The sequence below is a fragment of the Ruegeria sp. AL3 genome, assembly GCF_056536065.1.
The window spans coordinates 228067-285737 of record NZ_JBQFJG010000002.1 but is presented as its reverse complement, the minus strand read 5'-3'; the positions used below and the strand labels follow the sequence as shown (position 1 = coordinate 285737).

Here is a 57671-nt window from a genome sequence, read left to right as displayed (position 1 = left end):
CCACCGACATATGCGCCGAGGCGACCATCGGGAATTTGCCGCCCGGAACATAGCAACCCACGGATTGCACCGGGATGTTCTTATGCCCCAGGATGACACCGGGCAGGGTTTCGACCTCGATGTCCAGCATTGAATCCCGCTGCGCCTGCGCAAAGTTGCGCACCTGTTCCTGCGCGAATTTGATATCGGCCAGCTCACGATCGGACAATTGCCCGATCAGGTCATCAATTTCCTGCTGGCTCAGGCGGAACGAGGCAGGTGAGTAGTTGTCGAACTTCTCACTCAACTCTCGCACCGCGGCATCCCCACGGGTTTCGATGTCTTTCAGCGTCGCTTCAACCACGGCGCGGGTCTTGGCATCATCTTCCGCCCGATCCGCATCGGATTTGCCGCGTTTAAGATACTCGATTGCCATCTTTCCAATCCTCAGTTTTCCGGCCGTGGCGGAGTCTTCTCGCCGCGGTCAAATGCTTCCCAGCCTTCGCCGTTGAACAGGTCCACGCCCAGCTGAGCCGCAACGTGGGCAAAGTCGACATTCACCCAGTTGTCGACAATTTTGCCGTCGACCACTTTCCAGAAGTCCATGTACCTGATTTCGACACGCTTGCCTGTGGGGGCAATGCCCAGAAATTCGCCGGAATGCGTGGCTTCCTGGCGGCCGAAGGCGGCGGCCCATTCACCCATGTAAATGCGCGCTTCGTCAACGCAGACCTTATCCGAAAACGCGGCTTGAAACGGGCGCTGCCAGTTATCCTGAAATTCCTGCAGGCCGGTCTTGGTGCCGCAGCCCTGATTGCCCATCCAGCGAAAACCTTCGGCGAAGAATTCACCGATGTCATCAATGCGGTGATCATTCAGACCATCAACCATCGTTTCGATCACGCGGCGCGTGTCTTCCGTCTTGCTCATGTCCGTTTCGCGGGTCAGAACCGCTTGTTCGGGACGGGAACCTTTCATTTTTCTATCCTTTGAGGTTGCCGAAGGGAGGGATTGGGACGTGCGGCCCCAATGCTCAGAAAGTCCCTCGGCATCCTGTTCAGCGCCGGGTGGCGCGACATGGCGTTGTGTCGGGCGTTCTTGCTCATCAGCCTTTCACTGCCCCGGCTGTCAGACCGCTGACAATCTGGCGCTGGAAAATCAGCACAAGGAAGATCAGAGGCGCGGTGATCGACACGGCAGCGGCAACCGCAACGACCTGATCGGTTGTCGTCGTCTCGCGATTGAACATGCCGACGATGGCGGGAACCATGGTCTGGTTCTGCGCATCAAGCAGCAGCGCGGTGACCAGAAAATCGTTGTACGCCAGCAAGAAGCTGAACAGCCCCGTAGTGATCACACCTGGCCACATCACCGGCATGATGACACGGCGGAAGGCCTGAAAGTGGCTACACCCATCCACGCGGGCGGCCTCATCCAGCTCGGCCGGGATGTTCTGGAAGAACGAGCGCAACATCCAGATCGTGAAGGGTTGATTGATCGCAACCAGAACAGCGATCACCGCAAAAGGCTTGCCGTACAAGGTTGGTGCGTTCTCACCCAAGATTGGGCTGAGCCATTCGGCCGAGTTGATGAACACCGGCAGATAGCCTGCTACCAGAACCGAATGGGGCAATGCCCGAAACACCAGTGCGACGATCAGGATCCAGAAGGCCAAAGTTGATCCTGACCGCGCCAGACCGTAGCCCGCCAATGTGCCCACGGTCAGCGACACCGTCACCACGCCCGTCGTTACGATCAGCGAGTTCTTGAAGTTGTTTGAAAAGCCCCGGTCGATCCAGACGGTTTTGTAATGCTCGGTCGTCAGACCAAGCACATCCCGTCCCAGTGGGCCAAACAGCGGGTTCAACACGTTCAGGATTGCAGGCAGGACCACGAAGAACACCAGCAGGAAACCCACCAGCAAGACCAGAACACCGATCAGCCAGCCGAACCATTCCTGACCGGGCTTGGTGTAGGACTTTATCATCGATGGCAGTGTTTTGGTGGCAGCGAAGATCGTGCCCCAGATAACCGCGATGCCCAGAATGATATCCAGCAGCGACAAGCCCTTTCCGACGCTCAGCGTGGCCGGCCCGAAGATCACGTTCAGCGCGTTGCTGTCGAACGCATCGACGGGTGACTTGAAGCTCATGACCACGATCCAGAAGATCGGAAAGGCCGCGATCAGGCACCAGAGCGCAAGGAAGATGTTCGAGGTCAACCGCAGGCTGAAGGGCTGGCGAAGCGCACGCGAGGACATGTCAGTGACCTCCTTTATGGTCGCGCCACGTACGGCGCAGCGGCAGGATAAGCAGGATGACGACACCGATCATGGTCAGCATCGAGTTGGCGGACGCCCGGCTGATCGACCGGTTGCCGGCCTGATCAGGCGTCAGATAATCGAAGGTCAGCCACTGTAGCGAGATGACGTAGCCCTGGCTCGAAAAACCAACGATCTCTTCGAACACGCGGTAGCTGTCCATCAGGTGGATCATCGACACGAAAATGATCAGCGGCATCAGGTGTGGAATGACGATGTATTTCAGGCGCTGCCAACGGGTCGCACCGTCAATCACGGCACTTTCAAGACTGTCCTGATTGACCGTTTGCAGCCCGGCGTAGAAGACGATTGCGGCAAAGGGTGCCACGTGCCAGACGCGGTAGAGCATCATCAGTATTTCGATGGTCCAGGCTTGGGCGAACAGGGCGATGTCCCGGTTCAGCCACCATTCCATCATTGCGGTCAGGATGCCGTCGCCCCGGAACAGCCAGTTGATCGACAGTACTCCGATCACCGGTGTGATGATGAAGGGCAGCAGGGACACAAAGATCACCGGGCCGCGGATGGACCGCGCCGCGTTGTTGATCAGTATTGCGATCCCAAGCCCGCACCCGACCACAAGCGGCAGAGTGATCAATGTGAAGGTCAGGGTGAACCGAAGCGCCTTCCAGAAGTTGATCGTAGACAGCACATGCCAACTGCCGTCGCTTATGGCGCGCCATGCGCGTTCAGGCTCCAATACGTTGCGATAGCTTTGCAAGCCGACATATTGGGTTTGGGTAATGACCTCGCCATGTTCGTCGAGCTTTGGCTGCGAAACCATCTCGGTCACGCAGGTCTGCGTCAGGAAACCGGGCGTGCAGGTTTCCTTTTCGACCGTCTCATAGATCGGCTGTGTCACGTAAAAACTCTGCTTGAACACGCTGACCAGAGGAAACGCGATAAAGAGAAGCATCATAAAGACAGAGGGGCCGACAAATGCGGCAAATGTCCGGAAATTCATGGCTCTGCCTTTCTCATGACTCTCGAAGGGAAGGGGCGGGAGGGCCGTAGCCCTCCCACGGGAGGATCAGTTGCTGATCAGACCGGCTTCTTTCGCGGCAGTGATATAATCTGCCTCGATATCCGCCAGCGTCGTCTGAGCATCCTTGGCGCCGGTCAGGTAGTCGGCCAGACCGTTGCCCAGGGCGGTGTGCATGATGCCCATCGGACCAGATGCCGGGTACGCCTTTGCGCCCGCTTCAGCCGAAGCGGCTGCTCCTGCCGCCAAAGCACCCGCTGAATAGGCAGGGCTCAGCCAAACAGCGACGTCGTTGTTTGCGCTGACCATTTCGCCGTCCATGCCCTCAAGCGCGACGCGGAATGCGGCGTCGGCCTCTTCGTCGCTCATGTTCGAAGCAAGAACGATGCCATCCCACCAGATAGTGGTTGCCGGTGCTGCCGAACCCATAGGAGCGGCTGCCATGGTGACTTTGCCGACGACCTGGCTTTCGGCCTCATCATTCATCGCGGCGGCACGGCTGGCCCAAAGGTTTGCCATGGCGATCTTGCCCTGCTGGAATTGTTGCTGAACGTATGTCGAGTCGGAAACCAGATATTCCGGATCCATGTAATCGGTCATGGCTTTCAGTGTTTCCAGCGCAGCGACGCCCTGCTCGTTGTTGATCGTTGGAACGTTGCCGTCGCCAAAGAACGAGCCGCCTTCGCCAAGGTACATGTTGACGAATTCCTGGCCGAGGTTCCAACCGGTCTTGAACGTTCCCCCGATCGGATAATCCATGACACCGGCTTCTTTGATCTTGGCAGCTGCGGCCAGGACGTCATCATAGGTTTTTGGTTCTTCGATGCCCAGTTCAGCCAGAACATCATCGCGATACATCAGGTGCTGCGCATTCACCATCATCGCAATGGCCATGGTCTTGCCATCAACCTTGATCAACTGGTTGGGCAGCAGGTCCTGGCCGTATTTTTCGACCAGATCATCCAGCGGGCGGATCGTGCCTGCGTTCAGCAACGGCACCAGGGTCGCGTTTGAAACACCGCCGATCTGATAAAGCGCGGGATCCGCAGCAAATGCTTCGGGCTGCTTTTCGCGGAATTCCTGATCCAGCGATGCGCTGAAATTGCCGCATTCTGCCATCGCATCGGTGACCGCCTTCCAGGCTTCAAAACCGGCGGACAGCGATTTTAGCGGCACTTCGTTTTCAAAGGCGCAATCTGCCCACGCGCCGGTGGCGGCGATGGACATGGCACCGGCCATGAGGATCGTCTTGAGTTTCATAGGTTTCTCCCTGTCAGGATCGGTCCGTCGTCGACGTCCGGACCGGTGTTATGCCCTTGCGGGCCGTTTGTGGGGTTAGCCCCCGATCCGCGCACCGCTTCCAGCTTCGAAGAGGTGACAGATTTCCGTCGGCACCGAGAACGAGACCATTTCGCCAATCTCGGCGCGGAATGCTTTGTCTGCTTTCACCGAAACCAGAGCTCCGCCGACCCGAACCGAGATCATGGTCGCGTCGCCCAGTAGTTCCAGCGTATAGATCGGAGCGGTGATCTGACCTTTGCCATCGGCAAGGCTGGCATCTTCGGCCCTGAAACCCAGTGTCATTGGGCCATCCGGTGCATCCACCGCAATTTCGACATGTTCGGCGCGGAATATTCCGCTCGCCACGTCGCCGTCCATCAAATTCATGGCAGGTGAACCGATGAAACTGGCGACAAAAGTATTCGCGGGACGGTCATAAATTTCGGTCGGGCTTCCGACCTGCTGAACCACGCCCTGTTTCATCACGACAACGCGGTCGGCAAGGGTCATGGCCTCGATCTGGTCGTGTGTGACGTAAATGGTGGTGACGGCCAGCTCATGGCTTAGGTTCTTGATCTGGGCCCGGGTGGAAACCCGCAGCTTGGCGTCAAGATTGGACAACGGCTCGTCCATCAGGAACACGTTGGGTTCGCGCACGATGGCACGTGCCAGTGCCACACGCTGTCTCTGACCACCCGACAACTCGGCTGGCTTGCGATGCAGGAAATCGTCCAGTTCCACCATGGCGCTGGCGCGGCGCACCTTTTCGTCGTGCGTCGCCGGGTCGATACCACGCACTTTCAGCGGAAAGCGGATGTTCTCGTAAACGTTCATGTTGGGATACAGAGCGTAGCTCTGGAACACCATCGCCACGTCGCGGTCCTTGGGTTCCAGATCATTAACCACTTTGCCGTCGACAAGGATTTCGCCTTCCGTCACGTCTTCGAGGCCGGCGATCATGCGCATGGTGGTTGTCTTGCCGCAGCCTGATGGGCCGAGCAGCACCAGAAACTCACGATCTGCAATCGTCAGGTCAAAATTGTGAACCCCAACGAATGAGCCCCATCGCTTGCCGACGTTCCGCAATTGAATTTCCGCCATGGTGCCCCCTGCAAGGAATCGTTTTGCATACGTTTGCAAAACTGTAATTCGCATGTATCAAATCAGGCAAGACTTTTTTGCATACGTATGCAAAAATTGCGGAGAAATCCGACTCAACCTGGCTTCGCGCCGCTCGCAAAACTTTGACTACAATGGTAAATACCGTGAACTTTCAGACAGAAAAAAAACTGGTCTCTGCGTTTCACACCGCATTGGACTCCGCCGCAGTGACGGAAACTCCGAAGGTGATGAGCCAATTCTGCGCTTCGGATTCGAGGTGGCGCGGCTTTCATCCGTTCAACGAAATCAACGGCGCCGAACAGGTTGCCCGGCAATTCTGGCAGCCGCTGAAGGGCAGCCTTGCTCATTTGCAGAACCGAGTGGATATTCTGTTTGCGGGGCAAAACGCGTTGCAGAAAGAAACCGACGTTTGGGTTGTCGCCATGGGCCATCTGATGGGGCTGTTCGACCGACCGTGGTTGGGTATTCGCCCGACCGGCAAGATGGCGTTCCTGCGATATTGCGCGTTCTACAAGGTGGCCGGTGACAGAATTGTCGAAACGGCGATGTATTTCGACATCCCGCACCTGATGGTTCAGGCTGGCCAGAATCCGTTTCCCCCGCAGACTGCGGCGCATCTGGTGCAGCCCGGACCAAGGTCCCATGATGGTTTGCTGCATGATGAGCAGCCCGCACACGAAGGCGAAAAAACGCTGGCGGTCATCAACGCGATGATCGCGGATCTGGGCCGTTGGGACAGCGGGCTGTCGCTGGAAGAAGAATTGGCGCGCACGTGGCGCCAGGACATGATCTGGTGGGGCCCCGAAGGAATTGGCGCGACCTACACGATCGAACGCTATGCCAGGCAACACTCCGGACCGTTTCGCGCTGCCTTCACAGACCGGTCAAAGACCAATCACGTCTGCCGTCTGGCCGAGGGGCATTACGGTGGCTTCTTTGGATGGCCCAACTTTACTGCCACGCCCACAGGGGGTTTCATGGGGATGCCAGCCACCGGAAAACCCGGCGAATTCAGGGTGATCGATATCTATCGCCGCGTCGAAGACAAGCTGGCCGAAAACTGGATCTTCATCGACTTGCTGCATTTCTGGAAAGGACAGGGTGTGGATATTCTGGCTCGCACCACCGAGATTGAAGCATCATGAGGATAGATGCGCATCACCACCTGTGGGACCTTTCGGCCGTGCACTACCCCTGGCTTACAGAGAAAGGTATCGTTCGGTTTTTCGGCGATCCGTCTTCCATCCAGCGGGACTATTTGCTCCCGGAGTTTCGCGCGGACGCCGAAGCCATGGGGTTCGGCGCTTCGGTTCACATTCAGGTCGGCGCCGCTGACCCCTGGGCCGAGGCGCAGTGGGTACACTCCGTTGCCGACCAGTTCCCTGACTGGCCGTTGGTGCAGGTGGCATTCTGCGATCTGACCTCGGATGATCTGGATGCACAGCTCGACCGTCTTCAAACCCTGCCTTCGGTGCGGGGCGTTCGTCAGATTATTGGCCGCGCTCCGGGTGAAGACGCCTCAACTGGCACGAACGCGTTACTTGAAGACCCAAAGTTCTTGGCTGGTCTGAAGCAACTGGGCGCGCGTGGTCTTTCCTTTGATCTTCAGCTGCTGCCAGAGCTGATGGGTCAAACCGCGAATGTCCTTGCACAGGCCCCGGAGACCCGGATCGCTCTTTGCCACGCAGGTTCGCCATACGACCGGACCTCGCAAGGGTTGCGACGGTGGGCAGATGAATTGACGGCCTTGTCAAACCTGCCACATGTCTTTTGCAAACTCTCCGGCCTGGGAATGTTCGACCACGATTGGAATGCTGAAAGCGTCTCGCCGATCGTTTCAACCTGCCTGTCCCAATTTGGTGCCGATCGCTGCATGTTCGGATCGAATTTCCCGGTCGACAGCCTTACCTCGACCTACAAGGAAACCGTTTCCCGGCATGAGACGCTCATCCCGGGGTCGATGCTGGACGACGTCTTTCGCGGCACGTCAGAACATTTCTATCGCATTGAATAGCGCCGGACACGACAAACCGGACTACCTGCACCGGTTTTCTGAAACGGCTTGGCAACCTCGGCGCGCCGGCTCTGAGGCTGACCGGTGGGCCCACAGGTTCATGTCACCTGTTTCCTTTGATCAACCATTCCCATCGAACACAGAATCGGGCTGTTTCCTTGGCGAGACTGAAGTGTCGACTTGTCCGACAGCCCGGACCAATTGGTCAGAATCAGGCTTTGCGCGACGGCACCGCCCAGCGTGGTGCCAGGACCCGTAACAATGAAAAGATCCGGTGCGAACTCATGCGCGGCCTGTGCGATGGCATGGGTGAAATCATAAGTTTCGGTCACTTGATGGCCAAGGGTGTAATCCCAAAGTGCATTCGGGTCGCAAGCTCCGGGCCACCATATCCGGCCACGCCCGTCGATCAGGGGCAGGTCCGGTTGTCGAAACAGGCCAGCGCTCAGTTTCGTGCGGCCCTGCGCCGAGACCGGAGCCTGAAGATGCGAATGGAACCCGGCATGGTTGGCCAATCGCATGGGAAAACGTTCCTGAACCACCGGTACTGCCTTTTCGAACGCGGCCAAACCGGCGTCGTCGCCTGCAAGCACCAACATGCCACCCAGATCAATCGACAGGGTCAACGTTGCATCGGTTCGGTCAATGTCATCCACCAAGGCAAGCAGCTCTGCCTTGCGGGTCTGGTCAGGATGCCAGTCGGAATCCATGAAAGGATAGATCAGTTGTCCACCGATCATGTTTTCCTGCATCAGAGTGCCCATGGTGTTGACCACCTCGAACCCTCCTTCGGCGGACAGCGCACCGCCGCAGGCCAGCGCCGAATACCAGCCCATCGAATTTCCCGTCACCGCAACCACTTCGATTTTGTCAGGATTGATGGCGCGGAAATCACCCAAAGTCGCTGCATAGATCAAAGCAGATGCATTGTCGCCGCGGGTGTGCTTGGCAATGGAATATCGGGCCGCACCGTCCAGTTCGCTGAGCGTTTCTTGCCCCTGCGCGCGCCGCATGTCATCAAAGCGTCGCAACACGGCCTTGTCGCTGAATTGCCGGCCCAGGACACCCAGTTCGGGTTTGTTGTAAGTACCGCGGCCAGGGCAGATGACGACGGCAGTCTGTTTGGCGGAACTCATGTGCCGGCCTCCATCAAGGATCGCGCGGCGGCTTCGATACTGTCCTTCGATGGCATGGTCGCAGCATAGGCCGGGCCCGTGGCGATAAAGCTGTCTTCTGCGGTGATACGGGCCAGCGGCACATCGCATGTTTCATGAAAATGCGCCATCAGAGCTTCGGCCACGCCGCCATGGTGGCGGGTTTCGTCGACGATCAGGATGCGTTTGGCCCCGGTCACGGCCTGTGTCAGTGCCGCTTTGGGCAAAGGGGACAACCAGCGCATATCGATGATCCGTGTCCTGATCCCGTCGGCCTGCAAGGCCGTGCGCGCCTGATGGCTGAGATAGACGCCATTTCCAAAGGTGACGATGGCCAGATCGTCGCCGTCACCGTCACCGTCCACGCCCACCTCACCGAAGCCGATCTTTTCAGAAGGGTCGGGATAGGTTTGCATCCAGCCGCCGTCTCCGGCCTCGTGCAGGTCCCGCATCGGGTAGAGGGCGATGGGTTCGAGGAAAACGACCAGCCGCTGTTCTTCACGCGCGAGGCGCACGCATTCACGCAGCATCCGCGCGGCGTCGGCACCGTTCGACGGGCAGGCCAGGATTAGGCCCGGAATGTCGCGCAATACAGCAACCGAGTTGTCATTGTGGAAGTGTCCGCCAAACCCTTTTTGATACCCCAGTCCGGCAATGCGCACGACCATCGGGTTGGTGTATTGACCGTTCGAGAAAAAGGGCAGGGTGGCGGCCTCACCTCGCAGCTGGTCCTCGGCATTGTGAAGATAGGCCAGAAACTGGATTTCCGGCATTGGCGTGAACCCGTTCTGGGCCATGCCGATCGCCAGGCCCAGGATCGACTGTTCGTCCAGCAACGTGTCGATCATCCGGTCAGGGCCAAACCGTGTTTGCAGCTTTTGGGTCACGCCGTAAACGCCACCTTTGCGCCCGACATCTTCGCCCATCATGACGATCTCGCCGTGTTCCAGCATCAGATCGGTCAGTGCCCAGTTGATCAATCGCGACATGATCTGCGGTTCGGAATGGGCCTTGAGATCGCCGCCGAAAATCTCGGCCCGACGCTCGGGTGTTGGGCCGTTGGTCGGCGCGCAGGGGCGTGCGGGCGGGATCAGGCTGGCCATCACCTCTGTTGCGTTTTGCAGGCGAGGGCGCGTGATGGCCTGTTCGGCCACGCGGGCGACCCGGGCGCAGGTATCATTGTAGACGCTCAGCGCATGTTCCGGGCTCATCGCGCCGCACTGATCCAACAGGCGCACGGAATGCAGCAGCGGGTCGTTGGCTTCTTCGGCCTCAACCTCGGCTTTTGGCATATAGGTGGTTGGCATATCGGCCCCGGCGTGACCGTACAGGCGAACAGTCCGAACATGTAGGAAAGCAGGTTTCCTGCGGCTGCGCACATAGTCGGCCGCCTGTTGCGCAACGCGATAGGTGTCGAACAGATCCAACCCGTCGCACGAGAAATACTTCAGGCCCGGACGGTTGGCGAAAGTGGCCGCGATCCAGCCTTTCGGCGTTTTGGTCGAGATACCGATCCCGTTGTCTTCGCAGCAGAACAGAAGGGGCAGAGGCACAGATTGAAAGGACGTCCACTGCGCCGTGTTGAAAGCGCCCTGTGCGGTGGAATGGTTGGCCGAGGCATCCCCGAACGAGCAATAGACGATGGCATCCTCGGGCATGTCTGCATGTTCAGGGCGATGACGCCGTGCAGCGGCGACGGCATATGCCGCGCCGACCGCCTTCGGCAGATGGCTGGCGATGGTCGAGGTCTGCGGCGGAATGCACAGCGCTTTCGATCCCAGAACCTTGTGACGCCCGCCACTGATTGGGTCCTCGGAAGACGAGGCAAAGGACAGCAGAATATCCCATGTCGGGCTTTGGCCCGGCACCTGATCCGAGCGGGCAATCTGAAAGGCCGCATCGCGGTAGTGCAGAAACGCCGGATCGGTCGGGCGCAGGGCCGCGGCAACGGCCGCCATGCCCTCATGTCCGGATGACCCGATCGTATAGAACCCCTGACCCGCCTTCTGCATCGCGCGGCTTTGCCGGTCCAGCGCCCGGCTCAGGCATTGCGCCCTGTAAAGTGCGACGGCTTCATGACCGCTCAGCGGTCCGGCCGGTGCGGGCCCTTCGGGAAAGTCCCGCGCCGCAACACGGCGCAGGAAATTGTCATGCACGATTGCGGCGCGATCCATTTCAGATGTCCTTAGGCGAAGGCTTGCAGGCCTGTCTGCGCACGGCCCAGGATCAGGGCATGCACATCATGGGTGCCTTCATAGGTGTTGACGGTTTCAAGGTTCACCATGTGCCGGATCACGTGGAAGTCCTGACTGATCCCGTTGCCACCATGCATGTCGCGGGCATGGCGGGCGATCTCAAGCGCCTTGCCGCAATTGTTCCGTTTGATCAGGCTGACCATCTCGGGCGCGGCGCGGGCTTCGTCCATCAGGCGACCCACGCGCAGCGCGGCTTGCAGGCCCAGCGTGATTTCGGTCTGCATGTTGGCAAGCTTCAGCTGGAACAGTTGTGTCTGCGCCAGCGGACGACCAAACTGTTTGCGGTCCAGCCCATATTGCCGGGCCGCGTGCCAGCACGCCTCGGCGGCGCCCATCGATCCCCAGGCAATGCCGTAACGCGCACGGTTCAGACAGCCGAACGGGCCTTTCAAACCTTCGACATTGAGCAGCAGGGCGTCCTCGCCGACCTCGACATTGTTCATCACGATCTCACCGGTGATCGAGGCGCGCAGAGACAGCTTGCCTTCGATCTTGGGGGCCGACAGTCCAGCCGTTCCCTTGTCCAGGACAAAGCCCTTGATCTTGCCGCCATGCGCTTCGGATTTGGCCCAAACGACGAACACATCGGCGATCGGGGCGTTCGAGATCCACATTTTCGACCCGTTCAGCACATAGCCGCCCTCGGTTTTCTTCGCGACAGTCTTCATCGAGCCGGGGTCCGAACCGGCATCGGGTTCCGTCAGCCCGAAGCAGCCGATAAATTCGCCGGTTGCCAGTTTGGGCAGGTATTTCTGGCGCTGCTCTTCGGTGCCGTATGCGTAGATCGGATACATCACCAGGCTGGACTGCACCGACATCATCGAACGATAGCCGCTGTCCACACGCTCGACCTCGCGCGCGACCAGACCATAGGTCACATAGCTGGACCCAATACCGCCGTATTCCTCGGGAATGGTTGTTCCCAGCAAACCCATCTCACCCATCTCGCGAAAGATGGCCGGGTCGGTTTCTTCATTGGCAAACGCGGCAGTTACCCGAGACAGCAGTTTGTCCTGCGCGTAGGCATGTGCGGCATCACGAACCATGCGTTCGTCTTCGGCCAGCTGGTCTTCCAGCAGGAACGGATCGTCCCAGGTGAAGGGGCCAAGGTGCGGGGCGGATTGAGGTTTCATGCAAGTTTCCTTTCCACAGCGGTTTTCAGACGCGCAAGGCCCGCTGCAATTGTATCTTCAGCATAAGCGAACGACAGGCGAAGATGGCCCGGCATCCCAAAGGCGCGGCCGGGCACCAGGGCAACGCCGGCATCTTCCAGCAACCACGTGCAGAATTCCGCGTCACTGTCAAATGGCCCGCCTTGTTCTTTCAGCAGGCCAGTGCAGGACGGAAAGGCATAAAACGCCCCGTCCGGGGTGGAACAGCGCAGCCCGGGTACCGCGTTCAACCCGTCGACGACCAGATCGCGGCGCGCGGCAAAGAGGGCGCGACGCACCTCCAGCAACTCGGGGTCGCAAGTGATCGCGGCCAGCGACGCCCATTGCGAGATCGAGCATGCCCCCGATGTGACCTGACCCTGAACAGCGACCATGGCGCTTATCAGATCGGACGGTCCGATCCCCCAGCCGATGCGCCATCCGGTCATCGACCACGCCTTGGCCACACCGTTGACGATCAACATGCGATGGGTCAGCGCCGGGGCGGCCTCGGCCGCGGACGTGAAAGGTGCAAAGCTGAGATGGCGATAAATCTCATCGGCCAGAACCCAGACCTGCGGGTGGCGCTCCAGGACTTCTGCCAGCCCCGCAAGTTCTGCCTTAGCGTAAATCGCGCCCGACGGGTTCGAGGGTGAATTCAGCATCAGCCAGCGCGTGCGCGGTGTGATGGCGGCCTGCAATTGTTCAGGCAGCAGTTTGAAGCCCTGTTCCATCGGGCAGGGCAGAACAACCGGCACCCCACCTGCCATCCGGACAATATCGGAATAGCTGGTCCAATAGGGGGCGGGCATGATGACCTCGTCGCCGGGGTTCAGGCTGGCCAGCATCGCATTTGCGATCACCTGTTTCGCGCCTGTTGATACGATGACCTGGGTCATCTCGGCACCTGCTTGTCGGGCAATTTCCGCGCGTAGTTCAGGCACACCGGTAGTGGGCGGGTACTTGGTTTTGCCCTCCAGTGCCGCTGAATGCGCAGCTTCGACCACACGGGGCGGCGTCGGCAGGTCCGGTTCGCCGGTTGACAGCGCCAGAATATTACGCCCTTGGGCGCGCAGGCGGGCGGCGGCCTCTGAGATCTGGACGATTTCCGACAATTCGATACCGTTCAACCGGTCAGCGCGCTGGAACACCATGAACCTTCCTCTGCAATCAAGTTCGGTTTTAGCCACAAAGGTACTTGAGAAAAATACGCCAATGAGTATCTTTTCAGTGACTAAAACTCATGAGTTCCATGCCCCGGATCAACTCACTGCCATCTCTGGCCCTAATGCGCAGTTTCGAAGCCGCCGCGCGCCATGAAAGCTATACCATGGCGGCCGAAGAGCTTGGCGTGACGCAAAGCGCGATCAGCCGTCAGGTCCGAGAGCTTGAGGCCGCGATTGGCGTTACGTTGTTTCGGCGGGTTGGACGCGCAGTGCGCCTTTCCAAAGCGGGGCGGGCCTTGCGGGACGAGCTGGCAGGTGATCTTGAACGTCTCAGCGGCACGATCAACCGTGCGATTGCAGCCGGAGACGGTGCGTCGCTTTTGACCCTGGCCGTCCTGCCCACCTTTGCGACACGGTGGCTGGTGCCGCGCCTGCCGGATTTCAAAACGCGCCATCCCGGAATCGAACTGGATCTGCACTCTTACACGACGCCTTTCAGCCTTGAAGAACGACGTATGGATCTGGCCATCCATTTCGGGCAGGAGGATTGGCCGGGCGCGCAATTGCGCAGGTTGTTCCCCGAGCATCTGGTGGTCACGGCAGCACCTGCGCTGCTGAGACGTCACAGGCTGGACACCCGTGCGCAAACCTTTGAACTGCCGCTTTTGCATCTGACCTCGCGCCCCGAGCTGTGGTCTACCTATCACTCTCAACTCGGGCTGGATTCGGGGGCGGTTTTTCCGGGGATGCGGTTTGACCAGTTCTCGATGCTGATCGAGGCCGCCGTCGTCGGTTTGGGTGCCGCCGTTCTGCCCTCGTATTTGATTGAAGAAGAGTTGGCGTCCGGCGTTCTGACCGAAATCGGCCAGATCGCCAACACGTCGAACAGCGCCTATTATATCGCAACGCCAACAGGTCAGAAGAACGACGCCGTTCAAGTTTTTGCAAACTGGATCAGCAAGCAGACGCGGGCACGCGCGTAACTGGGAAAAACACAAGATCGAACTCACTGCCCGCAGGCACATCTCAAGCGAAAATCTGTTTGAGCCAGGTTTCAAACATCTGTTTGGCAGCAGAGTTCGCGTTTGATCTCTGACCATCGACAAGGAAATGGCTCTGTTCGATTGGAATGGCGTCCCCGACTATCGCGATGGACCTTCCGGCCTTGATTGCGGTTCTGGCAAAGCGCTCAAGGATTACCGCGTATCCTCCACCTTCCGCCACGATGTCCACGGCGGCAATTGTCGTGTCCACGGTGAAGCAAGACGCCGCAGGAGAATACTCTGTGCCGAAAGCGGAAAAATACCGGTGCCACATGTCCTGAAATCCCAAAATCTGTATCTGGGGTTTGACCAGCAGTTGTTCCGTCGAAGGCCATTTCCGATCTCGTGATCCGGCTGCAACCGGAACGATACGTTCGTCCGAGATCTTGCTGAACGGCCCGTCGTTCCATTCCCCGTTTCCCAACCGCAGCTCGACATCGACGTTTTCCCTGCCCGCGGATTCTGCCCAGATATTTGAAACCAACCTGATCGATACACCCGGGTGTGCGCGTGAAAACTCAGGCAATCTGCCGGCAAGGAACAAGCTGGCCGTGGAAATCGGCACACGCACGACCAGCTCATGCTTGTGGCTGGAGCCAAACAGGCTTGCGGTTGACAGGTCGATATCGCCCAAGGCGCGCCGAACTGAAAACGCATACGCCTGCCCGACCTCTGTCAGGCTGAGGTTGCGCGCGGCACGAAAGAACAAAGGGCAGCCCAGCTGTGCTTCCAATGAGCGGACGTGCAGGCTCAAGGCCGTCTGGGTGATGCCAAGCTCTTCTGCCGCAGCAGTAAAGCTCATATGCCGTGCGGCACAGTCAAAAGACCGCAGCCAGACCAGATTGGGCGTTTTTGACATTTCCAGCACCAAAAAATTTTATGGATACCGGCGATATTTATTCGTTTTACACGCTGCATTCAACGCCCGTAGATTTCATCAGGGAAAAACAGCGCTGGTCCTATGATTGGCCACCGGAAAGGGAACGCAGGTATGAAAGTTGGATTTATCGGCCTTGGAAATGTCGGCGGGAAACTCAGCGGCAGTTTGCTGCGCAATGGCGTTGATCTGACCGTACATGATCTGAACTCTGACCTGGTGTCAGGTTTCGTCGACTGCGGGGCAAAGGCCGCCGAGAATCCGGCACAACTGATGCGGGATTGTGATGCGGTGATCACCTGCCTGCCTTCTCCGGCGGCTTCGGACGCTGTGATGCAGGACATGCTGCCCGAAGTGACCGAGGGCAAAATCTGGATGGAGATGTCCACCACGGATGAAGCTGAGGTCAAGCGTCTAGGTGCGATGGTGAAGGAACGCGGTGGCGCTGCCGTCGATTGTCCGGTCTCGGGCGGGTGTCATCGGGCGGATACCGGCAACATTTCGATTTTTGCCGGATGTGATCGCGCCACGTTCGAACGTATTCTGCCCTTTCTGACCACGATGGGGCGTCGCATCCTTCATACCGGTGAACTGGGATCTGCTTCGGTACTGAAAGTGCTGACCAACTATCTGGCCACTGCAAACCTGATCACCTGTTCAGAGGCGCTTGTGGTCGCCAAGGCCGCCGGAATGGATTTGAATACGGCGTATGAGGCAATGAAGATCAGTTCGGGAACATCCTTCGTGCATGAAACCGAAAGTCAGGTCATCCTAAACGGATCTCGTGATATCTCGTTCACGATGGACCTGGTGTTGAAGGATATCGGCCTGTTTCAGGAGGTGGCGGATCGCGCCGGGGTGCCGCTGGAGATCAATCCGCTGATGATCGAGATTTTCAAGGACGGGATCGAGAAATACGGCCCTCGTGAGTTTTCCCCCAACATCATCCGCCGGCTCGAAGACAAAACCGGGCTGGATATCCGCGCGCCGGGGTTCCCATCGGAAATGCTGGACGATGAACCCGAAGAGCCCGGTTACGAAGTGATCCCGCAAGGATCTGACCTGAAGGCCGCCGAATAGGGCGGTGCGCGGCGGGCAGGAAACGGATCTACAGTATGGCGGATCATCATTCTTGCGCCGTTGCATTCACCGACTAGGGCGGATCCTGCATCACGCCTGAAGCAAATCGGCTGAAACGTCTGGCCGTTTTTCGTGCCCCCAAGAAACCAGATCGGCGGGGCAGGTCGCGCAAGGCGCTCGGTAACCACCGCCCGTTCCACGAATAGGTCACATCATGTATCGTCGGCCGTCCCGCAAATATCCTTACGAGCCGCCACCGGCCTGGTCCTGAAAAAGGTGACTTTAATCAGGAAAGGACAATCACGTGACGATCCAAGATGCGAACCCTCAGGACACCACCAACGCACCGCCCGAGCCCGGCCCCATGAGCCGCGAATGGCATTGGCACCCGGACTTGCCGGTGAAATACGCCCCGTACTGGAACTGGCCGCCGAAAATCGGCGTCCTGGCGAAATGGGTTTGGCAGAACTGGCTTCAGTTTTCGGACCGCTCGATCTTTCTGGCCTTGGCCTTCCTTGTGGCCTTCTTGGTACAACCCGTAGATGCCGGGCAGGCTTCGTTTGCCCCGGGCTGGATGTCATGGGTGTTCATTCGGAACTGGGTGCTGCTGTTGATCGTCGCCGGTGGTCTGCACATGTGGTTCTACGGGGTCGACGGGCAGGGAAAGCTGCTGAAATACGACCCACGGCCTTACATGAAGCGCAAGAATGCTTTGTATAAGTTCGGCTATCAGACCTGGGACAACATCTACCATTCGATGGTCTTTGGCGCGACGTTCCTGTCGATGCTGGAGTGTTTTCTGCGCTGGATGTACGCCAACAATTATATCGCCACGCTCAGCTTCACGGCGCATCCGGTCTGGTTCGTGCTGCTGTTTCCGATCCTGGCGATCTGGCAGAGCTTTCATTTCTACGTCGTGCATCTGTTTCTGCACCAGCCTTTCATCTACAGACATGTTCACGCCGTACATCACCGCAACGTCAACACCGGCCCATGGTCGGGCATGTCGATGCATCCGGTCGAGGCCTTGGGGTATCTCAGTGCCATCCTGATCGTGCTGGTACTGCCCAGCAACCCGGTGCACATGATCTTTCTGGGGTATTGGCTGATGTTGGGCGCCGCCTCGTCTCATTCCGGGTACGAGGCCATCTGGGCGCGAGACCGTCAGGCGTTGTTGATCGGGGCGTTTTTCCACCAGTTGCATCACCGGTATTACGAATGCAATTACGGCAACGCAGAAATGCCCTGGGACAAGTGGTTCGGAACCTATCATGATGGCTCGGACGAGGCCACGAAACGGACTCGCAACCGCAAACGTGACATGCATTTCAAATAGAGCGGCACGCAACGCGGGCCGCGCGCAGCTGGCGCTGCCTCGGCCGATCATTTGTCTTGCCCGATAACGCTTGACTGAACCGATCCCGTTGCCGAAATCCTGGCCCTGTACGAAACCGGGCGCGCGGGGCCGGATGGCAATTCCCTCGGGCCTGATTATACTGCCCAAATGAAAGATACCGCTCCAGATTGGTTTGAAACCTGTGTCAGCCGGCTGACCACGACAAGCACCCAGCGTGTGTGGTCTGTTCTGGTCACGATTTTCGGCGATCTGGCGCAGGATGGATCAGATCAGATCAGTGGATCACTCATCACGGCGCTTACGCGTCTGGCGGGGATCAGGGCCGAGGCCACGCGTGTTGCCCTGCATCGGTTGCGCAAGGAAGGCTGGATTGAAAGCACGCGGGTTGGTCGGAACAGTGTGCACAGGCTGACCAGCTTTGGCCGCCGTCAAAGCGTTGCAGCCGCACCGCGTATCTATTCCCGCGACCCGAACATGCCGGATATCTGGCATGTCCTCATCGCCAGCAACTCGGAAAGTTCCCGAAAGGAATTGTCGGACTTGATGCTGACGGGGGATTACTTCTCGCTGAATGCGTCCACGGCCATGGCGCCCGGGCCGATGCCGGATGATCTTGAAGAGCTTCTGGGTTTCGAGAGCGACACGATGTCCGTCCCGAACTGGCTTCGCGACCTGTGCGGGCCGGAGCCATTGAAAACCGCCTATGATCAATTCTGGGATGCCATTCAGGTTGTTGAGCGGCTTTTGCCCGCAGAGGGGGCGGGCGACCCGATGCGGTCGGCGGTTCTGCGCGTACTGGTGGTGCATGCCTGGCGACGTATCGTTCTGCGCCACCCAAGCCTGCCACCGGTTTTCCTGCCGGACGACTGGAAAGGCGCCGCATGCAGAGAAGCTGTCTCGCACTTGTTGGACAGGCTACCGCGCCCCTCGCTATCGAGCTTGGAAGCCGAGCTGATGGACTGACCCACAGCGGGGCAAAGTTCGGGTGAGCTGCCGGATGTCCTGCCATTGTTAAGAAGGGCTGCGTCGTCTTTTTTGCAGTCAAGAAAACCTCTTTGGTCAGTAGTCACATTTAATGTTACAAGATGTACGGCACATAAGAAGATTGAGTAACATAAGACTTGCATCGAATCAGGGGAAGATTTATTAACCGACCAGACGGTAGATATTGTTCCATGGGAACAGGAGTACTCTAAGATGGACGCTTTCATTTGTGACGCGACGCGCACTCCGATCGGGCGCTACGGAGGAGCGCTTTCGACGGTCCGCACAGATGATCTGGCTGCTTTGCCGTTGGCGGCATTGAAGGCGCGCAACCCTCAGGTCGACTGGGCCAGTGTTGACGACGTGATCTTTGGCGATGCCAATCAGGCGGGCGAGAGCAACCGAAACGTTGCGCGTATGGCGGCGCTGTTGGCGGGTTTGCCGATTGAAGTGCCGGGAACGACGGTGAACCGTCTGTGTGCCAGTGGCATGGATGCCGTGGGAATGGCGGCGCGCGGCATCAAGGCGGGCGACTATGATTTGGCCATTGCGGGTGGCGTGGAGAGCATGTCCCGTGCGCCGTTCGTGATGCCCAAGGCAAGTTCGGCGTTCACCCGCAGCAACGCGGTGTACGATACCACGATCGGATGGCGTTTCGTGAACCCGAAGATGAAGCAGGCATACGGCGTCGATTCCATGCCGCAAACGGCCGACAATGTCGCCGAAGATTATGGTATCAGCCGGGAAGACCAGGATGCCTTTGCCGCGCGCAGCCAGTCCCGCTGGGCCGCCGCGCATGCGGCTGGGGTGTTCAAGGACGAAATCACCCCGGTTTCGGTTCCCCAGCGCAAGGGTGATCCGATTGTCGTTGATACGGACGAGCACCCGCGCCCGGGAACTACGGCAGAAAAACTCGCGGGTCTGAAAGGTGTGAACGGGCCCGACAAAACCGTGACGGCGGGAAATGCGTCCGGTGTGAATGATGGCGCGGCGGCGATCCTGATGGCGAATGAGGCCGCAGCAGCCAAGAACGGCCTGACCCCGATGGCCCGTGTGGTTGGCATGTCGGTTGCGGGTGTTGCACCACGTGTGATGGGCATCGGCCCGGTGCCGGCCAGCCGCAAGGTGTTGGCCCGCGCAGGACTGAGCGTGGATCAGATGGACGTGATCGAACTGAACGAGGCGTTTGCGTCACAGGGCCTTGCCACCTTGCGCGAGCTGGGTCTTCCCGACGACGCGCCCCACGTGAACCCCAACGGTGGCGCAATAGCGCTGGGCCATCCCCTTGGCATGAGCGGTGCGCGTCTTGTGCTGACCGCGGCCTATCAATTGAAACGTACCGGCGGGCGCTATGCCCTGTGCACCATGTGTGTGGGTGTCGGGCAGGGTGCGGCCCTTATACTTGAACGCGTGTAACGGAGGAGACGGGACATGTATGCTCAGATGGTAGAATCCGAAGCGTCGAATGAAGATCCGGACAAGCTTGCTGAATTCCAGGCGCGGATCGACGCGGACATCAAGATCGAGCCAAAGGACTGGATGCCGCACGGGTATCGCAAGACGCTGATCCGTCAGATTGGACAGCACGCTCATTCCGAGATTGTGGGCCAATTGCCGGAAGGCAACTGGATCACGCGCGCGCCGACGCTGGAGCGGAAGGCGATCCTTCTCGCCAAGGTGCAGGACGAGGCCGGGCACGGTCTTTACCTGTATTGTGCCGCCGAAACGTTGGGTGTCAGCCGCGATGAACTGACCGAGATGCTGCTGGATGGCCGCATGAAATATTCGTCGATTTTCAATTACCCGACCTTGAACTGGGCCGATATCGGTGCCGTCGGGTGGCTGGTTGACGGGGCGGCGATCATGAACCAGGTGCCGCTGCAAAGAACGTCCTACGGGCCGTATTCGCGAGCTATGATCCGCATCTGCAAGGAAGAGAGCTTTCACCAGCGTCAGGGTTACGATGCCATTCGCAAGATGGCCGAAGGTACGCCCGAGCAACGCAAGATGGCGCAGGATGCGATGAACCGCTTCTGGTACCCGTCACTGATGATGTTCGGTCCGTCCGACAAGGACTCGGTGCATTCGGCCCAGTCGATGGCGTGGAAGATCAAGATCAACACCAATGACGAGCTGCGCCAGAAATTCGTCGACCAGACCGTGCCGCAGGCTGAATATCTGGGTCTGACAATCCCTGATCCGGATCTGAAGTGGAACGAAGAGCGGGGGCATTACGACTTTACGGAACCCGACTGGTCGGAATTCTTTGACGTGATCAAGGGCAACGGCCCGTGCAACGTGGATCGGCTGGCCGCGCGCAACAAGGCATGGGACGACGGCAAGTGGGTCCGTGACGGGCTGTTGGCCCACGCCCGCAAGAAACAGGCCGGCAATCTGGCTGCTGAATAAGCTTACCCTGAGGAGGATACCCGATGAATACCGAATGGCCCCTGTGGGAAATCTTCATCCGCGGTCAGCATGGGATGAGCCACCGACATGTCGGTTCGCTACATGCCCCTGACGCGGAAATGGCAATCAAGAACGCGCGCGATGTTTACACCCGCCGTAACGAAGGCGTCTCGATCTGGGTGGTCGAAGCCAACAACATCTCGGCTTCGTCGCCCAGCGACAAAGGCCCGCTGTACGAACCAAGCCAAAGCAAAGTGTACCGCCACCCGACTTTCTTCGACATTCCCGATGAAGTGGGGGCAATGTGATGACCCGGGACGAGGCATTTCTGCAATTCCTGCTGCGGATGGGGGACAACACCCTGATCCTCGGCCATCGTGTCAGTGAGTGGTGCGGCCATGCGCCGGTTCTGGAAGAAGACATAGCGCTGGCCAACACCGCGCTGGACCTGATTGGTCAGACCCAGATGTGGCTGGGCCTTGCCGGAGAGGCCGATGGTGGCAAAAGCGCCGACGATCTGGCCTTCCTGCGCGACGCCTGGGATTTCCGCAACGTGTTGCTGGTCGAGGTGCCGAACGGCGATTTCGGCCGTACGCTGATGCGTCAATTCCTGTTCGATGCGTGGCACTCGATCATGCTGGGGCGGCTGATGGCTTCCTCGAACGAGCGGGTCGCGGCAATCGCCGCCAAGGCCAGCAAGGAAGTGACCTACCATCTGGAACGTTCGGGCGACACGGTTGTCGGGCTTGGCGACGGAACCGAGGAAAGTCATGCACGGATGCAGGACGCACTGGATTACCTGTGGCCCTATGTGGGCGAGATGTTTGCCAGCGACGAGGTGGACGCCCAGATGGTCGCCGCAGGGATCGCGCCGAACCCGGCGGATTTGCGAGAGGAATACGACGCTCTGGTTGAGCGGGTCCTCAATCAGGCGACGCTGACCATTCCGGAAAGCCGTTTTGCCCATAAAGGCGGCCGCAACGGGCGCATGCATACCGAACATCTGGGCCATCTGCTGACGCAGATGCAATGGCTGCAACGCGCCTATCCCGGAGCAAAGTGGTAAAAGCGGATGCGGGTCTCGACTGACCAGATATGGAGCTGGCTGGATGCCGTGCCCGATCCCGAAATCCCGGTGATTTCCGTCGTGGATTTGGGCATTGTGCGCGATGTGCGCTGGGACGCTGATACGCTGGTCGTAACCGTCACGCCAACGTATTCCGGTTGCCCGGCGACATCCATCATCAGTATGGATATCGAAACCGCCTTGCGCGATCACGGCATCGGGGATCTGCGCATAGAAACCAGCATTTCACCCGCCTGGACCACCGATTGGCTCAGCGAAAAAGGCCGCGCCAAGCTGGAAGATTATGGAATTGCGCCGCCGCAACCCGCGGGCGGCCCGGATCGCTGCCCCCATTGCGGCAGTAAAGCAGTCGAAAAGGTCAGCCAGTTCGGCTCGACCCCGTGCAAGGCCCATTGGCGCTGCGCGGACTGTCTGGAACCCTTTGACTATTTCAAGTGCATCTGAGGAGGAGCACCGGATGGCACGTTTTCACGACTTGAAAGTCACCGACATCCACAAAACCATCCGCGATGCGGTTGTCGTTACGCTTGAACCTGTTAACGGCGCAGCGGAACAGTTCGACTTCACCGCCGGCCAGTACCTGACGTTCCGGCGCGAATTCGACGGTGAAGAACTGCGCCGCTCCTACTCCATCTGTGCCGGCAAGGATGACGGTGTTCTTCAGGTTGGCATAAAACGCGTCGAGGGTGGCGCGTTCTCAAGCTGGGCAAATGAAGAGCTCAACATAGGTGACGTCGTGCAGGCAATGCCGCCCATGGGCAATTTTCACGTGCCCATCGATGCGGATGCGGAAAAACAATACGTTGGCTTCGCCGGCGGATCGGGGATCACGCCTGTTTTGTCGATCCTCAAAACCACGTTGGCACGCGAACCCAAATCCCGATTTACGCTGATCTATGCCAACAAGGGCATCAACACGATCATGTTCCGCGAGGAACTGGAGGATCTGAAAAACCTCTATATGGGCCGGCTGAACGTCATCCACATTCTGGAAACCGACGCGCAGGAGATTGATCTGTTCACCGGTCTGGTGACGCAGGAAAAATGCCGCGAGCTGTTCAAGCACTGGATCGATGTCAAGAATGCAGACACCGCATTCATCTGCGGACCAGAGCCGATGATGCTGGGTATTGCCGCCGCTCTGCGGGAACACGGTCTTGAGGACAGCCAGATCAAGTTCGAACTCTTCGCCAGCGCCCAGCCGGGTCGGGCCAGACGCAAGGCAGACGCGGCCGACGCAGGCACGCAGGCAAACCAGACCAGTGCTTCGATCACACTGGACGGCGCGACGCAGACCGTCACCTTGCCGAAGGATCAGTCCATTCTGGATGCCGCCCTGGAAAATGCCATGGACGCACCTTACGCCTGCAAGGCCGGGGTCTGTTCAACCTGCCGCTGCCGTGTTCTTGAGGGCGAAGTCGAGATGCTCGCCAACCACGCGCTGGAAGATTACGAGGTCGAAAAAGGTTACGTGCTGAGTTGTCAGGCTTACCCGGTGACCGACCGCGTGGTCGTGGACTACGACCAGTAAAGGGAGAGGATCAATGACCGACGCCATGACACTTGACAGCTATCTGGCCGCAGGCGGAGTGCTGACCAATCCGACCAACGTACCCCCGCGTTACCGCGCCGAGCTGATGAAACTGATGGCTACGTTTGTGGACAGCGAACTCGCAGGTGCCGCAGGCTTTGCTGATGTCATCAACCAGGGCCCCGGCATAAAGGAACGCATCGCGGCGGCGAAGATCGTGCTGGAAAAGACGGACCATGCGGACCGGGTTCTGAAAATCATGGGTGAGTTCGGCGCCGACACGGATCGTTATGCCACGCATCACCCGTGGACTGCCCGGTTGGATCGAAAAGCGGATATCGGCGCAACCCGCAGCGAACATGACATGCGGCTTGCGGTGTTCAATTATCCGATTTCCGGTTGGACTGATGCCGTCGTCATGAACCTGCTGATGAGCCGTGCCGTGGCTGAGCAACTGGCCGAGTTCTCGACCGTCTCTTACCAGCCACTGGCCGAGGCTTTCCGGCAGATCGCACCGATCGAGGCACATCACGGCGAACTGGCGTTGGAAGGCGCCGTGAAGCTGGTTGAAAACGGAGAGTCGCAAGACATGCAAGACGCAGTGGACTATTGGTGGCCACGCGTAGCGGTGTCTTTCGGGAAGGATGACCCGAAACGATTTGAGCATCTGAGATCACTTGGCCTGCGCCACAGCACCAACGCTGCCCTACGGGAACGGTGGACGCGGGCCGCGGAGGCAGCCCTGAAAAGGTTGGGTTTGAAATCACCTTCCTGAAAGAACTTCTCAAGGCGCGAGACCAATCAGTTTCCGAGGCGATCCGACAAGCACGTTGGTGATTGCGACGTGTTCCTGAAGGTTTGTTTGGTTGCAACACGCTTGATCGAAGAGGCGGCAGTGCCCGGTTTCCCTGGCACCGCCGTTGAGCATGAAGAGGTTGCCGTTTTTTTCGGTCGCCGAGTTGATCCGCCCCGTCTCCTGAAAGGTTGAACCCGGCCAGTTTCTCAACCTGAGCCGGGTTTGCAACAGGGCTAGAGACACTCGGCCAAGGTTCTCGCCATGTTAAGAATGACTTGCGGGTAGAGATCGGCTCCGGGTTCCAGATCAGAGCCCAGCGGATCGATTACGCCCGTTTTGGCCTCGGTCCCGTCCAGCACGGTTTTGACGATGCCGGGGTTGAACTGCGGCTCGGCGAGAACGCATTTGATACCTTCTTCGCGGATACGGCTTTGAATCTCGGCGATACGAGCCGGGCTCGGGTCCGCGGCGTCGGCGATGGAAATCGCACCTGCGGCCGGAAAGTCAAATGCATCCTCGAAATACTGGTAGGCGTCGTGGAATACGACGAAGCTTCCTCCGCGAACCGGTCCAAGCGTCTCGGCCACTTGTTCAGACAGCGCGGCCATTTCAGCGCGCGCGGCTGTGGCATTGGAAAAATATGCACCAGCATTGTCCGGGTCGGCAGACGACAGCTGCGCGGCGATCAGGTTCAGCCAGGTTTCTGCATTCGTCGGTGAAAGCCACGCATGTGGGTCGTGCGCGCCATGCGCGTGATCATGATGCTCATCGTGCTTTTCGTGATCTGCATGTTCTTCGTGACCGTGATCATCATCCTTGGCGTGGTCGTCGTGATCATGCTCGTGGTCATCATCCTTTGCATGGTCGTCGTGACCATGTTCATGATCATCGTGATCGTGCCCGTCGTCTTCGATGTGCTCATCATCATGATCATGTTCGTCTTCGCTGCCATGATCGTGTGCCTCGAAAACAGCGCTTTCGCGGAACTCCAGAAGAACCGTACCATCCGCGTCAAGAAGGGACGTGACCGTCGCACTGTCGGCAAGGGTTTCGATGGCACTTTCCATCCAAGGTGTTAGGTCTTCTCCTAACCAGAACACCAGATCGGCATCCTGCAATGCGGCCGCCTCGGACGGGCGCAGGTTGTATTCATGAGGCGAGGCACCGGGTGCGACGATCAGGGCCGGTGTTCCGACGCCGTCCATAACCCGGGAAACGAGCGAGTGGATCGGTGCGATATCGACCGCGACGTTCGGAACGTCCGCGATGGCCGTTCCTCCCATCAATGCAACCGTGATCGAAACTGGAAGAAGCTTTCTGGACATCAGACCCTCTGTGTGATTTTATAACGTTACGAGTGGCAATACATGATATGAAATAACATGACAAGCGATACGAATCCTGTCTCTGTCGATGAGGCGGCCCCGGTCGGGTTTCAGGAACATGACCATCAGAGTTGCGTCAAAACTGCGTTGGTATCCGCCGAGGCGCGCTGCAAGGGCGAGGGGCTGCGCCTGACGCCGGTTCGTCGCAAGGTCTTGGAAATGCTGCTGCAAGAGCATCGGGCCCTTGGTGCCTATGCAATTCTTGACCGCCTGCGAGAGGAAGGGTTCGGGTCTCAACCTCCGGTCGCCTATCGGGCGCTTGATTTCCTTGTTCAAAACGGGTTCGTTCACAAGATCGAGCGGCTGAATGCATTTGTTGCCTGCTCTCATCCCGGCGCGTCGCATTCGCCGGCATTCATGATTTGCAGAAAATGCGATGCTGTTGCCGAGGCGCAGTCCACGCCGGCCAAAGGTGTTCTGGGTGCCGCTGCGCGCGCAGCGGGTTTCGAGATCGAGCGAACGGTTGTAGAAGCCGAGGGACTTTGCCCCGACTGCACCGAAAAGGCCTGAAAATGACGCTCGTCTCAGTCGAGAATCTCAGTGTTCGCTATGGTTCAAACACTGTTCTCAGCCATGTGGACATGGCTGTCGAACCCGGCGAGATCGTCACCATCGTCGGGCCGAACGGGTCGGGCAAAACCAGCCTGTTGCGCGCCATCATCGGTGCGACCAGGCCAAGTGCCGGGCATGTATCGCTGAAACCCGGATTGAAGATCGGGTACGTGCCGCAGAAACTGCACGTGGATCCCACGTTGCCAATCTCGGTCGAGAGATTCATGCGACTGACCGACCGTGTCTCCGGCCGTCAGTGCGTCGAGGCATTGGAAAAAGCGGGCGTCCCGGATCTGTTGAAACGTCAGATGTCGCAACTGTCCGGCGGGCAGTTTCAGCGTGTGTTGCTGGCGCGGGCGTTGATCAACCAGCCTGACCTCCTGCTGCTGGATGAGGCAACCCAGGGGCTGGACCAGCGCGGATCGGCGAGTTTCTATCAGCAGATTGAGGCCGTGCGCCGCGAAACCGGATGTGCAATCCTGATGATCAGTCACGAATTGCACGTGGTCATGAGCGCCTCGGACCGGGTGATTTGTCTGAACGGCCATGTGTGCTGTGAAGGATCGCCGGCGGTGGTCGCTTCGGCACCCGAATACCGGGCCTTGTTCGGAACGGGAACAGGCGGTGCGCTTGCCCTGTACCGGCACGAGCATGATCACCACCACGACCATGATGCAGATCCTCAGGAAGCGGCGGAATGATGCTTGACGATTTCATGATGCGTGCAACGCTTGCAGGTATTGGCGTTGCGTTTGCGGCGGCACCTCTTGGATGTTTCGTAGTGTGGCGCCGCATGGCGTATTTCGGTGATGCAACCGCACATGCCGCGATTCTGGGCGTGGCCCTGTCACTGACCTTTCAGATATCGATCTTCACCGGTGCGCTGGCTGTTGCGTTGATTATGGCGCTGACGGTCACTTTGTTGGCGGGTCGTGGCTATGCGATGGACACGCTGCTGGGGGTTATGGCGCATTCCGCCTTGGCTTTCGGTCTGGTCGCCGTTTCGTTTTTGTCCGGCGTCCGTATTGATTTGATGGCATATCTGTTCGGCGATATTCTTGCGGTATCCCGTTCGGATCTGCTTGTGATCTGGGGCGGCGCGGCGCTTGTCGTGGCGCTGATCGCTTGGCGATGGGCTCAGCTTTTGACGGCCACATTGAATGAGGAACTGGCCTATGCCAGTGGGTTCGACCCGAGGCGGGAACAGTTGATTCTGACTCTGTCTCTGGCGGTAACCGTGGCTGTTGCGATCAAGGTCGTGGGGGTATTGCTGATTGCGGCGATGCTGATCATTCCCGCGGGAGCGGCACGAAATCTGGCCCGATCGCCCGAATCAATGGCTTTGATAGCAGCAGCAATAGGCGCGATTTCCTCGGTTGCGGGGTTACGGGCAGCTTATGTGTTCGATACTCCGGCGGGGCCATCGATTGTCTGCGTCGCCGCAGTCTTGTTTGCCTGTCTCAGCGTGGTGGGGTGGCGAAGGCAGGGCAGGGCGTGATGGATCTGAGCTCGATTGCGCTGACGAGGTAAACTCATTCGTTGTTCGGCACTTCAGGCGCGCACAGCACAAAAAAGGGCCCGCACACGGATTGCGGGCCCTTTCCGTTCCTTAACGATACAGCTTACTGCGGAATTTCGCCTTCCAGCCCTTCGACATAGAAGTTCATGCCTGCCAGCGTGCCGTCGTCAGCGGTTTCGCCTTCAGCCAGCCAGTCGCTGCCGTCCTGCTTCTTCAGCGGACCGGTGAACGCGTGATAGCTGCCATCTGCAAGCGCCGCCTTCAGGGCCAGCGCCTCTTCCTTGACATCTGCGGGAACCGCGTCCGAAATCTCACCGATTTCAACCATTCCTGCTCCGATACCGTCCCAGGTGTTGGAAGACGTCCAGGTCCCGTCCATTACCGCTTTTGTCCGCGCGATGTAATAGGGGGCCCAGTTGTCGATGATCGATGACACACGCGGAAGCGGTGCGTACTCGCTCATGTCCGACGCCTGACCGAAGGTGATCACATTGCCGGCTTCTTGCGCTGCTGCCTGCGGCGCTGTCGAATCGGTGTGTTGCAGGATTACGTCCGCGCCCTGTTCGATCAAAACAGTGGCGGCGTCAGCTTCTTTCGCCGGGTCGAACCATGTGTAGGCCCAGACGATCTTGAACTCGACATCCGGGTTCACCTTCTTGGCGTGGATATAGGCCGAGTTGATGCCGCGGATCACCTCGGGGATCGGGTAGGAGCCGATATAGCCGATGATGTTCGACTTGGTCATTTTACCGGCGATGTGGCCCTGAACCGCGCGACCTTCGTAGAAACGGGCCGAGTAGACCGAGACGTTGTCGGCGGTTTTATAGCCGGTTGCGTGCTCGAACTTCACGTCCGGGAATTTCTTGGCCACGTTGATGGTCGGGTCCATGTAGCCAAACGAGGTGGTAAAGATCAGATCCGCGCCTTCCAGCGCCATCTGGGTCATCACACGCTCGGCATCCGGGCCTTCGGGAACGGATTCAACGAATACGGTTTCAACCTTGTCGCCGAACTCTTTTTCAACGGCCTGCCGGCCCTTGTCATGTTCATAGGTCCAGCCGCCATCGCCGACCGGGCCGACATAGACGAAACCGACCTTGGTCTTGTCTTCGGCCATGGCCCCCGAGGCCAGACCCAGCGCCATGGCGGCGCTCGTCAGAAGTGCAGTGAATTTCATGTGTTACTCCCCAAGTTGGTACTGTTGGCCCCTAGTGTGAGGCATGGAAGGTCCGGCCCAGCGAGGCAGGTGCGCTGCTCTTGTCGGCCGAAAGGATCACAAGCACAAGGATCGTGATGATATAGGGCGACATTGCCAGATACTCGACGGGAATGGCAACGCCTGCCGCCTGCAAATTAAGCTGCAACACGGTAATGCCGCCGAACAAATAGGCACCCAGCAGGACACGCCACGGCTTCCAGCTTGCAAAGACAACAAGGGCCAATGCGATCCAGCCGACACCGGCGGTCATGCCCTCGGTCCACTGCGGCACGCGGATCAGGCTGATATAGGCCCCGCCCAGACCAGCGCAGGCGCCGCCAAACATGATGGCCAGAATGCGGATCTTGATCACCTTGTAGCCCAGCGCATGCGCGGCATCGTGGTTTTCACCGACTGCCCGCAGGATCAGGCCAAGACGGGTGTATTTCAGCACCGCCCAGACGGCCGCCGTGATTGCGATGCCCACGTACAGGATCGGGTCATGTTGAAACAGGATCGGACCGACAACCGGAATATCGCTGATCAGCGGAATATGGATGTCGCCCATACTGGGGGGTTTGATCCCCACATAGCTTTGCCCCATCAACGCGCTGAACCCCAGACCAAACAGGGTCAGTGCCAGACCACTGGCCACCTGATTGGCCAGCGCAAACTGCGTGAGCAAGACGAACAGCAGCGATAGAACAGCGCCGCCGATCGCAGCAGCAACAAAGCCCAGCCAGGGCGAGCCGGTCTCGACCGAAATCGCGAAGCCACTGATCGCACCGACAATCATCATGCCTTCGACGCCGAGGTTCAGAACGCCTGCTTTCTCAACGACCAGCTCTCCGATCGCGGCAAGCAGCAAGGGGGTCGCGGCCACCATCAGTGAAGCGACCAGAAGTACGGGATTGATTTCACCAAGGTCCATGGGTCACGCCACCTCGTTACGGGCCGCACGGATGCGGTAGTTGGTCAATAGGTCGAAGGCCAGCAGGAAGAACAGCAGCATGCCCTGGAACACCTGAATGGCAGCGGCAGGCAGGCCCAGCTGAGACTGCGCGATTTCACCACCGATATAGGTCAGCGCCATCAGTCCACCGGCCAGCAGAATGCCCACAGGGTGCAGACGGCCCAAAAAGGCCACGATGATAGCAGTGAAACCGTAGCCCACGTTGAAATCGATGCTGACCACGCCTGAAGGGCCGGAAACCTCGAACATGCCTGCAAGTCCTGCAAGCGCGCCGGACAAACCCAGACAGAACAGGATCAACCGGGCCGGGTTCACACCCGCAAATTTCGCGGCGCGCGGTGCTTCGCCGGTCAGGCGGATGTGAAAGCCCAGCATGTGCCGGTTCAGCAGGACATAGGCAAAGATCACTGCGATCAACGCGGTCACAACACCCCAGTGCATACCGGATCCAGCGATCAGTTCTGCATTGTGCGCACTGTCATAGGATTGCAGATTGCGGGACCCCGGAAAGCCGAACCCTTCGGGGTTTTTCAGCAAACCCAGAGAAACCGAGGCCAGCATCTGCTCGGCCACGTAGACCAGCATCAACGAGACGAGAATTTCGTTGGTGCCGAAACGCACCTTCAGGAAGGCGGGGATCATCGCCCACAACCAGCCGCCGAAGGCGCCGGCAATCACCATGATCGGAAAGATATAGAAGGCGTCCAAAGGGTAAAAGGCCAGCCCGGCACCCGCCCCGAAGATGGCGCCCATGATATACTGTCCCTCGGCCCCGATGTTCCAGATGCCTGCACGAAAGCCCAGCGACAGACCGATGGCGATAAGCACCAGCGGAGCGCCTTTCACCAGCAGCTGCGGGCGGTAATAAAAGGCGAATTCACCAAAAAGAGGTTCCCAGAAGATGGTGCCGATGGCTTCAACCGGATTCTTGCCCAGTATGGCGAACAGTACTCCGCCAAAAAACATCGTCGCCAAAACTGCAATCAACGGCGTCGCATAAGACCAGACCCTGGAAGGCTGAGGACGTTTCTCCAGCACAATCATCAGCTCGTTCCCCTGACTTCTTCATCTTTTCTCAAATACTCTCGCCGAAGGCGGCCCAACAGATCACACATGCGCCACCTCCATTCCGTGGGCACCGCCCATCATCAGCCCGATTTCGTCTACTGTCAGTCCGGATGTCGGACGTGGTGCACTCAGGCGGCCCTCGTTCAGCGCAGCAAAGCTGTCCGAGATTTCCATCAACTCATCCAGATCCTGAGAGATGCAGACAACCGCCGTTCCCTTTGCCGCCAGGTCGAGAATGGCTTGCCGGATGGCCGCCGCCGCTGCGGCATCCACGCCCCAGGTTGGCTGGTTCACCACCAGCACATCCGGGTTTTGCAGCACTTCGCGTCCGATCACGAATTTCTGTAGGTTCCCCCCGGACAAGGACCGCGCCGCGTTGTCCGGGCCGGGTGTCCGGACGTCAAAAATCTCGATGATCTTCTCCGCAAAGCTCTTGGTCTCGGCCCATTTCAGAAAGCCGTTGCTTTCCAGACCCTCTCGAACCGACCCGGTCAACAGGGCGTTTTCGGTCAGGCTCATGTTCGGGGCGGCGGCATGGCCCAGCCGCTCTTCGGGCGCGGTCAACACGCCAAGTTTGCGTCGCGCGGTCGGACCCAGCTTGCCGATCGCCTGACCGTTGAACTTGATCGCGTCGGCAGATGTCAGGATTTCGCCGGACAGAACGCCCAGCAATTCATCCTGCCCGTTGCCCGCAACGCCGCCAATGCCCAGAACCTCGCCCTTGCGGACGGTCAAATGCACGTTGCGCAATGCGGTACCGAATTCTGACGGAGAAGGCACCGACAGCCCGCTGACATCCAGCGTCACTGCGCCAAAATCACGCCCCGAACGTTCCGGGGTTTGCAGGGCCGTTCCCACCATCAGCTCGGCCATGTCGCGGGCCGAGGTCTCAGAGGGGACACACTCGCCCACATTCTTGCCCAGACGCAGGATCGTGGCGTGATCACACAGGGTCCGTATCTCTTCCAGCTTGTGCGAGATATACAGGATCGACGTGCCTTCGGACCGCAACTTGTTCAGCGTCTCGAACAGGATCTCGACCTCCTGCGGGGTCAACACCGAGGTCGGTTCGTCCATGATCAGCAGTTTCGGGTCTTGCAGGAGGCAACGGATAATTTCAACACGCTGGCGTTCCCCGGCGGACAGATCGCCGACAGTGCGGAACGGATCCAGCGGCAGGCCATAGGTTTCGGACACTTCGCGGATGCGCGAGGCCAGATCACCCATGGCCGGCGGGTTTTCCATCCCCAAGGCGATGTTCTCGGCCACGTTTAGCGCGTCAAACAGCGAAAAATGCTGGAACACCATCGCAATTCCGTCAGCCCGCGCGGCGCGGGGTTCAGGCGGTGCAAAGGGCTGACCGCGTAACAGCATGGTGCCACTGTCAGGTTTCACCAGCCCATAGATCATCTTGACCAACGTGGATTTCCCGGCCCCGTTTTCCCCCAACAAGGCGTGAACTTCGCCCTCACCGATATCAAAGGACACCTGGTCATTGGCCACGACACCGGGATAGGCTTTGGTCAACCCTTGCAGGCTCAGCAATGGAGTGGTCACGCGCTCAGGTCCTTCTTCAACTCATTCTGCCGGGCCGGGCGCAGCAGTTGCGCTGCGACGCCCACGGCGATCATCTGCGGGTGTTTGCCCAGCGACGGGTCACCAATCGGGCAGGTAATCCGGCTTATCCGGTCGGGCGGATGCCCAAGAGCCGCCAGCCGCGATCTGAACCGCGCCCATTTGGTAGCCGAGCCGATCAGTCCCGCAAAGCGGAAATCGTGCAAAAGCAGCCTGTTGCACAGTTCTAAATCCAGATTGTGTGAATAAGTCAGCACAAGGTGCTCGGCATTGGGCGGTGCATGTCGCACAAGTTCGGCCGGTTTCGTCGCTGGCAGATCGGTCACGCCTGCAGGAATCACGTCCGGAAAGCGCTCGGGGCCGGTATCGACCCAAGTGATCGCAAGATCGGGCAGGGGGGACAGAACATCCACCAGCGCCCGTCCGACGTGACCTGCGCCCCAGATCCACAGGTTTCGTGCCGGTTTATGCACCGGTTCGATCATCCAGCCGTCGATCAGGCGTGTTTCGGGTGCAATACCCTGACTGCGTGCTGCCGCCAGCACTCGCTTGACCGAAAGAGGCACGGCACCACCGGATGCTGATCGTGCAATGATCGTATCATCCAGCGTTTCAACCTTCTTGAGATCATAGACTTCGCTGAACAACGAGACCGCTCCGCCGCAACATTGGCCCATGTCCGGTCCCAGCGTGTGATGCGTCAGGCGCGTGGCGACTGTTTGCGATCGTGCGGCCTCTGCGGCCTGGTATTCCAGCGTACCACCACCGATGGTTCCGCTTTGCCCGTCCTTCCAGACCAGCATCGCAGCACCCACCTCGCGCGGGGACGACCCTTTGATCCCGGCGATGACCACCCGAACCACTTTCCCGTGGGTTTTGACCGCCTCCCTCAAAGCCTCAAGGTCAAATCCCATCAGGTGCCTCCCTTCATCCTCTGGACCCCGCGCCAAACCTCTTCGGCCGTGGCCGGAGCGTTCAGGGCCGGGTATCTGTCTCCGCAGGCGGCAACCGCGTTCGACAGCGCCAGCCAGGCCGAGATCCCCAGCATGAAAGGCGGCTCGCCCACAGCTTTCGAACGATAGATGGTGTCCTCGCGGTTTTCGCCATCCCAAAGCCTGACGTTGAAGATGTCCGGCCGGTCCGAGCAGGCCGGAATCTTGTAGGTCGAAGGCGCGTGCGTGCGCAGGTTGCCCGTGTCATCCCAGACCAGCTCTTCGGTCGTCAGCCACCCTGCACCCTGTACATAGCCGCCCTCAACCTGACCTATGTCCAAAGCCGGATTCAGCGACGCGCCCGCGTCATGCAGGATATCCGTTCGCAGAATTCGGTTTTCACCGGTCAGAGTGTCCACCGCCACCTCGGTAACGGAAGCGCCGTAGGCAAAGTAAAAGAAAGGGCGACCGCGCCCGGCGATCCGGTCCCACTCGATCTTGGGCGTCTTGTAGAACCCGGTCGCCGACAGGCTGACGCGCCCTTGATAGGCCAGTGCGGCGGCTTCGGCGAAGGTGTAGCGCTCTTCTGAGACCGAGACATGCCCATCCGAGAACGTGACCGTTGATGGATCGGCCTGATGACGTTCCGCAATATAGGCGGCCATCCGATCACGGATCGTGTCGCATGCGGCCTTCACCGCCATACCGTTCAGGTCACTTCCCGAAGATGCCGCCGTCGCAGACGTGTTCGGTACTTTCGCCGTGTCGGTTGCGGTGATTTTCACCATCTCCAACGGTATGCCAAAGCGCGACGCTGCGACCTGTGCGACCTTCTGGAACAGGCCCTGGCCCATCTCGGTGCCACCGTGATTCAAGTGGACTGATCCGTCCTGATAGACATGCACCAGCGCACCCGCCTGATTGAGGTGGGTCAGCGTGAACGAGATACCAAACTTGACCGGGGAAAAGGCGATGCCCTTTTTGATTACACTGTTCTCGGCATTCCATTTCGCGACAGCGGCCTTGCGCGCGGCATAGTCGCTGGATTTCAGCAACGCCTCGGTCATGCCGTGCAGTTCGAAATCGCTGACCTCCATCCCATAGGGTGTGGTGTTGCCGCCGGCGGGCAAAGGACGCACCGGTGCGTCACCCATTTCAACGGCGCCGCGGCTGGTCAGGTCTTCGTGCGGATCGGGATGCCCCAGTGGTTTTTCTGTCGGTGTGCTCTCGGCCACGGCGTGCGCGGGTGCATAGTAATTCCGGCGGCGCAGCTCGACGGGATCCAAACCCAGCGTATGCGCGGCATGGTCCATGACCCGTTCGATGCCGACCATGCCTTGCGGGCCGCCGAACCCGCGATAGGCGGTGGCAGATTGGGTGTTGGTCTTCAAGCGGTGGCTTTCGATCCGGGCGTTCGGCAAAAGGTAGGCGTTGTCCGAGTGCAGCATCGCCCGGTCGGCCACGGGCAACGACAGGTCCTGCGCCCAGCCGCAGATCGCATAGTGGTGGAATGAGACGCCCTGAATATGGCCATGCTCATCGAACCCGGCCTTGTACGAAATGCGGAAAGCGTGGCGCTTGCCGGTGATGATCATGTCATCGTCACGGTCATAGCGCATCTTGCAGGCCTTGCCGGTTGCGCGGGCGGCCACGGCGCAGGCCACTGCCAAAGCGTTGCCCTGACTTTCCTTGCCGCCAAACCCTCCGCCCATGCGGCGGGTCTCGACCCGGACGGCGTGCATCGGAACACCCAGTGCGTCGGCCACCTTGTGCTGAATCTCGGTCGGGTGCTGGGTCGAGCTGTGCACCAGCATATCCGCACCTTCATTCGGAACGGCCAGCGCGGCCTGACCTTCCAGATAGAAATGCTCCTGCCCGCCCAATTCGAACGAACCTTCGATCACATGCGGCGCACTGGCAATGGCCGCATCCGCATCACCCTTGGCATAGATGCGTGGACCGTCTTCAAACCGGCTGTCGGCGGCCAAGGCGTCCGCGATCGTCAGGATCGGCGTTTCCTCGGCATAGTCGACCTTGCCCAATCGCGCCGCTTTGCGGGCGGCCAGATGGCTGGTGGCGACAACCAGGAACACGGGCTGGCCTATATAGTGCACCGTGCCGTCCGACAGCAGCGGCTCATCGTGGATCGAGGGCGAGACATCGTTGGCGAAAGGCAGGTCCTCTGCCGTCATAACCATCACGACACCCTCGGCGTTTTTGACAGCCGACAGATCCATTGCGGTGATCTTGCCCTTGGCGATCGGGCTCAGGCCAAAGGCCAGGTGCAGCGTGCCCTTGGGTGTCGGGATGTCATCCACGTACCGCGCCGCGCCCGAAACGTGCAAAGGGGCGGCGTCGTGGGGCAGGGCTTGCGTCACACTCATGCTGACACCTCCAGCACATTGGTGATCTCGCCCTGATCTTCCAGGAAATAGCGTTGCAGCATCGCCTTGGCGGTTTCCAGTCGATACAGGGCCGAGGCGCGCATATCCGTGAGTGGCGAAAAGTCGTCGGCAAACGATGGCAGCGCGGCGTCAACGGTCTTGCGCGTCCACGGTTTGCCGACCAAAGCGGCCTCGACATGGGTTGCCCGTTTCGGAATAGCAGCCATGCCACCATAGGCGATGCGCGCCTGTGTGACGCTGCCCTCCGAAACGGTTATGTTGAAACAGCCGCAGACGGCCGAAATATCCTGATCGAACCGTTTGCTGAGCTTATAAACCTTCAGGCGATCTGGTCGGCGCGGGAAGCTGACGGCTTCCACAAACTCGCCCGGAACCCGATCCTGGTTGCCGTAGTCGATGAAGAACTCTTCCAGCGGGATCGACCGCCGCTCGTCGCCCTTGCGCAGATGCAGCGTCGCCCCCAGCGCGATCAGCGCGGGCGGGTTGTCCCCGATGGGCGAACCGTTTGCGATATTGCCGCCCACGGTGGCCGCATGGCGCACTTGCACGCTGGCATAGCGGCGGATCATCTCGGCATAGGACGGATGCAGATCGGCCATCGCCGTGCCCATGCGATTCATGTCGACCATTGCGCCAAAGCGGACTTCTTCACCGCTGAGCGTGATCTTCTTCAAATCATCACAGCGGTTGAGGAAGATCACCGGGTCCAGTTCGCGCAGTTGCTTGGTAACCCAAAGGCCCACATCGGTCGCACCAGCGATCAGAGTCGCATTCGGGTTCTCGGCATACACGGCGGCCAATTCGTCGGATGAGGTTGGCAGCATGCGCGAAGCGGCAATCGTTGCAGGTGGTTTATCTTTGACCCAAACCGGAACGGGCTGTTCCTCGGCCGCTTTGGCTGCGCGAATGATCGGCGCATAGCCGGTGCAGCGGCACAGGTTGCCTGCTAGCAAAGTGTCATGGTCCGTTGCACCGTTCGTGTGCCCGGCCACCATCGACATGACGAAACCGGGTGTGCAGAAGCCGCATTGCGAACCGTGCAGATCAACCATTGCCTGCTGAACCGGGTGCGCTTCGCCATTCGGGCCGCTGGCGCCTTCAACCGTGCGCACCGCTTTGCCGTGCAGCTGCGGCAGAAACAGAATGCACGAGTTCAGTGCCTTGGCGCCTTCGTCATCCGTCACCATCACGGTGCAAGCCCCGCAATCGCCTTCGTTGCAGCCTTCCTTTGTGCCGGTCAGGCCGCGATCTTCGCGCAGCCAATCCAGCAGGGTGGCTGTCGGATCGATATCAGCCAACTCCACTGTCTCTCCGTTCAGAAGAAACGTGATGTTCATTCGAGAAACCCGTCGCCTTACCCGGTTGCGCCCTTGTGGCCCTCCTTCGATGCGACGTAGAAAGAGTGGCGGGCGAATTGCTTGCCATGAGATGTTAGAAACAGCGCGGCTTGTCTGGCAAGAAAAACCGCCTCTGTTATACACCATTAGACGTATACGGCCTGAGACCGCCTTTTCTGATTAATGGGCAGCCACTTGTAAATAAAGCGGTTTTTGATTGCGACGCCCAGTCAATCCCGAAGCACCTTCTGAAAAAGCCGAATAATCAATGGCGATTTTTTTGCGGCAAACGTAACGCGGTTCAGTCTTTTGCCGCGCAGCCGGCTGGGGTAGCTTGGGCGTCATGAGCAGTTCTCCACGATTCATCCACCTCCGCGTTCACACTGAATATTCCCTTCTGGAAGGCGCCGTGCGGCTGAAAAAGCTGCCGGGCCTGTGCGAGAAGATGGAAATGCCGGCGGTCGCCGTGACGGATACCAATTCGATGTTTTCGGCGCTGGAATTCGCGGTCACCGCAAGCGGCGCTGGGGTACAGCCGATCATGGGGTGCCAGGTCGATCTGACCTATGTCCAGGCCCAGCCGGGCGAGAAGCCGAAGATGCCCGCGCCTCTGGTGCTGCTGGCGCAGTCCGAGACCGGGTACGAAAACCTGATGAAACTCAGCACGTGTCTCTACGTGGACAAGGGCGGGCAACTGCCTCAGGTCACTTTGGAAGAACTGGCCGACCGATCTGAAGGGTTGATCTGCCTGTCCGGTGGACCTGACGGCCCGGTGGGAATGCTGCTGCAACAGGGTCAGCGCCCGGCGGCCGAAGCGTTGGTCGATCGGCTGGCGGCAATGTTCCCCAACCGGTTTTATATCGAGCTTCAGCGCCATCCGGGTGAAGATGGCCAACCCGAGGCCGAGCGCCTGACAGAACGCGGCCATGTCGAGATGGCCTATGCCAAGAACCTGCCGCTGGTCGCCACGAATGACGTCTATTTCCCGACGCCGGACATGTACGAAGCGCATGACGCGCTGATCTGCATATCGGAAGGGGCCTATGTCGACCAGCAGGAAGGCCGCCGTCGTCTGACGGCGCAGCACTACTTCAAGTCACAACAAGAGATGGCGACCCTGTTCGCCGACTTGCCCGAGGCCATCGAAAACACCGTCGAGATCGCCAGACGCTGCGCGTTCATGGCCTATCGACGCGACCCGATCCTGCCGAAATTCGCGGATGACGAGGTGGCCGAGCTGCGGCGCATCGCCAATGAGGGCTTGCAGAAACGTCTGGCCGTGATCCCGCATGCGGTGACGCCCGAGGAATACCAGGAACGTCTGGATTTCGAACTGGGCATCATCGAAAGCATGGGTTTCCCCGGCTACTTTCTGATCGTCGCGGACTTCATCCAATGGGCCAAGGATCACGACATTCCGGTCGGGCCGGGGCGGGGATCGGGCGCGGGCTCGCTGGTGGCCTATGCGCTGACGATCACCGACCTTGACCCGCTGCGCTACAGCCTGCTGTTCGAGCGCTTTCTGAACCCCGAGCGGGTCTCGATGCCCGACTTCGACATCGACTTCTGCATGGACCGCCGCGAAGAAGTGATCCGTTACGTGCAGCAGAAATACGGGCGCGACAAAGTTGGTCAGATCATCACCTTCGGCGCGCTCTTGTCCAAGGCCGCAGTGCGCGACATCGGGCGGGTGCTTCAAATGCCATATGGGCAGGTGGACCGCCTGTCCAAGATGATCCCGGTTGAGGGGGTGAAACCTGTTTCCATCGAAAAGGCGCTGAAAGACGAACCCCGCCTGCGCGAGGCCGCGCGCGAGGAAGAGGTAGTCGACCGCCTGCTGACCTATGGCCAGCAGGTCGAGGGGCTGTTGCGGAATGCTTCGACCCACGCGGCAGGCGTGGTGATCGGCGACCGTCCTCTGGATGCGCTGGTGCCGATCTATCAGGACCCGCGTTCGGACATGCCCGCGACCCAGTTCAACATGAAATGGGTGGAACAGGCCGGGCTGGTAAAGTTCGACTTTCTGGGTCTGAAGACCCTGACCGTTATCCAGAACGCGATGGACCTGATTTTCAAATCCGGGCGCCCATTGCACATCGCCGCCGATGGCACTGAACTTTATGAGCCCGCCGAGGGGGCTGAAAACCAGATCAACGCCATCCCGCTGGATGATGAGGCGACGTACAAGCTTTATTCCGCGGCCAAAACCGTGGCGGTGTTCCAAGTGGAAAGCTCGGGCATGATGGACGCGCTCAAGCGCATGAAGCCCACCTGCATCGAGGATATCGTGGCGCTTGTGGCGCTCTACCGCCCCGGCCCGATGGAAAACATCCCCACCTATTGCGAGGTCAAGAACGGCCAGCGCGAGATCACCTCGGTCCACCCGCTGATCGATCATATCCTGGAAGAAACGCAGGGCATCATCGTCTATCAGGAGCAGGTGATGCAGATCGCGCAGGTCATGGCGGGATACAGCCTTGGCGGCGCCGACCTGCTGCGCCGCGCGATGGGCAAGAAGATCAAAGAGGCGATGGACGCCGAACGCCCGAAATTCGAGGCCGGCGCGGCCAAGAACGGCGTGGACGCTAAGAAGGCCTCCGAGGTGTTCGACCTCTTGGAGAAATTCGCCAACTACGGCTTCAACAAGTCCCACGCGGCGGCCTATGCGGTGGTCAGCTATCAGACCGGCTGGCTCAAGGCGAACCACCCGGTCGAGTTCATGGCCGGGGTCATGAACTGCGATATCCACCTGACCGACAAGCTGGCGGTGTATTTCGAAGAGGTCCGCAAGGGGCTGGGCCTGCCCTACGTGCCGCCCTGCGTGAACCGCTCGCTGGCGACCTTCGACGTGGTGGATGGCCAACTGGTCTATGCGCTCGGCGCGCTGAAAAACGTGGGCGTCGAGGCGATGAATCTGGTGGTGCAGGGCAGGGGAGACAAACCGTTCGTCAACCTCTTTGACTTCGCCCGCCGGGTCGACCTGAAGAAGGTCGGCAAACGTCCGCTGGAAATGCTGGCGCGTGCCGGCGCTTTTGATGAGCTCGACAAGAACCGTCGCCGCGTGTTCGAAAGCCTTGACCGTCTGGTGCAGTATTCGGCGGCGATCCATGAACAGAAAAACTCCAATCAGGTGTCTCTGTTCGGCGAGGCAGGCGACGACCTGCCCGAACCGCGCCTGTCGCCGACGCCGGACTGGCTGCCGGCCGAACGCCTCAGCGAAGAATTCAAGGCCATCGGCTTCTATCTCTCGGGGCATCCGCTGGACGATTACATGCCCGCGCTGAAGCGCAAAGACGTTAAGGCGCTGGACGAAGTGATTAATGCTGTCCGAGCTAGGGGAATGATGGGAGTGAAGATGGCCGGGGTTGTCGCCGGGCGGCAGGAGCGGAAATCGGCCAAGGGCAACCGCTTTGCTTTCGTTCAAATGTCTGATCCCACTGGCGCCTATGAGGTCACGCTGTTTTCGGACACGTTGGAGAAGTGCCGCGAGTTTCTGGAAACCGGCGCGCAGGTGGTTCTGACCGCCGAGGCGACGATGGAAGCCGATCAGCTCAAGCTGCTGGGCCGCTCGGTTGGCCCTGCGGATTCCCTTGTGGCCGAAGCCGGAGCAACCGGGTTGCGCATCTTTGTTGACGAAGCGCAGGTCGTACCAACGGTCGCCAAGGTGCTCGAGGACGCCGCCGGGGCGGCGCGCGGGGCCTCGAAGGGGCCGATCCAGCTCTGCCTGATGGCGCCGGGGCTGCCGGGCGATGTCGAGATGGATCTGGGCCAGGACTTTCCGATCAACCCGCAGATCAAGGGCGCGATCAAGTCGCTGGACGGGGTGCTGTCGGTCGAGGAACTGTAGCAGGAAGCCGGGGCTTCGCTTTCAGTCGCCGGGATGGCGGCTTGCGGACACCTCTGGCTGGCCGAAAAATCTTGCAATGCGTGTCTGTCGGGCAATACGCTTTAGCCACGATAGACACGACCATTATTCAGTCGTTTGTCTTCCGATGTATTTGAGAGGGTATTCCTGATGTCACGTTTGCTGAATCTTGTCTGGCTGGCGGGTTTTGCCATGTCAACCAGCGCCGCGATCGCGCAGGAGGCCGCCGACACGATCTATACTGGCGGACCGATCCTCACGATCAACAATGCGCAGCCGACCGCCGAGGCCGTCGCGGTTAAGAACGGGCGTATCCTCGCCGTCGGCGCGCTTGCGGATATCATGGCGCACCGGGGCGACGCGACGGGATTGTTCGATCTTGACGGCCGGGCGATGCTGCCGGGCTTTGTCGACAGTCACGGGCACGTGGTTTTCGGTGGCCTGCAAGCCTTGTCGGCGAACCTTCTTTCGCCGCCGGACGGCGGGGTCACGGACATTGCCAGCCTGCAACAGGCGCTGCGCGACTGGATCGATGCAAACAGGGATGCGGTCGAGAAGGCCGGAGTGATCATCGGCTTCGGCTATGACAACGCCCAGCTAGCCGAGAAGCGCCACCCGACCCGCGAAGACCTTGACGCGATCTCTCAGGAGCTTCCCATCGTGATTGTCCACCAGTCCGGCCATCTCGGCGTGGCGAACTCGAAGACGCTTGAGATTGTCGGCTACGATGCATCGACGCAGGACCCGGCCGGTGGCAAGATTCGGCGGGAAGCCGATGGCGCGCCGAACGGGGTTCTCGAGGAATACGCGTTTTTCGGGACGCTCGTCCCCGTCCTGAAGCAACTCGGTCCGGACGCCTTCGCGGAATTCGCGGTTGCCGGGTCCAAACTCTGGGCGCGTTTTGGCTACACCACGGGGCAGGACGGACGGTCCTCGGGGTTTGCCGTCGAGTCGCTGAAGGCCATGGCGGCCGACGGCAGGATACCGATTGACGTCGTGGCCTATCCCGATGTGTTGGAAGCCAGGGATTATATCGGCGACAATGTTTCGAAAGAATATGAAAACGGTATTCGCGTGGGCGGTTGCAAGTTGACGATCGACGGCTCGCCGCAAGGCTTTACCGCGCTCCGCGACCGTCCCTATTATGACCCGGTTGGCGACTATCCTGCAGGCTACAAGGGGTACTCGGCGGTGACCATCGAGCAGGTGCAGGATGCCGTGAACTGGTGTTACGAGAATGGCATCCAGATCATCACCCATTCCAATGGCGAAGGCGCGTCGGACATGCTCATTGCTGCGCTTCAGGCTGCGCAGGACAAGTATGGCGATCCGGGCAACCGCCCCGCACTGATACACGGCCAGTTCCTGCGCGAGGACCAGGTCGACGCCTACAAGCGGCTGGGCGTGTTCATGTCCCTTTTCCCGATGCACACCTTCTATTGGGGCGACTGGCACCGCGACCACACCGTGGGCCCGGTCAATGCCGAGAACATTTCGCCCACTGGTTGGCTGCTCGAGCGGGGCATGATGTTCGGCTCGCATCACGACGCGCCGGTCGCCTTGCCTGACAGCATGCGCATACTGGATGCCACCGTGACCCGGCGCACGCGATCGGGTGACATTCTTGGCCCCCGTCACCGGGTCGACGTCGCGACCGCGCTCAAGGCGCTGACGATCTGGCCCGCCTGGCAGCATTTCGAGGAGAACGACAAGGGGTCGATCGAGGCGGGCAAGCTTGCCGATTTCGTGCTCCTCTCCGAAGATCCCACCGCCATCGACCCCGAGACGCTGGACGCCGTCAGGATCATGGCGACGATCAAGGAAGACACGGTGATTTACGAGGCGCGCGACGAGGTGAAGAAGGGCGAAATCCGCTCTTCGCCCTTCATGAGCGACCCGGTGTCAGCGCACAACTTTCTTCACGCGATGTATCAGGCAACCGGTGTGGAGAGGCCGTGGCTTCAGCAGCTGATGTTCCGGTTGGAATGAACTCGGGAATCGAGCTGGACCGGGTGTAGTCGGTCAAGGATCCGTAGCGAGAAGCGGGGGCTTTGCCTTCAATCGCCGGGATGGCAGCTATGAGCCCATTGTGCGCATGCGTATTTTGTGCAGCATCAGCGCGAAGGGCGGACATCGGCCGTTCACGGCGCTCGGATCATAGGTCCCGAATGCGGAAAACGGCCTCGATCCGCTGAGACTTGACAACGTCCATTTTCTTACGTTTTTCAATATGGGCGAGCGGCTTCAAAGCGTCTCTCCAAGCCACTCGCCCCCTCCTTTCAGCGATCCATTTTTCTCATTCCGAACCAAGATGCTCTTCTAGGAACACAGCGACGCGGCGAACAGCTTCAGCGGATTCCGGTGTCTCGGAATGACCGTGGAAGCAGTGTTGCATGGCGTCGTGAACATCCAGAATTGCCTCGTGGCCCGCACTACGCAGGACTCCGTACATGCGTATGCCGTCGCTCATCTGAATTTCCTTAGACCCAGTCTGTACCATCGTCGGAGGGAAATCTCGCCCCTCGAAATTGTCGTACACAGTAGAGTAGCGCGGATCTTGTGCTTTCTCTTCAGTAATTCCCAGCATCGGCCAGACTGAGTCGATCAAGTGATCTACGTTAGTGCGTGGATCGTCGTACCGCAGCGTCCATGTCGAATCGCTGTTGAACGAGAAATCAGTCTGCGGGCTTTGCATTACGGCCGCACCAGGCAGCGCTCCTCCGCGATGCGACATGGCATTTGTCGCCATCGCCACCAATCCGCCGCCCGCGGAACAACCGTAAATTCCGACGTTCTCTGGTTTATAGCCACCGCCCTCTCCGGTCAGTGCATCAAAAACGGCGATCACCTGATCCCGCTGGTCCAAAATGTCCCAGTCGGGGGCTGGCATCAATTTGTAATCGACGGAGGCAATGTCGATGCCCATATGATTGGCAAGTGGTGCTGTCCGGTCAAACGTTGTTTCCGGAGTGTTTCCGTAAAAGGCACCACCATGTGCATGAATGAGTATCTTTCCCGGATGGCGGTTTTCGCTCGGACTGATAATGACCGTTCTAACACCACCTATCTCACGTTCCTCGGTCGACAAATTGTAAGTCTTTAAAAGTTGTTTGCCGGCGGCCTCCATCGGATCGATCAATTCATCGTGCAACGACTGCCATGCACCGTAGTCCGTTGGGTCTGGGTAGCCTTCCCAACTGCTGGTGAGCCAATTGGGCGTCCAGTTAACCATCACCTCACGCATCTCCGGGCTGACAAAATCGGGAATATGCGTTGGAAATGTCTTGTTTCGATTTGGATCATTGGGGTCAGCGTTGAAGGTCGCAATGGAAAGAAGACGCCGTACATCTTCGTGACATGGCGCGTTCTGATTTTTCACTTCCAACTTATCGCACGCCTCTTTCAGCGCGGACAATTCTTCGTTCAAGCGCTCGACGGCAGTGGTGCCTTCCTCAGATTTCAGAATCTCGCCGACGCGAGCATAAGCGTCAGACATCAAATTCCAGTGCGATCCGTGGTCTGCTGCTTCAGAAGCGGCAACCGTAGCAAGTCCCGCCAATGCAGCTGAAGCCAGAAACGGAGATGTCCAAGTTTTCATTTGATATCCCTTTCTTTGGATCATTTCGAGTTTTCATAAGACGTGACCAATACCTTCATGCCGGGGCGCAATAGGAATTCAGGATTGGGGAATTCGGCGATGCTGTAGCCAATCCCTGTCTCCGGATCGAATTCAAACGGCGTTGAGATAAGGCGTCCGTGATGTGGAAATTCACTCCCTCCCGGCAGTTCTAGCACCAGAGTCAGGCTGCCCATTACACTGTCGTGGCTTTCGCCCGCGAGGATGCGTTCCTGATGCTTCTCGTACGTTCCCTCCACGCGAACGTGGATCGGATCCAGTTGATACAGGGTTCCGATTTCGGGCGAGTCGGCGACGACGTTTGCATTATCGCGAAACCGCGGCGCACTCATCTGGCCGTCGAACGGTGCGTGGATGAGCTGGAGATCTGAGATAGCCTTGGCCTTTTCCGCATTGAGCCTCTTTGTCTCAACGGTCGCTTCGGCGATTTTGACACGCGCTTCAGCTTGCGCAATCTCAACTTCAGACACAGAATTGGTGCCCAACCGCTTCTTTCTGGACAGGTCAGCCTGGGCCAACTCCAGTTCAGCCACGGCCTGCTGGTGAGCCAACTCACCGATTTTGGCATCCCATTGCTTGAAGACCTGGTCGAAAGTCACCAGTAGATCACCTTCTTTGACGAATTGACCTTCAATAAAGTGGACAGTGTCGATCTGGTTTTCGGCGGCTGCCGACACATCCCAGCTTTTGGCTGGCACAACCACTCCTTCTCCTTCCGCACTGAAAACCCCCGGACCACTGCTCTGTGCGTTCACTACGGCCGCGCAAAGCAAGGTTGTGATCAGTGTGGCTTGCAAAAGCTTTCTTGCCACGGGTCTCTTTCTCCTATGTCTTTTTTTTGGTTCCTCTAATGGTTTTTACAAACGGGCGGGATGGACGAGGTGAACCATCCCGCCCATCGCTCAGTTCAGCGTGTTCTTGTAGATCACGCCGTCCTTCATGATGATTTTTAGATTTGTGTCCGGATCCTTCATGATCTCGATGTTTTCCAGAGGATTGCCATCGACCAGCAATAGGTCTGCATAGGCGCCTTCTTGAATGACGCCCAACGGGCCTTCTGGGTATGGATTCATCTGGCCGGTCAGAGCATTCAGTTCTCCGGCTGTCGAGGTAAACGACTTTAGTGTCCGGAAGTTGCCAATAGCTTCTGAGAAAAACTCGAACTCATCTAGCGCGCGATCATCATATTCGCGACCAGTATTCCATTGGGGAATATGATCTGATGCAAGAACCACTTTCAGGTCAGGGTTGTTTTTCATGACTTCCAGCAAGTTTGCCGATGCGTCCCGAATAACGCTCCACTTTGCAAAGCTTTCTGGTGGATAAGCCTTTTCAGCTTGTTCCACTGAGATTGAAAACACTGGCGAAAACGCAGTGGACAGAAACATGCCGTTTTCAATCATCGTCTTGGCCTGCTCATCGGTCAGATAGGGTGCGTGCTCAATCGACATCACGCCATTGTCGATAGCCTGCTGAAGCGCAGCAGCGGTGTGTGCATGAGACGCGACATAGGTATCCCAGCGCTCCGCCACCTCAACGACTGCTTGGACCTCTTCATCAAGAGGGCCCGAATGAAGTGGATCAAACAAACTTGTTACACCGCCTCCGGTGAACAGTTTGAGCTGTACCGCACCGCGACGGAATGCTTCACGCGCCGCGCGCAGGGTTTCCGCCCGCCCGTCAGCGATAATCGTAACATAATCTTCGTAGAAATGTTGCCGTCCGCCAGCGATATTCGGGTGGGAGTCATTCAATTCACGGAAATCGCCATGACCGGATGTTGTGGTGATCCAGTTTTCCGTGGGATAGATGCGAGGCCCCACCATGACGCCCTCGTCGATGATTAGACGCATGAAATTTGACGGACCACCCAGATCCCGTACTGTGGTAAATCCGTTCATCAGCATCCCTTCGGCACGATCTGCGGCCAACGCACCATGAGCGTAGGGATGCAGCCCGTCGCGCGATTGCGTTTGCACGGGCCCGAAGGTCGAGATATGAACGTGCATATCCAACATACCTGGCATCAGTGTGCGCCCGCCACCGTCAATAACCGTAGCATCCGGCGCGTCGATGGTCTCTGCCGAGACCTGCTTGATAAGGTTGGCCTCGACCAGAACGCTGGCATTCTCGATCCGCGCCTCGTTCATGCCGTCAAAGACATGAACATTGGTGAACAGGGTCCGTGGCGGCGCGTCGTCCTGCGCAAGAGCGGCAGAGCAGGTCAGCGACAAGGCCAGTACTGCTCTCAGGGAAGTCATTGTTTTGATCTTCATCACAACTCTTTCTCTTAACAATGGAAGGCAGGGCCGAAGCCCCGCCTCCCGAGGGATTATTGCAGAGTGTTCTTGTAGATCACGCCATCCTTCATGATGAGGTTGATGGTCTTGATGCCACGCGGACGCGGTTCTGCGTTGAACCATGAAGGGTTTCCGCCCAGAACAGTGATGTCCTCAAGCGGATTTCCATCGACAAGCAGAATGTCGGCGTATGCGCCTTCCTCGATGACACCAAGAGGTGCGGGGTAAGGGTTACTGCCACCGGTCAAGGCGGCAAGCTTGCCGCCAGTGGACGTCATTGCTTTCAGTGTTTCATAGTTGCCAAATGTATCTGCGAATATCCATTTCTCATGGTCCCGGTGGTGTCTTGCGGCCATGCCATTGGTACTCACGATGTCGATTGAGAACACAATGTTCGGCTTCACCTTTTTGATGACTTCAGCGAAGTTTTTTGTTCCCTCTTTCATCATAAGTGTTCTGGCGTACTCAAATGTTGAAGGATTGCCATAGACCGGATGGGTCAGGATGTCTTCGCTCATGACGGCTGCAATGTAAGGAGAAATGAAGGCACCTTTTTCCTTCATCAACATGGCCGTGTCTTCCTGTAGGAACTGTCCATGTTCAATCGACATGACACCCAAATCGAGCGCACGGCGAATGGCTTCATCAAGATAAAGGTGCGCTGCAACATAGGTTCCACGCGTTGCAGCTTCTTCTACTGCGGCGATAATTTCAGCGTCGGTGTATTGAGAGGCCTCAAAGGGACCTTTGTTGCTGGCAACACCACCGGCCATCATGATTTTCATATGGGTGGCGCCCGCATTAAAGTTCCTGCGAACGGCTGCTCGAACTTCATCAGGGCTGTTTGCAATGTGGTATATGCCATTGCGCCAGGTGCTACTCTGTTGGGGACTTGTCTGGCTTTCAAACAAGAGATCACCGTGACCAGCGCTTTGGCTGATCATCCCGGCAGCGCTGTAGATGCGAGGTCCTTCCATTAGGCCGTTGTCGATGACACGTCGCAATCCGTCGGCCATGCCCCCCATATCACGCACTGTCGTGAAGCCATCGTAGAACCACTCCAATGCAGCAGACGAGGCATGTCCCGCCATATAGTCCCACCTGGCCATTTCCATGCCCGGACGCCCGCCGTCCATAGAAAGGTTAAAATGCGTATGGCTATCAATCATGCCCGGCATCAAGGTGCGTCCCCCGCCGTCAATGACATTGGGCGACAGTTCGACTGTCTGCGTCCCTTCTTCGCCCTCGATGATGAAAGTGTAGCCACTGCTGCCGCTATGAATTTCTGAATACAATGGCCCACTCGGACCAGCTTGCACTTCCCATGTACCGGTCTCTGGAATGTCTTCGGCGACCTTGTGGATCTTGTTGCCGACAACAAGAACATCCAGGTCCAGAAGACCATCGGTGTTCCCATCAAAAACTTTCACGTTTTTGAACAAGGTGACTGATGGCGCTTCCTGCTGAGCAAATGCAGTCGAGGTGGACAGCGTCAGCGTTACAAATGTCAAGGCAGCGAAAACTCTTTTGCAATATCTTGCCATGTCAAATCCCTAGTTGCGTGATCGATGTCGACTAGTTCATTTCATTTTATGAATATGACACCTTCATTTGGAAAATGCTTGACCGTATCCTAAGGTTAGAGATTTTTCGGTTAGAATTTGGTCAGGTTATTGAACTTTTTTCTGGAAAGCACGCCGTGGCGCAGGCACGAGTCCCAGTAGAGGGAGCAAATATGTTCGGGAATCGCAAAACACCAAAAGACTCTGATCTGCCATTGGTGCGGGCAACAGTACTGGCGCCGGTCGTCGCGGCGTTACGCGCGCGGGGGCAGGATGCTGATGATGTCTTCGCACATCTGAGTTTTGACGCGGCAACTATGATCGCACCTGAGCAATTTCTGTCACATGAAACCGTATATGCAGCCTTCAATGCCGCATCTGAAGCCGAAGGAGCAGATTTTTGCACTCGGGTTGGCCAGTCTGTTGATCTCAAGCGCTTCCTTCCAAAAGGGCAGGAGCTTGCAAAGGCCTATACGCTGGGTGACTTGTTCACACGTTTCACCCAGATTGTTTCGAAGGAGTCAAATGCAGTCACTCAGTCCTTAGTCGTAGAAGACGAATATGCCTACTTTGCGGCCCGACGGCATTTTCGCTCGTCAGTGTCACCTGCCCAAGCCGATGGCTTCATGATCGGGATCTGGATTTCTTTGCTGCACCGAGTGATCGATTTCCGTTGGGATCCGCGTGAGATCGTACTGCAACTGGCCAACCCTAACGTTTTGCCCAAACAGTTTTACGGGGTCACTGGCATTCCCTGCGACGATCGAGGGTTTTCGATACGCTTCCCATCCATCTGGCTGAACCATCGCCTCTCAGAGGACATGATGGAGAACAACCCCGAGTATCACCCATCAGTCATGGAACTTGCGGCCCCGCTCGATTTTTTGGCCGGGTTCGAAGACATCGTCCGGTCTCGACTGGCTGATCCGGCGTTTACAGCGGTAGAGGCCGCGCGCACGGTCGGTTTGCATCCAAATACCCTGAATGCGCGTCTGTCGGAACGTGGCGAGACAACTTCCAAGGTCATTGCACGCATGAAACGAGAGAAAGCGATTGAACTGTTGGGTGTGAAATCCTGCTCGGTCACTAACACCGCTCAGCAACTCGGGTTTTCCGACCCGACTGCATTCTCACGGGCGTTCCGGAGGTGGACTGGTCAGTCCCCACAGGCTTTCAAGCGCTCTTACACGGAACCAGAAGAATGACCTTAACGATAGTCATTGCGCTCCTGTCAGCGTTCTTCCTGCTCGCGAGCTCAATCAAACTTGCGGGTTGGCAAAGGAAGATCTTCGAAACACAGCTCGCAATGTTCGAAAGCTATGGCCTCAATCGGCAGGCCATGTTCTTGGTGGGTCTCATTGAATTGTTCGGAGCCGTCACAATCTGGTTCCAACAGTCCTGGCTGGGTCCGCTCGGAGCAGCAGCACTTTTGGCAACATCCGTCGGAGCCATCTTCTGTCACCTGATATTTGACTCCTGGAAAGACGGAATCCCCGCAATGATAACCGCGGCTGTTTCTGCATCTGTGCTTTGGCACGGTTGGAGCAGCATAAGTTCGGTCTTCACGTGAACCGCAGGGTCTATTTGGTTGTCCCAAGCAGACTGTTCGGAAGGTTTTAATGCAGAAAGCTGCCGTTCATGGATGTCCATGGAAATAGCAATTAAGCGCCGGAAGCGCCAATTGACGCCATTGGGCCGGGCGGCGGGTTTGTCCGCACTACTGACAACTGACCCATACCCGGCGCCGTTACCCAACGCGGTTTCTGTCCGAGTGTGACGGTTCGGCCCTGAGACGTTTCGTACAAAACGGACTACCACGCCCCAAGCGCCTGTACAAAACGGAAGAAACGGCCTCCCGGCCACTCAATAATGCGGCGGGCGTTCGTCACCAAAGACAACGCCGCCTGATCCTTCCTGCGCCCGTTCTGCTTCGCGCTGCAACAGCATTTCAACCCGTTGGGTCAGCCGGTCGATTTCCGACTGTTGTCTGGTGACGACCGTGTTCAGCTCGTCCACGGTACGGGTCAGATGGGCGATCTCTTCTTCCAGATGCTGCATGGGGAACTCCTGTCTTGCGCTGGTCATAGCGACACAGTCGGCCCAAGGCCAGAGAAAGCGCGCCTTGCCCCGATGCGGACCATGGGATAGACCGCGCGCGGAACAAGGACACTCCCAAGGACGCCCCACATGGCCAAGCCCAAGAAACAGCCCCGCCCCAAGGCCGTCACGCCGAAAGGGTTCCGTGACTATTTCGGCGAGGAAGTCACGCAGCGCACCGAGATGCTGCGGACGATTGCGGGCGTGTATCATCGTTACGGGTTCGACGCACTTGAAAGCAGTGCGGTCGAGACCGTCGAGGCGCTGGGCAAGTTCCTGCCCGACGTGGACCGCCCGAACGAGGGCGTCTTTGCGTGGCAGGAGTTTGACGAGGGCGGCAACGGCGATTGGATGGCGCTGCGCTATGATCTGACAGCACCTTTGGCCCGGGTCTATGCCCAACACCGCAACGATTTGCCCACGCCCTATCGCCGCTATGCGATGGGTCCGGTCTGGCGCAACGAAAAGCCGGGGCCAGGGCGGTATCGCCAATTCTATCAGTGTGATGCGGATACGGTGGGGACGGCCAGCATGGCTGCGGACGCCGAAATCTGCGCCATGCTGTCGGATACGCTGGAAACCGTGGGCATTCCACGCGGCGATTATCTGGTCCGGGTCAACAACCGCAAGGTTTTGAACGGCGTGCTCGAAGCGATGGGTTTGGGTGAAGACGCGGCAGCGCGGGACGACGTTCTGCGCACCATCGACAAATTCGACAAAGTTGGCGGGCAGGGCGTGCGCGAGTTGCTGACCAAGGGCCGGCTGGATGCCTCGGGCGCGTTCATCGACGGTGTGGGCCTGTCCGACGATCAGGCCGAGCCGGTGATCGCCTTCCTGACCTCCAAAGCCGATGATGCCGCCGGAACGCTGGCCAACCTGCGAGCGGCCGTGGGTGACAGCAAAATCGGCGCCGAAGGCATTTCGGAATTGGAACAGATCGGCGAGTTGCTGGCCGCGGGCGGCTATGGCGCTGATCGCATCCAGATCGATCCTTCGGTCGTGCGCGGTCTGGGTTATTATACCGGGCCGGTCTATGAGGCCGAACTGACCTTTGAGATCTTTGACGAGAAAGGCCGCAAGCGGCAGTTCGGGTCCGTATCGGGCGGCGGGCGCTATGACGATCTGGTGAAGCGTTTCACCGGACAGGAAGTGCCCGCGACCGGCGTTTCCATCGGTGTTGACCGCCTGCTGGCGGCCCTGCGCGAAAAGGGTCGGATCAGCGCCCAGGCCAAAGGCCCTGTGGTCGTCACCGTCATGGATCGCGACAGGATGGCCGATTATCAGGCGATGGTGGCCGAGCTGCGCAACGCGGGCATCCGGGCCGAGGTCTATCTGGGCAATCCCAAGAATTTCGGCAATCAGTTGAAATACGCGGACAAGCGCAACTCTCCGGTTGCGGTGATCGAAGGCGGGGACGAAAAGGCAAAAGGCATCGTGCAGATCAAGGACCTGATCCTTGGAACCAAAATCGCCGAAAGCGCCACGCTGGAGGAATGGAAAGAACGCCCCAGCCAGTTCGAAGTATCGCGCGCTGATCTGGTCGCGAAAGTGCGTGAAATTCTGGACAGTCAGGACTGACCCATGCCCAACCGTTCCCAGATACAGGCCCGTGCCGCGATGATGCGTGTTCGGTTCGAGGCTGCGGGCGCGCAGGTGGTGGATACGCCTCTGTTGCAACCCGCTGAAGTGTTGCTGGACCTTTATGGCGAGGATATCCGCGCCCGTGCCTACGTCACCTCGGACGCGCTGCGGGGCGAGCAGATGCTGCGCCCGGACTTCACCCTGCCTGTTGTTCAGATGCACATGCGAGACGGGGCCGAGCCTGCACGCTATACCTATTCCGGTGAGGTGTTCCGCCGTCAGGAACACGACCCGGACCGCTCGAACGAGTATATTCAGGTGGGGTATGAGGTGTTTGACCGCGAAGATCCCGCTGGTGCCGATGCCGAAGTGTTTTCGCTGATGGCGCTGCAACTGCGCGGGCTGCCCTTGCGTGCGGCAACCGGGGATATCGGTATCCTCACCGCCGCGGTCGAAGGGCTGCGTACGACCGAGCGCCGCAAGGCCGCTCTTATGCGGCACCTGTGGAGACCGCGCCGATTCCGTATCTTGCTGGATCGGTTTGCAGGTCGCAAGGCGCCCTCGGAAGGGCGAACCGCGCTGCTGGACGCTGCCGATCCGATGGCCTTTGATGCCCCTATGATCGGCAAGCGCCGCAAGGCCGAAATCGCAGCGCGCATTGAAGCCCTGCGCGAAGACCGTGATACGCCGCCGATTTCCGACAATGAGCTGGCCGGGCTGGAAACGTTGCTGAATGTGCGCGAGACCATGCCATTTGCGCTGGAACAGCTGCGCGACGTGGCGGTGGATCTGCCGCAGGTCACGCCCGCCCTGGACCGGCTGGAGGCGCGTGTGGCTGCACTGCAAGCACGTGGAGTCGATGTCGAGCGGTTGGATTTCGAGGCCGCCTATGGTCGGACATCAATGGAATATTACGATGGTTTCGTTTTTGGGTTTTACGCGGAAGGTCGGCCTGATTTGCCTCCGATCGCCACGGGCGGGCGCTATGACGCGCTGACACGGCAATTGGGCCGTGGAGACGAAATCCCGGCTGTCGGCGGCGTGTTGCGCCCCGACCTGATGCTGGAGATCGAGGAGGGTGCTGTATGAGCCTGAAACTGGGTGTGCCCTCGAAGGGCCGGTTGATGGAAAAGACCTTCTCGTGGTTCGAAAAACGCGGCATCACCTTGTCACGCAGCGGGTCGGACCGGGAATATGCGGGCAAGGTCGAAGGGATCGACGGGGTCTCTCTGATCCTGCTGTCGGCGGGGGAAATCCCGCGTGAACTGGCGGCGGGGCGGATTCATCTGGGCGTCACCGGGATCGATCTGGTGCACGAGAAACTGCCGCGCTGGGAACAGCAGGTTGAAGAGGTTTCGCAGCTTGGATTCGGCAAGGCTGATCTGATCATCGCAATCCCGGCATGTTGGGTCGATGTCGATACGCTTGATGATCTGGACGCGGCAGCAGCCGCGTTTCGCAAAACCCATGGCCACCGGCTGCGGATTGCCACCAAGTACCACCGTCTGGTTCGGGAATTCCTGACAGAAGCGGGCGTGGCCGATTACACGCTGGTCGACAGTCAGGGCGCGACTGAAGGCACGGTGATGAATGAAACCGCTGAAGCAATTGCCGACATCACCTCGACCGGAGAGACCCTGCGCGCGAACCACCTGAAGATCCTCTCGGACGGTCTGATCCTGCAATCGCAGGCCACGCTGTGGCGTAGTCGGGTGGCCAGTTATTTGCCTGATGACAAGCGGGTGCTTGCGGAAGTAATGGACCGGGTGAGCAAAACTTAATCAGGGGCAGCGGTCACTGATTTGCTGATGTCAAAACGTTTTGACCTGCACGTCCCTTTCCTTTTTTTGAACACGACATTCTTTCTCAGGTCGAATGTCATGGTGCCGGTGTTGCCGCCTCCGCAGTTCGCGCTGTCGAAGTTGAAACTGATGGATTGCTTTTTGCTGTTCCCCGAAACGCTGGTGCCGTTGATATTTTGCAGCGTTGAGGATGTGATGCCTGCAATGTTGCCGCCGGTAATTGTAACCGACACCGGGAACGGATTTTTGGACGGCACGGTCAGGCTATAGGTTCCATCCTTTGGGGCGGCGAGAACGCTTGTTCCACCTGCTACAAATACAGCCGCCAATACGATTGTTCGAAATTGTCCAATCATCATAGGTTGCCCTCGTTAACTTAATAAAATCAAGTAAACATTCTATGCGATTTTGTTGGCATCCTCAAAGCATCACATTGCGGATGGTCTGGTGCCGGCCTTTATAGAACCCCGATTTCCGCCAGGGCGCGGTTCAGATCATCGGGTAGGGCATCGTCCTGCTCGCGGTTTTTCGGCAAATCGGCAGGGGTATCTTCAGGCTTGAGATAACGCCATCCCTGAAACGGGCGTTTCAGGGCGTTCTGTGTGCGGTGCAGCTTGGGGTCTAGCACAATGGCACAGCGGCGGATACCATCGTCTCCGATCACTTCATCCAGCCGCAGGATCCGTTGGCGACACTGGATTACGCCCTTGATGACCCAATAGATCGATCCGCCGTTCAGAATTTCGGCTTCGCGCTTGGGCCACATGCGGGTGACGTGGCGTGGCAGGCCATCTGCGAACCGCTGGCGATAGCTGTCCTGCCAGGCCATCAGCGTGTCGACGCTTTCCGAACCAACGGACAGTTTTATGAGGTTTACGTAATTATCCACAGCTTTCCCACAGAGTCGTCCCTAGGATCATCTTTATATTGTAGCTTGGTTCCAGATGTCATCAAGGTGTTGTGGTGCGCATGTGATTTGAGGTAGTCTGGATACCTCTTTCAGCACAGGGAATCACCAATGAGCCGCTTTGCCGCCCCCATCGCCGAGCAGATCTGGGATATGAAGTACCGCTTTAAACAGGCGGATGGCACCCCCATCGATCAGACGGTTGAAGACAGTTGGCGGCGCATCGCCCGTGATCTGGCGCGGGTGGAAAACGACCCGGGGCACTGGGAAGAGCAATTCTATGAGGCGCTGGAAGATTTCAAATACCTGCCTGCCGGGCGGATCACAGCAGGTGCCGGCACCGCGCGTCAGGTGACCCTGTTCAACTGTTTTGTCATGGGTACGGTGCCCGACAGCATGGGCGGCATTTTCGACATGCTGAAAGAGGCCGCGCTGACCATGCAGCAGGGCGGGGGGATCGGCTATGATTTCTCGACCATCCGCCCGCGTGGTGCTGACGTGAAAGGCGTCGCGGCGGATGCGTCGGGGCCGCTGAGCTTTATGGATGTCTGGGATGCCATGTGCCGCACGATCATGTCGGCGGGCTCGCGCCGGGGCGCTATGATGGCGACCATGCGCTGTGACCACCCGGACATAGAACAGTTCATCACCGCCAAATCCGACCCGGCCCGCCTGCGCATGTTCAACATGTCGGTTCTGGTGACCGATCCGTTCATGGAAGCGGTCAAGGCCGATGCCTCATGGGATCTGATCTTTGACGGCAAGGTCTATCACACGGTTCAGGCACGTGATCTGTGGAACAAGATCATGCAGGCCACCTATGACTATGCCGAACCGGGCGTGATCTTCATCGACCGGATCAACCAGGCCAACAACCTGAGCTATGTTGAAACCATCGCGGCCACGAACCCGTGCGGCGAACAGCCATTGCCGCCCTATGGCGCCTGCCTGTTGGGTTCGATCAATCTGGCGCGTTTGGTGGTTGAACCGTTTGAGGCAAAAGCCCGTTTGAATGAAAAGGCCCTGCAAGAACTTGTCGCCACGGCTGTCCGGATGATGGACAATGTCGTTGATGTGTCAAAATTCCCACTGGCCGAACAAGAGGCTGAAGCGCAGGACAAACGCCGCATCGGGCTGGGCGTGACCGGACTGGCGGATGCGCTGTTGATGCTGGGCCTGCGTTATGGGTCCGACGAGGCGGCGCGTCAGACCGAGCGCTGGTTGCACGCGATCGCCCGCGCCGCGTATCTGGCGTCGGTCGACTTGGCCAAGGAAAAAGGGGCGTTCCCCCTGTTCGATGCCGAGAAATACCTGGCCAGCGGCACGATGCAGCAGATGGATGACGATGTCCGCGAAGCCATCCGTGCACACGGTATCCGCAACGCGCTGCTGACCTCGATCGCGCCCACTGGGACGATCTCTCTGTACGCGGGGAACGTGTCGTCGGGGATCGAGCCTGTTTTTGCCTATGCCTACACTCGCAAGGTTTTGCAGAAGGATGGCTCGCGGACCGAGGAAGAGGTGGTGGACTATGCCGTTCAGATGTGGCGCGACAAGTTCGGCGATGTCGAGCTGCCCGACTTTTTCGTGAACGCCCAGACATTGACCCCGGCCGAGCACGTCAAGATGCAGGCCGCGGCACAGAAATGGATCGACAGCTCGATCTCGAAGACGATCAACTGCCCCGAGGACATCTCGTTCGACGCCTTCAAGGACGTGTATATGCAGGCCTGGGATCAGGGCTGCAAGGGCTGCACCACCTATCGCCCGAACGACGTGACCGGCTCGGTTCTGACCGTCTCGGAAAGCGACGACAAGGTGCCGGGTGAAAGCGCGGATGCCCCGCACGAGGTGGATGGCGGCGATGTCATCTACATGTCCGAACCGCTGGATCGGCCGCAATCGCTTGAGGGTTCGACCTACAAGCTGAAATGGCCCGACAGCGAGCACGCGATCTATTTGACCATCAACGACATCGTCATCGGTGGCCGCCGCCGTCCGTTCGAGGTTTTCATCAACTCAAAGAACATGGAGCATTACGCTTGGACGCTGGCCCTGACCAGGATGATCTCGGCCGTGTTCCGGCGCGGTGGTGACGTGTCTTTCGTGGTCGAGGAACTGAAGGCCGTGTTCGATCCGCGCGGCGGGGCTTGGGTGCAGGGCAAATACATCCCCTCGATCCTGGCGGCAATCGGCGGCGTGATCGAGCAGCACATGATCGCGATCGGGTTCCTCGAAGGCGAAGGGATGGGGCTGAAATCCGACCCGCAGGCGCAGGTGGTCAACATGGACGCCCCCCGCGGCAGGGCCTGCCCGTCCTGCGGCCAGTATGACATGGTGATGATTGAGGGCTGCATGACCTGCCGCAGCTGCGGGCATTCGAAATGT

51 protein-coding genes (2 of these 51 only partly in view) are annotated in these 57671 nt (G+C 58.7%); 24 read left to right on the top strand and 27 right to left on the bottom strand.

The features are described from left to right. From hisD to ACR3E6_RS17720, 6 genes are all read right to left on the bottom strand, one after another. On the bottom strand, window positions 1–415 hold the beginning of the coding sequence (hisD, locus tag ACR3E6_RS17745) for a histidinol dehydrogenase (RefSeq protein ID WP_171170235.1). 917 nt of this gene lie to the left of the window's left edge; only the first 415 of its 1332 coding nucleotides appear in the window; it begins with the start codon at window positions 413–415; its stop codon lies beyond the left edge, outside the window. A gap of 11 nt (window positions 416–426) precedes the next feature. Beyond that, window positions 427–957 (bottom strand): ester cyclase, encoded by a 531-nt coding sequence (locus ACR3E6_RS17740; protein WP_480488483.1) that lies wholly within the window; start codon window positions 955–957, stop codon window positions 427–429. A 127-nt stretch (window positions 958–1084) separates the two neighbouring features. Next, window positions 1085–2239: a carbohydrate ABC transporter permease gene (locus ACR3E6_RS17735; protein ID WP_171637115.1), complete on the bottom strand. Its 1155-nt coding sequence runs from the start codon at window positions 2237–2239 to the stop codon at window positions 1085–1087. 1 nt (window position 2240) lies between these two features. Then, a complete protein-coding gene (locus ACR3E6_RS17730; protein ID WP_152460108.1) occupies window positions 2241–3263 on the bottom strand; it encodes a carbohydrate ABC transporter permease in 1023 nt (340 codons plus the stop codon). Window positions 3264–3329: 66 nt separating this feature from the next. Continuing rightward, window positions 3330–4541, bottom strand: coding sequence for an ABC transporter substrate-binding protein (locus ACR3E6_RS17725; protein WP_171637111.1), 1212 nt, complete (start codon window positions 4539–4541; stop codon window positions 3330–3332). A gap of 75 nt (window positions 4542–4616) precedes the next feature. Continuing rightward, window positions 4617–5663: an ABC transporter ATP-binding protein gene (locus tag ACR3E6_RS17720; RefSeq protein ID WP_171723890.1), complete on the bottom strand. Its 1047-nt coding sequence runs from the start codon at window positions 5661–5663 to the stop codon at window positions 4617–4619. 164 nt (window positions 5664–5827) lie between these two features. Between ACR3E6_RS17720 and ACR3E6_RS17715 the strand changes: the two genes are divergently transcribed. Both ACR3E6_RS17715 and ACR3E6_RS17710 read left to right on the top strand, forming a co-directional pair. After that, window positions 5828–6829, top strand: a complete 1002-nt coding sequence (locus tag ACR3E6_RS17715; protein WP_480488480.1) for a nuclear transport factor 2 family protein — start codon at window positions 5828–5830, stop codon at window positions 6827–6829. Beyond that, window positions 6826–7698, top strand: a complete 873-nt coding sequence (locus ACR3E6_RS17710) for an amidohydrolase family protein (protein WP_480488478.1) — start codon at window positions 6826–6828, stop codon at window positions 7696–7698. Before ACR3E6_RS17715 ends, ACR3E6_RS17710 begins: the two co-directional genes overlap by 4 nt. Before the next feature lie 98 nt (window positions 7699–7796). Here ACR3E6_RS17710 and ACR3E6_RS17705 read toward each other — a convergent pair whose 3' ends face one another. From ACR3E6_RS17705 to ACR3E6_RS17690, 4 genes are read right to left on the bottom strand one after another with little or no spacing between them, the layout of a single operon-like run. Then, entirely contained in the window at window positions 7797–8834 is a 1038-nt protein-coding gene (locus ACR3E6_RS17705; RefSeq protein ID WP_480488477.1) for an ACP S-malonyltransferase, read from the bottom strand. Next, window positions 8831–11026, bottom strand: coding sequence for a thiamine pyrophosphate-dependent enzyme (locus ACR3E6_RS17700; protein ID WP_480488475.1), 2196 nt, complete (start codon window positions 11024–11026; stop codon window positions 8831–8833). Before ACR3E6_RS17700 ends, ACR3E6_RS17705 begins: the two co-directional genes overlap by 4 nt. An 11-nt stretch (window positions 11027–11037) precedes the next feature. Beyond that, on the bottom strand, window positions 11038–12240 hold the full coding sequence (locus ACR3E6_RS17695; protein ID WP_480488473.1) for an acyl-CoA dehydrogenase: 1203 nt from the start codon (window positions 12238–12240) through the stop codon (window positions 11038–11040). Further along, on the bottom strand, window positions 12237–13412 hold the full coding sequence (locus ACR3E6_RS17690) for a pyridoxal phosphate-dependent aminotransferase (RefSeq protein ID WP_480488471.1): 1176 nt from the start codon (window positions 13410–13412) through the stop codon (window positions 12237–12239). The genes ACR3E6_RS17695 and ACR3E6_RS17690 overlap by 4 nt, the downstream gene beginning before the upstream one ends. A gap of 89 nt (window positions 13413–13501) precedes the next feature. Here ACR3E6_RS17690 and ACR3E6_RS17685 point away from each other — a divergent pair, with 89 nt between their 5' ends. Beyond that, on the top strand, window positions 13502–14407 hold the full coding sequence (locus ACR3E6_RS17685; protein WP_480488469.1) for a LysR family transcriptional regulator: 906 nt from the start codon (window positions 13502–13504) through the stop codon (window positions 14405–14407). Between the two features lie 43 nt (window positions 14408–14450). On the opposite strand, the gene ACR3E6_RS17680 is transcribed toward ACR3E6_RS17685, so the two are convergent. Continuing rightward, window positions 14451–15326 (bottom strand): LysR family transcriptional regulator, encoded by an 876-nt coding sequence (locus tag ACR3E6_RS17680; protein ID WP_171723884.1) that lies wholly within the window; start codon window positions 15324–15326, stop codon window positions 14451–14453. A 132-nt stretch (window positions 15327–15458) separates the two neighbouring features. Here ACR3E6_RS17680 and ACR3E6_RS17675 point away from each other — a divergent pair, with 132 nt between their 5' ends. From ACR3E6_RS17675 to ACR3E6_RS17630, 10 genes are all read left to right on the top strand, one after another. Beyond that, window positions 15459–16424 (top strand): NAD(P)-dependent oxidoreductase, encoded by a 966-nt coding sequence (locus ACR3E6_RS17675; protein ID WP_480488467.1) that lies wholly within the window; start codon window positions 15459–15461, stop codon window positions 16422–16424. Window positions 16425–16728: 304 nt separating this feature from the next. Continuing rightward, window positions 16729–17760 carry a sterol desaturase family protein gene (locus tag ACR3E6_RS17670; RefSeq protein WP_480488465.1) on the top strand — a complete coding sequence of 344 codons (1032 nt, stop codon included), beginning with the start codon at window positions 16729–16731 and terminating at the stop codon, window positions 17758–17760. Between the two features lie 168 nt (window positions 17761–17928). Beyond that, entirely contained in the window at window positions 17929–18744 is an 816-nt protein-coding gene (locus ACR3E6_RS17665; protein ID WP_171232340.1) for a PaaX family transcriptional regulator C-terminal domain-containing protein, read from the top strand. 234 nt (window positions 18745–18978) lie between these two features. Then, window positions 18979–20181, top strand: a complete 1203-nt coding sequence (pcaF, locus tag ACR3E6_RS17660) for a 3-oxoadipyl-CoA thiolase (RefSeq protein WP_480488463.1) — start codon at window positions 18979–18981, stop codon at window positions 20179–20181. A 15-nt stretch (window positions 20182–20196) separates the two neighbouring features. Beyond that, entirely contained in the window at window positions 20197–21174 is a 978-nt protein-coding gene (gene paaA / locus ACR3E6_RS17655; protein ID WP_171118422.1) for a 1,2-phenylacetyl-CoA epoxidase subunit PaaA, read from the top strand. A 23-nt stretch (window positions 21175–21197) separates the two neighbouring features. Next, a complete protein-coding gene (gene paaB / locus ACR3E6_RS17650; protein WP_171118424.1) occupies window positions 21198–21482 on the top strand; it encodes a 1,2-phenylacetyl-CoA epoxidase subunit PaaB in 285 nt (94 codons plus the stop codon). After that, window positions 21482–22240 carry a 1,2-phenylacetyl-CoA epoxidase subunit PaaC gene (gene paaC / locus ACR3E6_RS17645; protein ID WP_480488460.1) on the top strand — a complete coding sequence of 253 codons (759 nt, stop codon included), beginning with the start codon at window positions 21482–21484 and terminating at the stop codon, window positions 22238–22240. The genes paaB and paaC overlap by 1 nt, the downstream gene beginning before the upstream one ends. A 6-nt stretch (window positions 22241–22246) precedes the next feature. Continuing rightward, window positions 22247–22705 carry a 1,2-phenylacetyl-CoA epoxidase subunit PaaD gene (paaD, locus tag ACR3E6_RS17640; protein WP_171118426.1) on the top strand — a complete coding sequence of 153 codons (459 nt, stop codon included), beginning with the start codon at window positions 22247–22249 and terminating at the stop codon, window positions 22703–22705. A gap of 13 nt (window positions 22706–22718) precedes the next feature. After that, complete coding sequence (gene paaE / locus ACR3E6_RS17635; RefSeq protein ID WP_480488458.1) at window positions 22719–23792, top strand: 1,2-phenylacetyl-CoA epoxidase subunit PaaE; 1074 nt, start codon at window positions 22719–22721, stop codon at window positions 23790–23792. Window positions 23793–23805: 13 nt separating this feature from the next. Beyond that, entirely contained in the window at window positions 23806–24567 is a 762-nt protein-coding gene (locus ACR3E6_RS17630) for a Phenylacetic acid catabolic protein (protein WP_480488456.1), read from the top strand. A 254-nt stretch (window positions 24568–24821) separates the two neighbouring features. Here the strand turns inward: ACR3E6_RS17630 and ACR3E6_RS17625 are convergent, their stop codons facing one another. Continuing rightward, on the bottom strand, window positions 24822–25913 hold the full coding sequence (locus ACR3E6_RS17625) for a zinc ABC transporter substrate-binding protein (RefSeq protein ID WP_171723878.1): 1092 nt from the start codon (window positions 25911–25913) through the stop codon (window positions 24822–24824). Between the two features lie 57 nt (window positions 25914–25970). On the opposite strand from ACR3E6_RS17625, the gene ACR3E6_RS17620 reads away from it, so the two are divergent. Genes ACR3E6_RS17620 through ACR3E6_RS17610 form a run of 3 tightly spaced genes read left to right on the top strand, consistent with a single transcriptional unit; the run spans window position 25971 to window position 28023 of the window. Next, window positions 25971–26483, top strand: a complete 513-nt coding sequence (locus ACR3E6_RS17620; protein ID WP_171119062.1) for a Fur family transcriptional regulator — start codon at window positions 25971–25973, stop codon at window positions 26481–26483. A gap of 2 nt (window positions 26484–26485) precedes the next feature. Next, a complete protein-coding gene (locus ACR3E6_RS17615; RefSeq protein WP_171723877.1) occupies window positions 26486–27226 on the top strand; it encodes a metal ABC transporter ATP-binding protein in 741 nt (246 codons plus the stop codon). Beyond that, a complete protein-coding gene (locus tag ACR3E6_RS17610) occupies window positions 27226–28023 on the top strand; it encodes a metal ABC transporter permease (RefSeq protein WP_480489149.1) in 798 nt (265 codons plus the stop codon). Before ACR3E6_RS17615 ends, ACR3E6_RS17610 begins: the two co-directional genes overlap by 1 nt. Before the next feature lie 124 nt (window positions 28024–28147). On the opposite strand, the gene ACR3E6_RS17605 is transcribed toward ACR3E6_RS17610, so the two are convergent. From ACR3E6_RS17605 to ACR3E6_RS17570, 8 genes are all read right to left on the bottom strand, one after another. Continuing rightward, window positions 28148–29221 (bottom strand): BMP family ABC transporter substrate-binding protein, encoded by a 1074-nt coding sequence (locus ACR3E6_RS17605; protein ID WP_171637080.1) that lies wholly within the window; start codon window positions 29219–29221, stop codon window positions 28148–28150. Window positions 29222–29252: 31 nt separating this feature from the next. Then, window positions 29253–30173, bottom strand: coding sequence for an ABC transporter permease (locus ACR3E6_RS17600; protein WP_171232333.1), 921 nt, complete (start codon window positions 30171–30173; stop codon window positions 29253–29255). A 3-nt stretch (window positions 30174–30176) separates the two neighbouring features. After that, window positions 30177–31259, bottom strand: coding sequence for an ABC transporter permease (locus ACR3E6_RS17595; protein ID WP_171637078.1), 1083 nt, complete (start codon window positions 31257–31259; stop codon window positions 30177–30179). A 63-nt stretch (window positions 31260–31322) separates the two neighbouring features. Beyond that, window positions 31323–32840 (bottom strand): ABC transporter ATP-binding protein, encoded by a 1518-nt coding sequence (locus tag ACR3E6_RS17590; protein WP_480488453.1) that lies wholly within the window; start codon window positions 32838–32840, stop codon window positions 31323–31325. Further along, window positions 32837–33772, bottom strand: coding sequence for a xanthine dehydrogenase accessory protein XdhC (gene xdhC, locus ACR3E6_RS17585; RefSeq protein ID WP_480488451.1), 936 nt, complete (start codon window positions 33770–33772; stop codon window positions 32837–32839). The genes ACR3E6_RS17590 and xdhC overlap by 4 nt, the downstream gene beginning before the upstream one ends. After that, window positions 33772–36174 carry a xanthine dehydrogenase molybdopterin binding subunit gene (gene xdhB / locus ACR3E6_RS17580; protein ID WP_209835364.1) on the bottom strand — a complete coding sequence of 801 codons (2403 nt, stop codon included), beginning with the start codon at window positions 36172–36174 and terminating at the stop codon, window positions 33772–33774. Before xdhB ends, xdhC begins: the two co-directional genes overlap by 1 nt. Continuing rightward, complete coding sequence (xdhA, locus tag ACR3E6_RS17575) at window positions 36171–37532, bottom strand: xanthine dehydrogenase small subunit (protein WP_480488449.1); 1362 nt, start codon at window positions 37530–37532, stop codon at window positions 36171–36173. The genes xdhB and xdhA overlap by 4 nt, the downstream gene beginning before the upstream one ends. A 180-nt stretch (window positions 37533–37712) precedes the next feature. Next, the gene (locus ACR3E6_RS17570; RefSeq protein WP_210093033.1) at window positions 37713–37877 is read right to left on the bottom strand and encodes a hypothetical protein; all 165 of its coding nucleotides are present in this window, start codon (window positions 37875–37877) and stop codon (window positions 37713–37715) included. Between ACR3E6_RS17570 and dnaE the strand changes: the two genes are divergently transcribed. Both dnaE and ACR3E6_RS17560 read left to right on the top strand, forming a co-directional pair. After that, on the top strand, window positions 37876–41379 hold the full coding sequence (gene dnaE / locus ACR3E6_RS17565; protein ID WP_480488446.1) for a DNA polymerase III subunit alpha: 3504 nt from the start codon (window positions 37876–37878) through the stop codon (window positions 41377–41379). The two genes, ACR3E6_RS17570 and dnaE, sit on opposite strands and share 2 nt — an antisense overlap. 168 nt (window positions 41380–41547) lie before the next feature. Continuing rightward, window positions 41548–43386 (top strand): amidohydrolase, encoded by a 1839-nt coding sequence (locus tag ACR3E6_RS17560; RefSeq protein WP_480488444.1) that lies wholly within the window; start codon window positions 41548–41550, stop codon window positions 43384–43386. Window positions 43387–43693: 307 nt separating this feature from the next. Here the strand turns inward: ACR3E6_RS17560 and ACR3E6_RS17555 are convergent, their stop codons facing one another. The 4 genes from ACR3E6_RS17555 to ACR3E6_RS17540 form a co-directional block, all read right to left on the bottom strand. Continuing rightward, complete coding sequence (locus ACR3E6_RS17555) at window positions 43694–44995, bottom strand: alpha/beta hydrolase (protein WP_480488442.1); 1302 nt, start codon at window positions 44993–44995, stop codon at window positions 43694–43696. A 20-nt stretch (window positions 44996–45015) separates the two neighbouring features. Next, window positions 45016–45846 carry an efflux RND transporter periplasmic adaptor subunit gene (locus ACR3E6_RS17550; protein ID WP_171723869.1) on the bottom strand — a complete coding sequence of 277 codons (831 nt, stop codon included), beginning with the start codon at window positions 45844–45846 and terminating at the stop codon, window positions 45016–45018. Window positions 45847–45936: 90 nt separating this feature from the next. Next, window positions 45937–47295 (bottom strand): amidohydrolase family protein, encoded by a 1359-nt coding sequence (locus ACR3E6_RS17545; protein ID WP_171637059.1) that lies wholly within the window; start codon window positions 47293–47295, stop codon window positions 45937–45939. Between the two features lie 71 nt (window positions 47296–47366). After that, complete coding sequence (locus tag ACR3E6_RS17540) at window positions 47367–48845, bottom strand: metal-dependent hydrolase family protein (protein WP_209835358.1); 1479 nt, start codon at window positions 48843–48845, stop codon at window positions 47367–47369. A 107-nt stretch (window positions 48846–48952) separates the two neighbouring features. Between ACR3E6_RS17540 and ACR3E6_RS17535 the strand changes: the two genes are divergently transcribed. Both ACR3E6_RS17535 and ACR3E6_RS17530 read left to right on the top strand, forming a co-directional pair. After that, window positions 48953–50101, top strand: a complete 1149-nt coding sequence (locus tag ACR3E6_RS17535) for a helix-turn-helix domain-containing protein (protein WP_480488440.1) — start codon at window positions 48953–48955, stop codon at window positions 50099–50101. Beyond that, window positions 50098–50466, top strand: a complete 369-nt coding sequence (locus ACR3E6_RS17530) for a DoxX family protein (protein ID WP_171637055.1) — start codon at window positions 50098–50100, stop codon at window positions 50464–50466. Before ACR3E6_RS17535 ends, ACR3E6_RS17530 begins: the two co-directional genes overlap by 4 nt. Before the next feature lie 293 nt (window positions 50467–50759). Here the strand turns inward: ACR3E6_RS17530 and ACR3E6_RS17525 are convergent, their stop codons facing one another. Next, window positions 50760–50954, bottom strand: a complete 195-nt coding sequence (locus ACR3E6_RS17525; RefSeq protein ID WP_152460143.1) for a SlyX family protein — start codon at window positions 50952–50954, stop codon at window positions 50760–50762. Between the two features lie 129 nt (window positions 50955–51083). Here ACR3E6_RS17525 and hisS point away from each other — a divergent pair, with 129 nt between their 5' ends. From hisS to hisG, 3 genes are read left to right on the top strand one after another with little or no spacing between them, the layout of a single operon-like run. Then, window positions 51084–52571 (top strand): histidine--tRNA ligase, encoded by a 1488-nt coding sequence (gene hisS, locus ACR3E6_RS17520; protein WP_171723864.1) that lies wholly within the window; start codon window positions 51084–51086, stop codon window positions 52569–52571. 3 nt (window positions 52572–52574) lie between these two features. Then, on the top strand, window positions 52575–53663 hold the full coding sequence (locus ACR3E6_RS17515) for an ATP phosphoribosyltransferase regulatory subunit (protein ID WP_480488438.1): 1089 nt from the start codon (window positions 52575–52577) through the stop codon (window positions 53661–53663). Beyond that, the gene (gene hisG / locus ACR3E6_RS17510) at window positions 53660–54355 is read left to right on the top strand and encodes an ATP phosphoribosyltransferase (protein WP_171172729.1); all 696 of its coding nucleotides are present in this window, start codon (window positions 53660–53662) and stop codon (window positions 54353–54355) included. The genes ACR3E6_RS17515 and hisG overlap by 4 nt, the downstream gene beginning before the upstream one ends. Here hisG and ACR3E6_RS17505 read toward each other — a convergent pair. Together ACR3E6_RS17505 and ACR3E6_RS17500 are read right to left on the bottom strand one after the other, a co-directional pair. Further along, complete coding sequence (locus tag ACR3E6_RS17505; RefSeq protein ID WP_480488436.1) at window positions 54352–54735, bottom strand: hypothetical protein; 384 nt, start codon at window positions 54733–54735, stop codon at window positions 54352–54354. The genes hisG and ACR3E6_RS17505 overlap by 4 nt on opposite strands. 98 nt (window positions 54736–54833) lie before the next feature. Next, window positions 54834–55265 carry a DUF1489 family protein gene (locus ACR3E6_RS17500; RefSeq protein WP_171119093.1) on the bottom strand — a complete coding sequence of 144 codons (432 nt, stop codon included), beginning with the start codon at window positions 55263–55265 and terminating at the stop codon, window positions 54834–54836. Window positions 55266–55394: 129 nt separating this feature from the next. Between ACR3E6_RS17500 and ACR3E6_RS17495 the strand changes: the two genes are divergently transcribed. Continuing rightward, window positions 55395–57671 carry the 5' portion of an adenosylcobalamin-dependent ribonucleoside-diphosphate reductase gene (locus ACR3E6_RS17495; protein ID WP_480488434.1) on the top strand. It continues 6 nt past the right edge of the window, so 2277 of the gene's 2283 nt are visible here — the first part of the coding sequence; the start codon lies at window positions 55395–55397; its stop codon lies off the right edge, out of view.

Bases quoted from the DNA above. Each gene is read 5' to 3' on its own strand.
- ACR3E6_RS17630 (WP_480488456.1), top strand. From the start codon at position 23,806: ATGACCGACGCCATGACACTTGACAGCTATCTGGCCGCAGGCGGAGTG.
- paaA (WP_171118422.1), top strand. From the start codon at position 20,197: ATGTATGCTCAGATGGTAGAATCCGAAGCGTCGAATGAAGATCCGGAC.
- ACR3E6_RS17515 (WP_480488438.1), top strand. From the start codon at position 52,575: ATGCCCAACCGTTCCCAGATACAGGCCCGTGCCGCGATGATGCGTGTT.
- ACR3E6_RS17610 (WP_480489149.1), top strand. From the start codon at position 27,226: ATGCTTGACGATTTCATGATGCGTGCAACGCTTGCAGGTATTGGCGTT.
- ACR3E6_RS17740 (WP_480488483.1), bottom strand. From the start codon at position 957: ATGAAAGGTTCCCGTCCCGAACAAGCGGTTCTGACCCGCGAAACGGAC.
- ACR3E6_RS17535 (WP_480488440.1), top strand. From the start codon at position 48,953: ATGCTTGACCGTATCCTAAGGTTAGAGATTTTTCGGTTAGAATTTGGT.
- ACR3E6_RS17700 (WP_480488475.1), bottom strand. From the start codon at position 11,026: ATGGATCGCGCCGCAATCGTGCATGACAATTTCCTGCGCCGTGTTGCG.
- ACR3E6_RS17600 (WP_171232333.1), bottom strand. From the start codon at position 30,173: ATGGACCTTGGTGAAATCAATCCCGTACTTCTGGTCGCTTCACTGATG.
- paaC (WP_480488460.1), top strand. From the start codon at position 21,482: ATGACCCGGGACGAGGCATTTCTGCAATTCCTGCTGCGGATGGGGGAC.
- paaB (WP_171118424.1), top strand. From the start codon at position 21,198: ATGAATACCGAATGGCCCCTGTGGGAAATCTTCATCCGCGGTCAGCAT.
- ACR3E6_RS17685 (WP_480488469.1), top strand. From the start codon at position 13,502: ATGAGTTCCATGCCCCGGATCAACTCACTGCCATCTCTGGCCCTAATG.
- ACR3E6_RS17545 (WP_171637059.1), bottom strand. From the start codon at position 47,295: ATGACTTCCCTGAGAGCAGTACTGGCCTTGTCGCTGACCTGCTCTGCC.
- ACR3E6_RS17690 (WP_480488471.1), bottom strand. From the start codon at position 13,412: ATGGTGTTCCAGCGCGCTGACCGGTTGAACGGTATCGAATTGTCGGAA.
- xdhB (WP_209835364.1), bottom strand. From the start codon at position 36,174: ATGAGTGTGACGCAAGCCCTGCCCCACGACGCCGCCCCTTTGCACGTT.
- paaD (WP_171118426.1), top strand. From the start codon at position 22,247: ATGCGGGTCTCGACTGACCAGATATGGAGCTGGCTGGATGCCGTGCCC.
- ACR3E6_RS17735 (WP_171637115.1), bottom strand. From the start codon at position 2,239: ATGTCCTCGCGTGCGCTTCGCCAGCCCTTCAGCCTGCGGTTGACCTCG.
- ACR3E6_RS17665 (WP_171232340.1), top strand. From the start codon at position 17,929: ATGAAAGATACCGCTCCAGATTGGTTTGAAACCTGTGTCAGCCGGCTG.
- ACR3E6_RS17595 (WP_171637078.1), bottom strand. From the start codon at position 31,259: ATGATTGTGCTGGAGAAACGTCCTCAGCCTTCCAGGGTCTGGTCTTAT.
- ACR3E6_RS17730 (WP_152460108.1), bottom strand. From the start codon at position 3,263: ATGAATTTCCGGACATTTGCCGCATTTGTCGGCCCCTCTGTCTTTATG.
- ACR3E6_RS17625 (WP_171723878.1), bottom strand. From the start codon at position 25,913: ATGTCCAGAAAGCTTCTTCCAGTTTCGATCACGGTTGCATTGATGGGA.
- paaE (WP_480488458.1), top strand. From the start codon at position 22,719: ATGGCACGTTTTCACGACTTGAAAGTCACCGACATCCACAAAACCATC.
- ACR3E6_RS17710 (WP_480488478.1), top strand. From the start codon at position 6,826: ATGAGGATAGATGCGCATCACCACCTGTGGGACCTTTCGGCCGTGCAC.
- ACR3E6_RS17675 (WP_480488467.1), top strand. From the start codon at position 15,459: ATGAAAGTTGGATTTATCGGCCTTGGAAATGTCGGCGGGAAACTCAGC.
- ACR3E6_RS17570 (WP_210093033.1), bottom strand. From the start codon at position 37,877: ATGACGCCCAAGCTACCCCAGCCGGCTGCGCGGCAAAAGACTGAACCG.
- ACR3E6_RS17720 (WP_171723890.1), bottom strand. From the start codon at position 5,663: ATGGCGGAAATTCAATTGCGGAACGTCGGCAAGCGATGGGGCTCATTC.
- xdhA (WP_480488449.1), bottom strand. From the start codon at position 37,532: ATGAACATCACGTTTCTTCTGAACGGAGAGACAGTGGAGTTGGCTGAT.
- xdhC (WP_480488451.1), bottom strand. From the start codon at position 33,772: ATGGGATTTGACCTTGAGGCTTTGAGGGAGGCGGTCAAAACCCACGGG.
- ACR3E6_RS17525 (WP_152460143.1), bottom strand. From the start codon at position 50,954: ATGCAGCATCTGGAAGAAGAGATCGCCCATCTGACCCGTACCGTGGAC.
- ACR3E6_RS17555 (WP_480488442.1), bottom strand. From the start codon at position 44,995: ATGAAAACTTGGACATCTCCGTTTCTGGCTTCAGCTGCATTGGCGGGA.
- ACR3E6_RS17705 (WP_480488477.1), bottom strand. From the start codon at position 8,834: ATGAGTTCCGCCAAACAGACTGCCGTCGTCATCTGCCCTGGCCGCGGT.
- ACR3E6_RS17695 (WP_480488473.1), bottom strand. From the start codon at position 12,240: ATGAAACCTCAATCCGCCCCGCACCTTGGCCCCTTCACCTGGGACGAT.
- ACR3E6_RS17680 (WP_171723884.1), bottom strand. From the start codon at position 15,326: ATGTCAAAAACGCCCAATCTGGTCTGGCTGCGGTCTTTTGACTGTGCC.
- dnaE (WP_480488446.1), top strand. From the start codon at position 37,876: ATGAGCAGTTCTCCACGATTCATCCACCTCCGCGTTCACACTGAATAT.
- ACR3E6_RS17505 (WP_480488436.1), bottom strand. From the start codon at position 54,735: ATGATGATTGGACAATTTCGAACAATCGTATTGGCGGCTGTATTTGTA.
- ACR3E6_RS17620 (WP_171119062.1), top strand. From the start codon at position 25,971: ATGACAAGCGATACGAATCCTGTCTCTGTCGATGAGGCGGCCCCGGTC.
- ACR3E6_RS17725 (WP_171637111.1), bottom strand. From the start codon at position 4,541: ATGAAACTCAAGACGATCCTCATGGCCGGTGCCATGTCCATCGCCGCC.
- hisS (WP_171723864.1), top strand. From the start codon at position 51,084: ATGGCCAAGCCCAAGAAACAGCCCCGCCCCAAGGCCGTCACGCCGAAA.
- hisG (WP_171172729.1), top strand. From the start codon at position 53,660: ATGAGCCTGAAACTGGGTGTGCCCTCGAAGGGCCGGTTGATGGAAAAG.
- ACR3E6_RS17605 (WP_171637080.1), bottom strand. From the start codon at position 29,221: ATGAAATTCACTGCACTTCTGACGAGCGCCGCCATGGCGCTGGGTCTG.
- ACR3E6_RS17615 (WP_171723877.1), top strand. From the start codon at position 26,486: ATGACGCTCGTCTCAGTCGAGAATCTCAGTGTTCGCTATGGTTCAAAC.
- pcaF (WP_480488463.1), top strand. From the start codon at position 18,979: ATGGACGCTTTCATTTGTGACGCGACGCGCACTCCGATCGGGCGCTAC.
- ACR3E6_RS17560 (WP_480488444.1), top strand. From the start codon at position 41,548: ATGTCACGTTTGCTGAATCTTGTCTGGCTGGCGGGTTTTGCCATGTCA.
- ACR3E6_RS17530 (WP_171637055.1), top strand. From the start codon at position 50,098: ATGACCTTAACGATAGTCATTGCGCTCCTGTCAGCGTTCTTCCTGCTC.